Here is a 57,671-nt window from a genome sequence, read left to right as displayed (position 1 = left end):
ACAATGCCCGAAACTGCAGAGAGGTTGCCGGTCCCAGACGATAAAACTGGTAGTCGTTCACGCCCAGAAATTCTTCTGATTCGGGTGGCGTATTTTTGAGAGCCACCGGCATTTCATCCTGGCCGTAGAACTGACGTGACCAGAACAGGCCCTGGTTTTCCCAGCGAAACTGCGGAGTAAATCCCAGTGGAATTGTAAACAGATGCTGGTTGTTGGGCAGACTGATTTTCCACATCGTTTTTTCAACCCAGAGATTGTCAGCAAATTCGGCGGCGGCAACGGTCATTGGTTGAAACTGCGAATCGCGCTGATGTTTTGTGGAACCATAATCAATCGTCAGAATATACTGATTATTTTCCTTTTCTTTGGGGGAAGGCAGGATGAGTTGATACTCCTGAGTTTTGCCCTGTTGCAGACTTCCGGTCACACGCTGGTCGTTCCACCAGATGTCATCAATTTTAATGGCTGCCTCTTCCGGCATGCGGAAGGTTAACGTTCTCGGTGAAACGGGAAATTCATACTGGGCCCGTGCCTGGTAGGAACCTGTCAAATCCAGGCTGCACTGAATCCAGGCCTGGCTGATTGAATAGGCAAACAGAGAGCCGGATTGATTTTTATTCAGTTTGAGACTGATATCCGCCTTCGGATCAATGGCTCTCCAGAAGGCGTTATTATTCATCGCCAACTGCTGTTGCCAGGCTGCATCCAGGCTTTCAATTTCCAGATACTGGGCATCTTCGTCATCCTTCAGAGAAAGTTCAAACTGGCTTTCGGAAAACGGAACATCGTCTGAGCGAATCAGTGGTACGCGGAGTTCATCGGGAGAATTCTGTGGCAATAAATAGACAGCAGTAATTTTAACCGTCCCCAGTTTCTTGCTGCGTAAAGAGAGCCGGGCACTTTGCACGGGATCTGTCTCATCAGAAGTCCAGGTAGGTACCAATGGGTTCTGTTCATTATCCAGATAGAAATTGACTCGGTTTTTCAATGCCAGCGGAACTCTTAATCTGATCTCAGACAGCGGTTCATATTCAATCTGATACTGAATGTCCTGCTCCACCCGCATTTCCGCACTTTCGATTTCCAGCAGTGCTGAACTGGTAGCAGTAATCTCCTGATTATGAATCGAAACTACAGCCGAAAACTCGTTGGCTCCTGGTTGAATCTGGAATTCACTTTTGCGGAGGTTCATGACTTCGACTGGCAAAGTAAATTGTCCCCCCTGCGCGACCGGAGTGGTAAGCACCTGTGTTTTGGGGGAAGGAGTCAGATCCGTCACCACGTTGGTATCATTAACGAGGACCAGTGAAGTTGGAGAGAGGCTGGGCGCTTTGATTTCGGGCAAGCTGAAGTTAAACGGCTCCTGATCGGCAATGACGGGACGACGGGCCCGGAATGTGATTTCAAATTCCCCCTTGGAACGTTTCAGCAGGTTGATATGGATGCGTTCTGGATGAGACTGATCAATTACAATCGCTTCCGTTAACGATGGCTCCTGCATGAGTTCCAGTTCCCAGCCCTCCTTGATCCGATCAGGCCAGTTAAGGGCTACCTGATCCAGAGCCCCCTGGAAAACATTGATCTGCACGCGGGCTTCCAGTTCGGCCCGGTTGCCAAACATCTGGACCAGGTAAAATGGCCGGGCAGAAAAATAGGGTTTCACTCGTTCGATATTCAAAGGAAGTTGAAATGGCTGATTCAGAAAGCGATAAGAACTGTCCAGATCTTTCTGGTTTGCCTTAATCTGATAAACGGATCGATTCTGACCTTCCGTACGGAAAATGCGATAACCATCCAGAGTCTGGATATCAATCAATCCGGTCTGACGCTTGGCACGACTGACTTCAAACCCGTCAATCAGAAACTCCCCCTTCTCTTCAGGAAAATCTCGCTCCAGTGTCCACTGCAGTTCGATCGGGCCGACCGTCGGTTCGATTAACGAAACATCGACGGTATTATCCTTGAGCAATTGATGGCTCTTGTAGCCTTCACACTTTACATCCAGCAGCCGAAATGATTTGGGCAACTTGACCTGCACGGTCTGAAAGCTGCCTGTTAATGCCTTGATCGATTGTGAAGCATTGAGCAGCACCGAGTCGGATGTAAAATCTGTTGTCAGCAGTGTCTCTGCCTGCAGAACGGTTTCGACTTTCTTCTCATCAGGAATGGGTTGCCAGGAAAGATCGAGCTGATCTCCCAGGCCGAACATCTCTACCAGACTCTGATCGTCAGAGATTGCTTTTTTAGAAACAGCCACGCCGGTCGGCACTTCCAGGCTGACCTGGGGGAGTGGAATAATCAGCTTTAAATTACTGACTGCCGTCTGAGGCATTACAAGTTGCAGACGACGAGAGGGCAACTGCTGCTTGAGTGAGACGCTCACGGTCAGATTCAGTTCGTGGGTGCCTTTTCCCTGGAACCACCAGAGATAACCTTCTGTTCGATTAAAGCCACCAGGACTCGATTCCCCCTCCCCCTTATAACTGGTTTTGAGAAAGATCGATTCATTCAGTTTGATGGGAACCCGGATCCACTGTTTTTCTTCGTTGATCAACACCACGATTCGTATATCGAGAACAGCGCGATCGTCTTTGATTGTGCCATCGAGTGAAATGGATGAGACCGCGTACGCCGGTGAGCGTTCGACCTGGTTGTCCTGTTTCTGTTTAAGATATTCCAGAATCTGATTCAGGCTGAGATTCGGTAGTGGGAAATATTGACCATCATCGCCTTTAATATACACATCCTGCTTTGCAGCCCCCTGAGGCGCGCCACTGATTTTTTTGAAAGCGCGGTCGACCGGCTGGGGAACGACTGCAGTACCACTTCCCGGAGGTTGAACCGTCTTTTCGGGAACTGATGGTGAATTGTTCTTGAGCTCGCTGCCTGGCTGTTGAGTGTTTTTTTCAGGTTGAGTTGTCTGGGCGTAAACGGAGTCACACGTACCTCCCACGCAGAATACAAACAGCAAGACCAATCCCAGTGAGACTGAGATGAAACGTGCAAGATATGACATAATTGCAAATAGAACCCAGTATGAGGGGACAGATAACCTCTGATTGAGTTCGACCACAGGACTGATACCTGGCAATGTGATCGCAACTCAGAACTGTCAGTTGCCTGACAGACTTAAACATATCCTTATGTATACAACCCGAACCTGTCTGTGTTTTTTATCACTGCTTCTATCATACGTCGTATTTTGGGTACATTAAAGAAGGAATCTCAAAGCTGGCTAAAAAAGCGTCTCTGTTAATAATGACTGCAGGGCCACATGAATATTTGTCCCATTGGTTGCCAGAATACTGGGGATTTCAATGGTAAATTCCGCATTTTCGATCGAAGTCACAGCGCCTCCGGCTTCCCGGCAGATGAGAACACCAGCCGCCATATCCCAGGGTTTGAGATTACTGGACCAGTATCCTTCAATTCTCCCGGTTGCCACGTAGCATAAATTCAACGCCGCCGAGCCTGTACGCTGTAATGTCTGCGACTCGGGCAACACCCGCAAAAAACGGTCGATGGCAATATCTCGTCCCGTAACTCCGACCGGCAAACTGGCTACCAGCATCGCCTGATCCAGTGTGAGAATCCGGGAAGGCGCAATGGGAGTCCCGTTTAATGTAGCCCCGCGACCCTGAAATGCAGAGAACATTTCATCGCGATTCGGATCATAAACGACTCCCAGAACAAGCTCCCCCTGATGTTCAAGCCCAATGGACACACAATAATAGGGAAAACCGTGCACATAATTGGAAGTCCCATCGAGCGGATCAATGACCCAGCGATATTCGGAATCGCCGTCCTGCTTGTTTAAACCTTCTTCTCCCAGCATGTTATGTTCGGGATAACATTCACTGATATGATTTAAGATCGCTTTTTGAGATGCAAAATCAGCGTCAGTCACCAGATCGGCACGGCCTTTTTCGGAGACCCGAAATTCATCGACCCAGTCCAGCAGACATTTGGCCCCCCGCCGGGCAGCCGTTTCTGCAACATCCAGTAATTCTGTGGAATTCAATGTTCATCCTTCCTTGAAACACCTGCGAGTGCTCTGCGTGATGCATGAGCGTCTGTGTCAGTAATCTGTCTGATGCGCGAAACAGAAAACCAGAGAAAAGTCCCCGGCCTGGTCTGGTTTTGCGAATCAGAGCGATTCTCCAGTTAAGACTCATTTTAGGAATCATGGAAGAGCGCGCGAACCGTTAACCTCTTGAAATCAGAATTCTTTCGACTCTTAACTGAAATTTCAATTCCTCTGACCGACCTCTCGATTCCGTTGCAAACGGGCAATACTGACAAGAGGTTACAAAGTCAGCCCTGATTCATTTCTATAAGACTGTACCAGAACAGTGCGTTTGCGGCCGGGCGAGGTAGCCTGCTGCGTATGATTAAATTGACTGTATCAGTCTCAGGGAATCCCTGCGTTGTAACAGTTCTGACGGTTTTATTATTCACTGTTGCTTTAAGAAAACAGTGAAACCACAGCGGCAGCGTTTTTTTTCAGATTGAAAGTATCTCTGGGGAAACGTGAGGTATATTTTCAACACCTGCTGTCAGGTTCAGCATATATTTACCAGATAACGTACCTGCCTTAATCGGCAGAACTTCCATCACCAGATAGATTGATTGAAAAGAACAGCAATGGATTTTCAGCTCACACAAACATCTCTATATGTCATGGCGATCAGCGTCGGCATCTTCACAGTTATCGCTGCGATCACAGATTACAAAGCCAGAAAAATCTATAACGTATTGACGGTTCCCTTCTTTGTATTAGGCATCATTTACCAGCTGGTATTTAATGGCTGGGAAGGCCTGATGTATGGCGGACTGGGGTTCCTGGCAGGATTTGGCTCCTTCTTTCTGATCTGGATTGTCGGCAGTGGTGCCGCAGGTGATGTGAAAATGATGGGGGCATTATCGATCTGGCTGGGCTTCAAAGCGACCATTGCCGTCATGATCATCGGAACGCTGTTCGTACTGATCGGTTCCTTTGCGGTGCTCTTTTGGAGTGTTGTTACACGCGGAGCACGCAAGACCAAGGAAACTTACCTGGCAACAGGCAAAGCCTTGAAGAATAAAAAGAAATACAAACCGGAAACCATGAAACAGAAGCAAAAACGAGGTCTGATGCCGTTCGCGCTGCCTGTGGTACTGGCGACCTGGAGCGTGACCACCTGGATGGTCATCAAGTCGGTAGTCCTTTAAGTTGCAGTTTCCAGGAAATAGATCACAAGAATACTGTTGAAAGTAATTCAGCAATGCAAGTCAAACGGGTTCAACATAATTCGAAACAGCCAGAACGCAGCGGGTTCCTGAGTATGGAACTCGCGCTGGTGCTGCCGATTTTCGGTATCGTGCTGTTCGCGTTATTAGAATTCACACTTTTGTTTTATGCACGGGCAGATGTTGTTGAAGCCAGCCGCATCGGTGCCCGACTGGCAACATTGCCGGGCATCACTCAAGAAAATGTCGAACAGGAAGTATTGAAAATTCTGCCTCCCCAACTGGGGCAAGGTGCGGTCATCCAGACGGAAATGGGAGAACATCCCGGTGATGTCGTGATGGTGGCTGTCAGTATCCCGATGAATCTGGCCTCACCCAATCTGTTGTGGCCTGTGGGATATGACTTACAGGGACAAAATTTGTATTCAGAAACAAGGATGATCAAAGAGTGATTTGTTTGACGAATCTGCTCACACCTTGTTGATTTGGAAATAATCGTAAAGCCCTCCGACGATTCAACAGGAGGGAAAACTGGAAGCCGGGCATCCGCTCTGCTTCACCAAGTTACGGGAGACTGATCCGGTGAAAAGCCTGACCCCTGCAAAAGTAACACTGTTGATGTTTGGCGTCTTCGGCGTACTGATTGCAGCCTATATAGGAAAACGATTACTGGCCGGCAAAGAAGAAGCGCCGCCGGTTGCCACACGAAACATTCCCATGGCGATCAGTGAACTGGAACCAGGTACCCTGGTAACCGATGAGCATCTGGGGCTGGGTCCAATCGCTATCAAAAACCTGAAACCGGAAATGATGACATCGAACCGTGTTATCGTCGGTCGTATCGTCAAGGAACGAATTCCTGCCGCGACACCGATTTCCACCGGTCAGCTGTATCCGGCTGGAGAGACGCCGCCCATTCAGGTGGAACCAGGTATGCGGGCGATTTCCGTTTCTCTGGAATCGTCAGTGGATCTGGTCGATGGACTGATCAAACCAGGTGAGTATGTCGATGTCCACATGACACCGACCGGCATGAACAATGACAAGCGTTTAAATGGCGGAATGACTCTGACCCTGTTCAACGGTGTCCGCGTGATTGCCATCAATCGCAGCTACACTCAAAACAGTAGTTCGCGGCGTGGTACGAATGTCACGCTGGAACTGACTCCCGAACAGGCCAACATCATGATTCTGGCACGTGACCGTGGTGAAATCACCATGAGTTATACACCGGAAGGAAAAGGGGATGGCGGCGTTGCCGTCAGTAGTGCTGAAAAAGCAACCCTGTACGAAATCCTCGGATTGAAGACTCCGGAAAAGCCAAAAGAAGAAGAACCACCTAAGCCCTTTATTGTAGAAGGCTATTATGGTTCCAGCCGCAGTGTGAATAAATTTGATCGAGATGGTTTACGAATCGGCGACTATGACAGTTACCGCCGCGGTGGAAACGGTGGATTCAACTCGGGCGGATACCTGAACCCCCACTGGGGAAATGGTGGTGGATATAACAGCGACAGCGGTTCTATCAGTGCCCCTGCCGGACCATCCAATTCCAACTCTGACTCCAACGGACCGACGGCTCAACAAGCTCCAGCACCGGGACCTCCTCAAGGTGCTCCCAGTGGACAGCCTGGCCCTTACGCCCGCTCGTTTTCCTTTCCTCAAAACCAGACTGCAGGGCGTTAGGAATCATTGTTTTAAACATCAGCGTGTTCTCTCTGTTATTGATCACTGAAATTCATAATTATGAAACGTGTCCAGATAATTCAGTCCACAAACTCGCAAGCCGTTGCACGCCGGGGGGTAATCACCCCTCTGGCTGCGATTGTACTGCTGGTCGTGATGACGGGCATTGCGCTGATTGTGAATCGACTGTGGCTGGATGCGGCGTCGCTGGAAGTTACCACCTGCGTGGAGACAGCGGCACTGGCAGCGGGACATGAACTGGTTTCTGACGAACTCCTGAAAGAAAAACCGGACTTTGACCTGCTGATGGAACGGGCAGAGACGTCAGCCAACCAGGCTTTGAAACTGAACACCGTTGCCGGCCAGCGAATTGGAATCAATCTCACCAAAGGTGATAATTTACTCTTTGGGAAATTAGTTCCTGATGAAGAGACAGGATTGAGAAAGTTTCTGCAGACAGATCACGAACCGCAGAGCATTCAGATCAAAACTCACGGTTCCAGCCGCCTGGCCAATCCGGTAGCAGATTTCATGTCGGACCTGACCCGGACTCATCCAGGCAGAATCGGCGCACAAATTGAAGCAACCCTGGACAATCATATCCTGGGAGTTCGGCCCTTTGAAAATGTTCCTGTCCCCGCTTATCCCCTGGCCATTTTAAAGATCGATCCGACAGGCAAGCATACCGAAACCTGGGAACTTCAAATCAACCAGAAACGCGGTAAAGACGAGTATCGGTTCGACCCTGAAACAAAAACCGTCAGTCGTGGTTCGGATGGCATCCCGGAAATCATTCTAACCAGTAAACCGCGACGGGGTGAAATCACGGATGCAAACATGCAACTGCTGGATTTCGGTTCTGATTTGAAATCGGAACCGGTGGTTCGACAGATCAGATCAGGGCTCACCCGAAAAGATTTGAAACACTTTCACGGGGAACTGCTGTTTAACGGAACCCCGCTCCCCCTGCACTGCAGCCCTGACCTGGAAAATGCAGAACAGGATGCCTTCGAGGAAATGACCGGTCAGTGTCGCATCTGTTTTTTATATGACCAGGTAACCGCTTCCGGTCAGAAATACGACGGAACGGCAGACTGCACAAATCTGGTTGCAGGACGAATCATGGCGGTCCAGAGGGACGATAATCAGACAACAAAAATTATCCTGCAACCGGGGGTACTGACAACACGTACTGTGATTCTGACCCAGCCGGAATCAGATCCGTCTGCTGACCATTCAAAACCGAATCTGCAACAGACTGCAGACCCATTAAAACCAGTAACCAATAAATACATTTACAAGCTTTATCTGACCCGTTAAGGGTGGAGATTTCCATGGTATTACAAAGTGAAACAACCGTAGTCAGTCCGACTGCTGATGCCAAAAAAGCCTTCCAGAGGCTCAAGACCAAACTGCACCACCAGATGGTGGACGCCATCGATTTTTCCAAGGCGGGAGAACTGCCTGAAGAAGATCTGCGTATCAAGCTGCGTGGACTGGCAGAACATCTTTGTATGCAGCAGGATATCGCCCTCGATCAGACTAACCGGGATATCATGGTCCGGGAAATTCTTGATGAAATCTATGGGTTCGGTCCCCTGGAGCCATTAATGAACGATCCGGAAATCAGCGATGTGCTGGTCAACGGAGCCGACCGGGTATTCATCGAACGCAATGGTCTGCTGGAAGAAACCGATATCAGTTTTGCTGACGATGAACACTTATTGCAGCTCATCCATCGACTGGTCGGACGCGCCGGTCGTCGTATCGATGAAGTTTCGCCGATGGTCGACGCCAAGCTTCCGGATGGCTCCCGTCTGAACGCGGTGATTCCTCCCCTGGCATTGAAAGGCCCTACACTTTCCATTCGTCGTTTCCGCACCCAGGCTTTGTTATTTGACGACATGGTCAAAAAACGATCACTGGCGCCGGACATGGCTCGATTTCTTGAGATGGCCGTTCATGGTCGCCTGAATATTCTGATCAGTGGTGGTACCGGTGCCGGTAAAACGACTTTGTTGAATAACCTGAGTCGGTACATTTCTGCCAAAGAACGAATTGTGACCATTGAACAGACCGCGGAACTGCAACTCCAGCAGCCCGACGTCGTTTCACTGGAAGCACGTCCTTCCAACATCGAAGGCCAGGGAGAAATCAACCAGCGTGACCTGTTGAAAAACAGTCTGCGAATGCGTCCTGACCGGGTGATCGTCGGGGAATCGCGTGGTGGTGAGGTGCTGGAAATGCTGCAGGCGATGAATACGGGTCACGATGGTTCGATGAGTACTGTTCACGCCAACGACACCCGTGACGCGCTGGACCGTCTGGAACTGATGATTGCCTTGTCGGGTGCCGAACTGCCTAACTCGATTGCCCGGCGGTATATCGCCTCTGCGGTTCACCTGCTGGTACACATCAGCCGCCTCCCGAATGGTGAGCGTAAAGTAATGCGTATCTCGGAGCTGATCGGCTTTCAGAATGGCGAATATATGGTAGAAGACCTGTTTGTCTTTCGGATCACAAGTGTAGAGAAAAATGGTCAGGTCAATGGTGCCTTCTACGCCACCGGACATCATCCTGTAGCGATGAACTGGTTAACGCAGACCAACTTCGATGACTGCGAAGATCTGTTCCACGCCCGTGAACTGAAACTCTCTGATATTCCATCAGAACAACAGGATGGACAGGAGCAATAAAACATGGCCACTGACGCCGCTGTTAACACCAAAAATATGGAAAACTTTTCGGATATCCTCCGCGATCAGGATCGGTATGCTGTCAACGATTCCAAGCAGCTTGGAAACCGTTTGAATGGCGGTTTTGATGAGTTGATTATCCACTCCGGGCTTGATGCCAACCCGGGGGTGATCCTGTTTCTCTGCCTGATGACTGCAACCCTGGCTGGTGGCCTGATATTCATCCTGCAGGAAAACTTCCTTTCCACATCGATTGCCTTCATGGTAGGGGGTATGGCTCCGATCGGGTACCTGATATTCAGCAGGTCACGCCGTCAAAATAAGATCAATGACCAGTTGTCCGATATGATTGACGAGCTGGCACGTGCTGCTAAAACCGGACGCAGTCTGACACATTGTTTCATCAATGTTGCTGAGAAAACACCTGCTCCCCTGGGAGATGAACTCAAGGAAGCATCACGACGTTTACAGATGGGTGTTTCCATGAAGGCAGCTTTGGACGGTCTGTACGAGCGAACCGGAGTCGCCAGTTTGAACATTCTTTCGATGGCGTTGATTGTCCATCAGGAAACCGGGGGGGACCTGGTGAAAGTTCTGGAACGCCTGGCACGAACCATTCGCGACCGTGTACTGTTCCTGGGACGTCTGCGGACAGCGACGGCCGGTAGCCGTGCCACTGCGGTCCTGATGATTTTGCTGCCACCACTGATTTTAGGGTTCTTCATATTAAGAGATCCGACCTATCTGACGACTTTGATGGCTTCTTCCTGGGGGCGGGGCGCAACGTTTACCGCTATCGCCTTACAGGTAATTGGCTCTCTGTGGGTCTTGAGGGTATTAAAAACCAGTCAACGTAGCTGATAACAAAGATTTAATTGAAACCTGCCAGAAACTGGCGAGGGTAATCCCATGTTTACACCAACTATTACCATTTCCATCTTTTACAGTCTCTGTGGTCTGATCGTGTTATGGATGCTGTATCGCATCATCCGTAAGCGGAAACCACAGAAGACAGAGCCAAGCCACGAATCCCAGGAAGCAGAGGTTCAACCAGAGCGGACAACACTGGCTCCCTCTACCACATCTGCCAGTATCACGACAGCGACCTGGGAGCATCGCCAGCTGTTTTCTGCGATCAATACGAGTAAGCAGACTGCTTCTACACTGCCTCTCGTCGAAGCAGGCGATGTGCCATCCATGGGCGGCGATGATTACATCTTCGGTTCGGCAACACCTGCTCTGGCTGAAATGATGCCCGAATCAGAAGAGCGTCGTGCTAAGACGAAGAAAGAATTACAGGCGGCAGGATACTATCAACCTCACGCGTTACATAATTTCTCAGCCATTCGATTCATTTCGATTCTGGGAACGCTGCTGTTTTTCGGGGGTGTCTTACTGCTTGCTCCAGAACGATTTGAAATCCCGATTCTGGTAGCCATGCTGATCGTACCGATCCTGGTCTGGGCGGTTCCGTTCCTGATTGTAACCAGTAAAGCTTCCGACCGTAGAAGTGAAATTGAACAGGGTATTCCGGACATGCTGGACATGTTAAACATGTGTGTTTCTCAAGGGATGACGGTTCCACATGCCTTAAAAAAAATCATCTCTGAGCTGGCCAAGGTCTATCCAGCGCTGGCACACGAACTCAAAATCGTAATCGAACAATCCTCGATTGGAACGTTCTCACAGGCACTATCCAACTTCAGTAAACGTATCGATGTACCGGAAGTGCATTCCTTCGCCGCACTGCTGATTCAGACAGACCAGATGGGTACGAATGTGACATCGGCCTTACAGGAATACAGTGATAATATGCGGGAAAGCCTGTCACAACGTGCCGACGAAAAAGCCAACAAAGCGACATTCAAACTGTTGTTCCCCACGGTACTCTGCCTGATGCCGGCGATATATATCTTTCTGCTCGGCCCCGCGATTGTGGAACTTTCCGACTTCTTCCATTCCGGCGGTAGCGACAGCCTGAACAGTACCACCGATATGTTCCAGCAGGTTGGTGGACCCTAATCTCTGGCGGACAACCAGTTAATATAAAAACATCCTGACGGCAACTGCTGTCAGGATGTTTTATTTTGAAATCAGGTTTGCCTGGAATCAGACTTGAGGCAGTTCCCAGTCCTGTCGATATTCACGACCGAGAAGTGCGTTGGCCTGTTCGTTCCCGATAATTTGATTCAGGCGTGTATCGAATTGAATTTCCTGCCCCGCACGAAACGCGACATTTCCCAGATGGCAGAGCGCACTGGAGACATGACCGATCTCAATATCCGAAGTCGGCGTTTTACGGGTTTTGATACAGTCGATAAAGTTTCGGTGGTGTGAAGTCGCCTGGTCACTGGTCCCGGAAGTCGCGGCATCTTTCTGATCGTAAACTTTCCAGCCGCCACGATCGACGACCAGCGTTCCCTTATCCCCATAAAATGCGGCGGCCGCATTTCGGCCTTCCATACCATGGGTGCTCCAGAGACGATGTTCCCAGACAATAGTTTTGTCAGAGTAACTATACTGGACAACCTGGGTGTCCGGGGTTTCCTGGTCATCGTTGAAGAAATATTTTCCACCGGAAGCTGAGATCCGTTCTGGTAAATCGACACCCAGTCCCCAGCGGGCAATGTCCAGCATGTGAACACCCCAGTTCCCCATTTCACCGGTCCCATAATCCCAAAACCAGTGCCAGTTATAGTGAAAGCGATTCGGATTAAAAGGACGGCTGGCAGCGGGTCCCAGCCAGAGATCATAATTCACGCCAGCGGGGATCGGGGTGTTTTTCTTTTTGCCGATCGGTTTGCGTCGATGAATGATCCAAGCCTTGGCCAGTTTGACCTCACCCAACTTCCCACTCTGAACAAAATCAATGGCTGACTGAAAATGCGAACCACTGCGTTGATGAATACCGGATTGAACGACGCGCTGGTGTTTTCTGGCCGCTTCGATAATCTTCAGCCCCTCGTTGAGATTATGCGAAACCGGTTTTTCCACATAAACATCTTTTCCCGCCTGGCAGGCCATGATAGCCATCAAGGCGTGCCAGTGATCGGGAGTCGCGATGACGACTCCATCAATCTCCGGGTCATCCAGGACTCTGCGGAAATCGGTTACAAAGCCGGGAGCAACTCCCTGCCCTTTTTCAATCGATTTGATCGCCGCTGGTGCAACCGATTCATCTACATCGCAGATGGTCTTTACGCGTACATCGGGAAATTCGGCCATGCTGGAAGTCAGGAATTTCCCCTGCCCGCGTACGCCGATTCCCGCCAGTACAACCCGTTCGCCGGGCGAAGATTCAGCGCGTGCAAGATTACTCGCCAGTCCAACCACCCCGGCTGCCATCCCTGCTGCATTGCGCGCACTACGATCCAGAAACTGCCTGCGATTGACGTCCCGTTTCAAAAATTCTTCTACGTCCACTTAAAAACCTCTTGCGCTAACTCCCAATGATATGGGAACTTTTGAATTTGTTCCCAATCATGGATTTATTCTCATCGATCCTGTGTCTATTATAACAGATAAGAGTACTGAATATATCCTGACATTCTACATACATTACGCATTTCTGTCACATTTTATGAGTTCCTATCTTTCAAAGATGAGTACAGTCGACAGCCGTTTCCGGAAGATTTCCAGTCCCACTGAATCGGGAATGGATCTGAATCGATTTCAATAGACGCTATTTCAGTCGTATTAAGAACTTGCAGCATGCCGATCAAATTTCGATGTCAACATTGTGATCAACTGATGGGAATCTCGCGTTCCAAAGCAGGAGAGGTGGTCGATTGTCCGACCTGTGGTTTATCCGTACGCGTACCTGGGCTGGATGGTGAAGTGGCACCGATTCCGCAACCTCGACTCGATCTGAAAGATGCAGAACTGGCTAATGCCCTGGATGAACTGGCAGCCATTGGTGCGAATGTCACCCTCGATAAACAGAAAGTCTCCGAGCAGATTCACGAATCCCTGACTTCCTCAGCCCCATCACAAAACCCGGAACAGACTTCGATTCCTGAGGAAGCGTTCAAAGCGATTCCCGTTAAATCCCTGCAAGCCGCAGAACCCCCTCAGCAGTTGGAACCAGCTCACGTATCCTCTGCACCTGAGAGTCAAGCCCTGCCCGTCAGTCAGTTACAGGTTGATTCTTCGAATCAGAGTGAAGTCAACCATGCTGAGGAACTCTCGAATCTGGCAAGCCTCGCGCAGAAACGCGCTGCTGACGTACTGGCAGAAAACAAGAAGAACAAGCTGAAACGCTCCGCCCGGTTCGAATTACCGACCATGACCTGGGTGATTCTTCTGATCACCTTTGGGGCGTTGACCTTTTCAATCGGATTACTCGTCGGGCGGAATGTCCTGTGAACCTTTGGAGCGTGGAATCACTTCGACAGAGGATCACAGCAGTGCGTTCACATTCTCGGGAGGTCGCCCGAGTACAGCCTGCCTGCCTTTCACCACAATCGGGCGTTCGATCAATTTAGGATGCGCGATCATCAGTTCAATTGCTTCGTCTCGTGAGAGTTCCTTCTCAGCCAGTTTCAATTCCCGATAGATGTCTTCCCCTTTACGCATTAATTCGCGGGGTTCCATCTTCAGCTTCTTCAACAGGGAGTCCAGTTCCGTCGCGGTCGGCGGGGTTTTCAGATATTCGATAATCTGTGGTTCCTGCCCGGCTTCCTGAATCAGAGACAGTGTCTGTCGACTCTTCCCACAACGGGGATTATGGTAAATTGTGATCATGTTTTTTCTGCTTTAATTCCATAAGCTGACTGGTAAATTCTGCAACAACCTCAGGCGACTGGAGGTGCACATCGGCAACATCCCAACGGTCAACGGGCTTCCGATACAGCTCTTTTTTCTGCAGGTCATCGGAATAGTCCCCCCCATCAGACAACTGATTCACCTGCGATTCCAGATAATAATACTCGGATGTTCGCATTGCCAGCGTATCATCGTCGGCAGCAAAGATTTGTGGTTCTGGCAACTCCTGCTGATCTTCCAGCAGTAACAGCAGATCGGTCCCCTGATCAGACTGATGTTCAGATTTGACATTCCACCAGGAACGCAGCGCGACCGGCAGGTCAGCAGGCTGTGTCAGAAACTGTCGTCGGCTGCCTGCCTGTTCTGTATCAGATTGGAATATCATCAATGGAATGTGAGTTGATTCCTCTAACAGGCCTTCCATGTCAGACTGTCGCAGGGGCCCCAGCAGAGAATTCCCGCCGCGTGCAGCTGTCACAATCAGCAATAAGGAATGTGATTCTGCATATTCCAACAGTCGGTCCAGAAAGCGACCAAACCACTGATCCAGCATCGTGACATACCCCGCGTAAACCACTCGTGCCATCTGACGTTCCTGCTCATCCAGCCCTGACCATTCTTCTTGACTCGTAAACAGTTCTGCGACGGCGGAGACCAGTTCCTGCCAGTCCTCTGCTTCCAGATCTGTTTCTGTTTCTTCGCTTGTGAGATCATCAATTTCCTGAATTCGTTCTTCTGAATCTTCTTCAGATTCATCCTGGTCGAGCACTTCATCCAGATACAAGGTTGCAAAAAATTCGGGAGCCAGTGGAAAGGCGGGGACTCCTTCCGAGCGAATCCAGATCAGTTGATCACGCGAATCTGCCATCCACTCAGGCAATCGTGTAACTGCAGCCTGCATCAGTTTTGCGACCGGTGTCTCACTTTCACTGATCCGATAATCGTTAGTACCTGCGATCGTGTCGACCTGCTCAAAACAGGAAAAGTACGCTTCCTGTGCTCTTTGTGCCGCATTTCGGCCGGAGTCGGAATCCGCTTCCAGAAGCAGAGATGTATCAACCCCCTGGTTCTTGAGTTCCGTCACGAAACAGTGTGACTGCTGATTTGCCGTTTGAAAAGCATGGGGACGAGTCTGCCCGGTCCACCAGGGAAACGAGTTCTCAACTGAAGACAAGTCGTTCGCAAAATGCTGGTCAAATAATACGGACAGAGAAGCCAGACGGTCAAAGTTTGGCGTTTCGATCCATTGATGTCCGTAGCAGCCCAACATGCACGCGGGTAACTGTTCAAAACTGACAACAAACGCTTTTTTCATGTAATCACAGGTCTTTGTTATGATGAAAAAGAATCAACCCAGTCCCGGCATCGCAGGGCATACGCATGCGCGTCATCTGCTGTCACAATCCCCTCTGCCTGATGGACCGTCATAAATCCCTGGTACTTGACGGCTTTCAGACCAGCGAAGACTTCAGCAAAATCAATGCCCTGCCCGGAAGCATCCCAGTAAGGCAGTAATCGAAACGGCCGATCTCCCAGGCACCAGGTTTCCAGATGATCGGGACCATCATTTGTAACGACAAGATTCTGAATGTATGCGTTTTTGAGCCAGGGCAAAATCTCACGAATCACCTCTGTGCCGTAATTCTGCCCGCACATCAACAGGCTTGCTGGTTCATAGATCAATCCGAAATTGGGTCGGTCAATCTGCTTCAGTACTTCAATCGATTGATCCAGCTCTTCGAACAGGCAGGCGGGATGAAACTGGTGCACGAGCTGGATGCCCCGCTCCGCCGCCAGATCACAAGCCTGTTGAGCATAAGGAATATCGTCAGGATTTTTGAGGCAGACCCGTACCAGTTGACTGCCCAGCACTTCCGCCACCTGCAGTGATGGTTCGATATGGCGCAATGCCTGCGGAGCCTGATCGTTGTTTTGAGGAATATCCAGGTCAGCTGTCACCATCGAAACGACGAGCCCTGCCTGATCCACGATTCCTCGAATCTCTTCCAGTTCTGCTTGTGAACTGTGTACCCCGGCAACACTGGCCCGCATACAAAGCGCAGAATAGCCGGTAGCGGCTGCAATCTCGGCGACCTGGGGAAAGGGAATATTTAATTTTGTCTTACAGGCTGCTTCAGCGATCCGCACTGAAAGTGATAGTTTCATCGAGTTTCCTTCAATTGATTACTGACCTGACCTCGAGCGATCAACCTGAGCGCGACGCGACACTGCGGGAATGGGAAATTTACCGGCTGCCCAGGCTTCTGCTTTTTCACTTCCCGGATAAGCAGAATCCACCTCTACATGATAGGTGCGCCAGCGGCCTCCGGTTGCGCCACGCATGATCTTATTGGCATTCTGAGGCTTCAGTTTTATTTTTCGGCGAATCCCCACATCGGGGAGATACCATTCCGCATACGTTCCTGCATCGGTCAGCACCATGATATGAAATGTCATCGGGCGAAAAGGCGAGATATTCTGCAGCCAGCCTTCAATGCGAGGAGGCAGTGCTGGAGAATACGATACCGCCGTCATTTTCACAATGGCCATTTCCTGTTTGTGCTTTTCCAGATGCACGTATTTATCGTCCAGTGACGGCAATTTAATTTTCTCTTTGAGAATTGATTCTATCAATTGCACTTTAAATCTCAGCTGCAGTTCCTCCGGGCGGACTTTGAGAATTTCAACAAATTCTTTGTACTGATCTTTCGGAGATATTTCTGCAAACGGCTCTTTGGTAGATAGATTTTGCACATACTTGAGATATTCATTCGGATGTTCCGTCACCAGCATCCAATGCAGCCCCCAGGCATGCACATAAGCATCACCGGAAAGCACACTCCCCCCGAAAACCCCATCCAGGGCCACAACTTCCCCCCAGTTCAGCAACTTGGCAACTCCAGACATCAAAGCATAGTGCGTATTGATTCGATCCGGGCTGACATTGATCCGGTCTCCTTTGCCTTCAAAACCGGTGGCAATGCCTTCCATAAACCAGGTCGGAACCGGCGCAAATCGTTTGACAACTCCCCGATTGATCGTCTGCAGGTGAATGGCTTCGTGCAGAGGCGTCTCGAAGGAACTGCACTCACTCATCCTGAGGATCAAATTGTTCGACACGTGAGAATAATACGCCAGGATATTTTCGACGCCATCACCCAGGCCGGTAGTCTCTTTCGCGAACGATTCGAAATCGTTGTCCGATTCAAAGATCAGCATTGCCATCGGAAACTCATAGTCCGCCAGTTCGATTCCCATTTTCCGAGAGTAGGTTTCAAAAATGACATCCACATTCCGCATAAACCGTCCTGCTTTTTCCAGGAACGTTTTGACACGGAGTTCCGTACGGTCCGAACCATCCAGGGGCGCTGCCAGCACTACGCCAACCAGAAACGGACTCTCCAGATGGAAGCGGAATTTATCTTTGCCGAATTTCTTTGTGAGACCTTCGGACATCTGCTCGACCGTCAGTGGTTTTGGTGCCGCCCTGAGCTCGCGTTTTTTGATTTTCCCCTGGGGAACCAGCACGATTGAGCCGTCCGGTTTTAACAGACCATGCATCATTTCAGAGCGACGTTTCCCAGAACCATACAACGATGCTTCCAGAGTAACGGTTTTGCCTGACTCATCCACGTATGTAAAAATATCGGCCTGCAGGCTTGCGCTGCAGAACGGGAGAGTCATGGCTATTACAAACAGGCTGATCATCTGCCTGGCAACCAGTTGTTTCATAGGGCACCTGATACTTCCAAATATGATTTCGACTTAATTTCAGTTGACATTCACGGGAACAAGCTGGAGCGCATCGACAATGACGTGCCCTTTCGTCCCCTGATTGGTGACCCGCAGCACTTCCCTTTTCCCCTGCGCGAACGGAAACCGTCCCAGCAGATGGTATCTTCCCTGATTGGGTTGCTGTTTCTGATTGACCAGAATCTCTTTGGTGCCTGTAGAACTGGTCACAATATAGGGTGTATTAATAGAACGATTGGAACCGGGAGCGAAGTAGACGCGGACTTCGTACAGACCACTCTGCGGGATGTCTGCGGTAAAGGAAATCTCCCGCTCCCCTTTATTGGCATCTCCATCATGCTGATAGCCTTGCCCGACATAAGGAGCACTGGCAGAGCTGCTTTTCCAGCCCAGGCTACGTATTGCATCGCGATCATCGACGACGATACCTTTCAGAGAACTGGTACGGATGGGCGGTTCCCGGCGGGGTCCATCCCAGATAAGTACCTGTTTGTCGGCGAGTAATCGTTTTTTCAGTTGAGCATAATCGATATCCTGAACTGCCTGGCCGGCATCGATTGACTGGCAGGCTGCGGTCGCTGCAGACTGGCCCAAAACCATGAAGACCGGTTCCATACGAATTGAGCCGTAGGCAATATGAGAGGCTGCCATCGCAAGGGGTACGAGCAGATTCTTACATTCTTCCTTTCTGGGACGAATCGAACGATAGGAGATCGGATAAGGGTTAGGTACGCCGACCTGCACATCACCTTCGTTCAATGTCTTTCCATTGATGGCGTATCGCTGCTGATTGTGAGAATCCATTGTGTAAGCAGCCAGACCGACACTATCTTCTGCAACCAGTTCCGAAATACAGTTCTTTTCCGTCATTACATATTCCGAGACCAGGCGGCGTGCTTCGCGAATATACAATTGGAATGGCCAGCCGGCGGTATCCTGAAATTCATCTCTGGTCGGTTTCCAGGTCTGAAACTGTTTTCGAACTTCAGCAGGTACACGCGGATCATTGGCCAGCGTCCACATCAATCCCTGCTGGTAAGAGAGATGTTCCTGAATGATCTGTTCCCGTTTTTGATAGTCAGCGTCGGGATATTCATAGTTCATCCCGATATTATCTGTGGAGATGGCAAAGTTATTATTCGTATCCGTTTTACGGTTGGGCATCAGAACCGGATTCCAGGGCACCCGCAAATCGCCGGCCTCAAAATTTCTTAACAGTAGTTCATATCGCAACGGATCATAAGTTACGGGCTTCACCCATTCCCGCTGATTCTCGGGAACGTCTGTCGTACACATGCGAAAACAGTAGGCTTGCACGCGATGATCGCCGTCACCATCTTTGCCCCCCGGTCCTTCCTGTTGCACGCCAGGCAGCAGCCCACTACTTTTATCTCCGGGCACAACATACGGATCTACCGGCTTGATGAACTGATGGAAGACCGCGTTGCGGGTTTGAATTCCATTTAAGGTTTCACCGTAAGTCGCGTTCGATTCACGCCCCACATGATAGGAGACCCCGGCAACCGCCATCAGATCCCCTTCATAAGTCGCGTCAATAAAAACTTTACCGGAAATAACTAAACCGCTCTCCATTTTAATCGAAGCAATACGTGCTTCTTCTTTGTTTACCCCCTGCTTCAAATCCAGACGCTGCTGCTTCAGCACCGGAATCGCCTGTTCGTGGAGCATTTTTTCAAACGTTTCTTCTGCGACGTGTGGCTCGAAAGTCCACATTTCTTTTTCAGTCCCTTTACTGCGCCGGTTTTTATACTCGCCCTGTTTCTGATATTTCCAGGAGGAATCCAGACTGTAATAGTCGCCCAGTCGTCGATAAAACTCGCGGGCGATGCCCCCGATGGCTGCCTTATTCCCGATGTCTGTGGCCCCCAGTCCCCCCGAAGAAAGACCGCCCAGATGCGTTCCGGGTTCGATCAGCAGTACGCTTTTTCCCATTCGTTCTGCCTGAATCGCTGCTGCGATGCCTCCCGAAGTTCCGCCATATACAACAACGTCATAACTGGATTTGAGCTGAGCTGGTTTAATTTCCTGCGCGTCAGACAAATTCGAAATTCCCATCCAGGAAATCAGAATTAACAGAAAACGGAATAGATTCGTAGAAACGGAGAGCATTTCGAAGACCTTCTCATTCAGTCGGTAGGGGCGAATCATCATTAATACTTAGCGGACATGTTTACACAGGCCCGTTTCGTCCATCATAATCATTGCGGTGAAATATCTAAACCAGGTTGCTGCTAATCTGGATTTATCACGGACTTAAATTGTTAATTATGTGAACAATACCATTTAGGACGATTTCACCATATAATTGTAACCGTCCCTAAAACGAAACCATCCCTGTGCGTTGTTCCCGACCAACGCCAATCCCCAGCAGGCTGACATGAGCTTTGATTTCCTTAATCCGATGATGTTGCTCGGTTTACTGGGAATCTCATTGCCCGTGCTCGTGCATCTGCTCAGTCGTAAAAAATACGACGTGGTGCAATGGGGGGCGATGCAGTTTCTGGAACTCGGACGACGGACGCGACGTCGCATTCGCCTGGAAGGCTGGTTACTGCTGGCAATCCGGATGCTGCTGATTGCGTTGATCGCCCTCGCGTTGTCGCGTCCCTGGGTTTCCGGCGGATTTTTATCCAAATTTATTTCCACACAATCCAGAGACGTTGTCTTCGTGATCGATGGTTCGTACAGCATGGGCTGGGAAGGCGAAACGGAAACACCGCATGCCGCCGCCATCCAGTGGGTGCATCGTTTTTTAGAAGAACTGAATCCCGGTGATACCATCACCCTGATCGATGCCCGCGACCAGCCGCGACTGATTACCGAATCCCCCACTTCCCAGTTTGATATTGTCCGTGAGAAATTAAATCAGCTGCCACCCCCTGCCGGCTCTTCCAATCTGGCCAACTCCATATCCAAAGCCATTCAGACACTCAGTAAAACTTCCAACCTGGAACGGGAAGTCATCGTACTGACGGACGACCAGGCCTTCTGCTGGTCACCTGAAGATTCGATTCTGTGGGCCCAGATGAATGATCTGCTGCAGCAGTCTGCGGTACCCGTCAATCTGTGGGCCACCAATGTGGCAGGCGAGAAAAATGAAGGATTGCTCACCAATCGAAAAGTGGACCAGTTAGCCGTTTCGCGCGAAGTCTGCGTAAAAAATCTGCCGGTCCGAATTTCGACGACCGTTCGTTATGATGGTCCGGAAGAGAACCTGATCTGCCCGGTCTACTTTGAAGTCGACGGTCAACAACTGCCGGAAAAGACCCAGTCGATAAAAATTGAAAACCATGGCGAGACAACCGTCGAGTTTCAGCATCGCTTCGAAGATGAAGGGACACACATCGTCAGTATCGTGGTCGATCCCGACCAGTTACCTGGAGATGATCGATCCGATGCCGCCCTGCATGTCACCAGCGCCTTACCCGTGCTGCTGGTGGATGGCACTCCCAGCTTTGACTCGACCCGCAGTGAAGTCTTTTTCGCAAACCTCGCTTTAATGGCGCCAGCCAACCGGACACCCTGGATTCAGACGACGGTCATCGAAAAGACACAGCTCAACGCGGACATTCTGAAGAATCAGGCTGTTGTCATTCTGGCGAATGTGGACACACTCTCGGAAACACAGGCGGGAGATTTAATTGACTTTGTCAAGCATCAGGGGGGAGGCGTACTGATTGCCTTGGGTGATCAGATCAACGCAGACGATTATCAGCGACTGTTATTTCACGATCAAGCATTGATCCCTGTAGAGCTGAAGTCCCGGGAATCCAATCCAGGGGCTGAATTCGGAAACCTGACGCAGATTCGTTCCGACAGCCTGCAGAGCCCGTGGCTCAATCGCTTTCGTGGTGAATACGCAAATGGGCTGACTTCAGCACGGTTCAGCGACTGGTGGGATACATCAGCCATCACGCAATCCGATCTGCCTGAAGAAGAAAAGAAAGTTGAGGAAAGCGAGCAGAAAGCACCAGCGACACCGGTGGAGCTGGCAACCTTAACTAACAACTCTCCCTTCATGCTGATGATGAATCATGAGCGGGGACGCGTGCTTTTATTGACATCCTCACTCGATGCGGACTGGAACAATCTGCCGGCGAAACCCGATTATGTTCCCTTCCTGCATGAGGCAGTCTTCGAACTATCTTCGGGTCGCGTATTTCGAAACCTGCAGACGGACGAACCAATTGTGGTTCCGGTTCCTGCAAAAACCACGGTGGAACAGATTACATTTCTCGATCCGAACGGGAAACCGGCAACAGGCACAATCAAGGCAGATCCCGCAGCGAATGCAGCGACGTTTCAATCTCAGAACACATCGCTGCCCGGTATCTACAACCTGTCTCCCAAACCAGGTGTGCAGACCGATCTCAAAGAGGATCGTTTTGTGGTGAACTTCGACCGCAGTGAATCCGACCTGACTCCACTGAATGAAGCACAACAGAAAACGCTGACAGAGGAATCACATCTGACTTTTTTCAAGACCCTCGACGAATTAAAGCAGGCTATGTTTTCCGATGTCTCAGAAACCGAATTCTGGCGGATCCTGTTACTCATCTTCCTGCTGCTGATGGTAGGCGAAATGTTCCTGACCAGAAGACTGGTTCAGGGAGGTCATTCCACCCTTCCCGAGCAGAGCCAAACATGATGCGCATCATCATATACAGAGATAACGAATTGATATGATCGAACGGCACTTTCAGTTTAATGGCTTCGAATGGAGCGGATGGACGATTTTCAGCGTCTGTGCCGTCGTGGCGGCGCTCGTCTCCATCGTGATGCTGTTCCGTTACGAACGTCGCCTGGTTTCCTCTTCCATCGGTAACATTTTAATTACACTGCGCATTGCCGCTCTGATTCTGATCCTGCTCACCTTTCTGGAACCGGTCCTGACCTGGTCTTTTAATGTCAACAAAACCGGGCGATTGATCGTCGCCGTGGATGTATCTGACAGCATGAATACACAGGATCGTCACGCCAGTGAGCTGGAAAAACTGAGGCTGGCTCGCGCATTGAAAATGATCGGCAATGAACAGGTCGACAGTCGTCTCGATCGCTGGGAAGCCGCCTATGCAGCCGACCAGGAACCGCCGTGGGTAGATGTAGAAGAAACGGCGAACCCGGAAAAACGGGCAGAGCTGGCTGCCAGTCGCAAAGCCAACCTGGAGGCGATCTTTGCCGATATTGATCAACTGACGCGCAAAGAAATTGCACAAAAGCTGCTGTTGAATCCCGCGAATCCGATACTGGATAAACTTCAGGAACGGGGACAGGTCGATGTCGTCCTGTTTGCCGGCGATGCCGTTACCACCGAAAAGACGATATTAGAGAAATCTCTGAGCGAAGTTCCGGACCAGGTGCACATGGAGCTTTCCAATCTGTCACAGGCACTGAAAAATACAGGCAGCAACGATGAAACGGGAGAGGCACCGATCGCGGGTTATATCCTCCTGACCGACGGACGGGATAACAGCAAATTAAACCCCGTAACGATGGCGAAACAGCTGGGGCAGATGAAAGTCCCCATTTATCCTGTGGTGGTCGGAACGGATCATCAGCCCAAAGATATTTCAATTGCTGACCTGGATTATCCGCAGACCGCCTTCAAGGATGACCGACCGCTGTTAAAAGCCCGCATCGGAACCAATGGGTACGACGGACAGGAAATCAGTGTGATCCTGAAACAGGGTGAACAGGAACTGGCGGTCAAACGTTTTACTTCCAGTGGTGTCAGTAAGCTTCTGGAATTTGAACTGGATTCCGGAAAACTGGGGCGGCAGGAATTCACCCTGGAAACCGAAGTCCTGCCGGGAGAAACACGTGACGACAACAACAACAAAAACTTTGCCATCAACATTGTCGATGATAAATCGCATGTGCTGTTAGTCGAAGAGACAGCGCGCTGGGAATACCGGTTCCTGCATCATGCACTGGAGCGGGATAAACGCATTGCGCTGGAACAGGTTTTATTCGAGCAGCCCTATATGGGCCTGTTGCCTCAACCGTTTTTCCCCAATCAGCTCAAAATTAATGTACCGGTGGCAAACCCGAATGATGAGCCCGGCACGAAAGCCCATCCGTTCGCCGAACAGGATCTGATTATCATCGGAGACGTTTCCCCGGCACATCTGGAAGAAGAAAACTGGAAGCATATCCAGACCTTTGTCGGCGATCAGGGTGGTACGCTCGTTCTGCTGGCGGGAAAAAAATACATGCCACTCGAACATCGTTCCCCCACGCTGAACGAGTTGCTGCCATTAAAAACCCCCAAGGCGATTGACTGGAACCAGGCGAATTTCAAAGTCCCCCCTGACGAACGGGGGATGCGACTGCGTCTGACGCCGGAAGGTGAAGCCGAACCACTGCTGCAGTTCGACGCCAATGCGGAAATCAACCGTGACATCTGGCAGGATCTGCCAGGGCATCTCTGGTTTCTGCAGGGTGAACTGAAACCGGGAGCGAACGTGCTGGCTTATGGAGTTTCGCCGTTCAATGCCCCCCCCAATGAAAAGACGGACGGAGTCATCATCCATCGACAGTACGGTTCCGGACAGGTCATCTGGATTGGTATCGACAGCACCTGGCGCTGGCGATTTCGTGTGGGTGATCGCTACCATCACCGTTTCTGGGGGCAACTGGCCCGCTGGGCAGCCAAGAATAAAGCATCCGCAGGAAATGAATTCGTTAAATTCAGTTTGAGTAAAACGGATATCGATGCGGGTGAGATCACCACTGCCAGCGCCCGCTGGACACAGGAGTACCGCGAACAGTTTCCGGATGTCAAATCAACCGTCTCCATTATAAAAGCATCAGAACCAGACAAAGTGGTTGCTTCGCTGGAACTGCTTAATCAAAAAAATCAGCCTCTGCTGCAGGAAGCGAATCTGCCTGCCCTGCCCGAGGGGGAATACCAGTTGAAACTGCAGACGACACCACCCATCGCAGGCGCAAAGGAAATCACGACCCCGCTGTTCGTTCATAGTGTCAAAACAATTGAACTGGGCAATCTGACTTCGAATCCTCAACTATTAACCGAAATGGCAGAATCAAGCGGAGGAAAACTGCTGACGCCGCAGACGATCAACGAGCTTATGGAATTGCTGCCTTCTCTCAAGCAGGAAACCACAAAACAGGACGAAATTTCGGTCTGGGACCACTGGTTTTTCCTGATTCTGATCATGGGTATCCTGACGGTAGAATGGGCTATCCGTAAATTAAACGGATTACCTTGAATCAGCTTGCCGGCTTTTTGGCTCCGAAACCGTTTTTTCATCCCTATTTCACCTTAGATCTTGTTACAATGCTTGAGGGCAGGTTCTGCACTGTAGAGGGTTCTTTACCCGGATACCTGACAAGCCAGAGTCGACTCGTGTGCTCGCTGAAACAGATTTCCTAATTACTTCCTGCTGAGATAAACTATGGATGGGCAGTTAGATCAATTTGTGAACGAATTGAAACGGCAATTGAACCAGCTTGATCGCCGGATTCGCTCTCTGGCGCTGTTGCGCGGTCTGGGACTGGTGATATTGGTACTGATCTGCCTGATTACGCTACAGATCAGTATCGACTTTCTGTTTTCACTCGATTCCACAGCCCGTATTATCATGAGTTCCCTTTCACTGGCTGTAGTGACGGGTTGCCTCTGGTTTGGAATCCTGCGTCGTGTCATTCGAAAACGCACGCCTGTCGAACTGGCTGCGATTGTGGAAGAGTCACAGTCCTCACTGAATGAGCGACTGACCTCAGTACTGGAACTGGCTTCCGCGCAGAATGAAACCAGTTCCGTGATGATGCGGGAACGACTCGCGCGCGAAACGATCGCCTCCCTGACGAATTTTAATATTACCGATTCCGTTCCCTCCGATCGCGCCATGCGATTCATCATGAGTGCCGGCATCGCAATTCTGATTTTTATCACCCCCCTGCTGTTCTGGCCCGATGCGTACAGATTGCTGCTCTCCCGCAGCGTGATTCCCTGGGGCAACTTTGCGACGGTTAGCTCACTCTATTTCGAAGTTCAGCCCGGCGATGAAACCGTCGCCCGGGGAACCGATTTGAAAATCGTGGCGGAACCGCACTGGCATACCAAAGAACCGGGACAGATTAACGACGTCTGGATTGAATGGAAAGACAGCGCCGGCAAAGCGAACTCGCGGCGCATGGATCTGGACCAGGAATCCGGTTTTTATCAGACTCAGTTTCCGCGTCTGCTCAGCGGATTCCAGTACACAATCTCATCCGACCGCAGTCGTTCGAAACAATATACCATTCATATTGCAGAACCTCCTTCGATCACTGAAACACTGCTGACAGTCAATTCCCCCGGCTATACTCAGAAACCAGCAGAGCAACTGACGGTCATCCCCAGTGAGTTCCGCGTGATTGAGCAGAGCCTGCTGGAATTCAAATTGAAATTTGACCGCCCCGTCACCGCAGTCACGCTTGAGTCTCAGCGTTACACATCGGGAACAGAAGAGCGGCACCCCGTAGAACAGAAAGCGTTTTCCATCAGCGAAGATCAGTTGTCTGCAGAACTCTCGCTTCCGGTTCACAAAAACAGCTTTCTGTATCACCTCAAACTGGAAAGCCTGGAAGGGAAACTGACGACTCAGTCCTCAGAGCATCTGGTCAAGGTCATACCAGACCGGGCTCCGGAAATTGAACTTTCCCTCTACAACCAGCCCGAGTTCATTAAACCCACGGATGGATTAACAGTGCCTGTGAAAGTGATGGACGATTTTTCAGTCGCTGAACTGGAAATTCATGTTCAGAAACTGGATGAGAAAGCGACTGTGATTCAGGTGCCCGCCTCACAACTGGGAACACGCTCAGTGAATTACGAGTTTAAAATCGATCTGGAAGGGTTACGCGCGCAGCAGTCGGATATCTTTACTTATCGTGTCCGGGCAGCCGACAATCGGGAAATTCCGGAACCGAATGTCGTCTGGACTACCCCCCGAGTCTTTGGCATTGATAAGAATGCGGATCAGCAGTTACCAGCGGGTGTTGTCGCACGTCAGGAAAAACTGCGGGGTGAGCTGCAGAAAATCCAACAGGAATACAAAGAACACAAAAATCAGGTCGACCAGAAAATTGCAGAGTTGAATCAGGTCAAAGAAAAAGAAGCCTTAAAAGCAGCCGATCAGGAACAGCTGCAGGAGCTGAGTAACCAGGAGCGCAAGCTGGCTCAAAAACTGGAAAACCTTGCCAACGAATTTCTGCAGCTCCCCCTGTATCAGAAGCTGGCGCAGCAGACACAGGAAGTGGCGCGCACCGATTTCGTCAAAAACCACGACACCCTCAAATCAACAGCGGATGCCGAAAATGTCAAACAGGCCCGAAACGATCTGAAGCCGGTTCCCAAGGCCATGAAAGGCACCGAGCAGAAACTGGATCAACTGGCCCGGCAGTACGATAAACTTATCGAACTGGAAAATGATCTTTTGAATCTGAATCGGCTGGCAGAAGATACAAATCATCTGGCGGATGATCTGCTGGCCTTCAATGACAAGCTGGAATCAACGAAACCGCAACCAGAGCAGCAGGCTCCCCGGCCACAGGAAAATCCGGACGGCAAACAGCCGGCGACTGAAAAACCCGAAATGGAGCGTAAGAAAGAGGAAGCCCATCAGCAGCGTTCCCCCGAAATGGAGAAGGAACTGGCCGATCTGCAGGCAGAACTGAAACATCGTCAGAGCCGCCTGGCAAAAGATCTGGATCAGTTGCTGGAACGTCGCCCTGAACTGGTTGATGCTGCCCGTAACTATCAGATGAAACAACTGGATTCACTGGTCAGACAGACTTCTCAACTGGTAGAGCCACAAACTCAACTGGCCGAAGCCATCCAGGAACAGGCTCCGGTCGCCGCAGGCAGACCTGCAGCTCCCCAGACAGCAGAACCGCCGGCAGAAGCGGATCAACCCGCGACCGCGCCGGGAGAGAATCAAGCTGCAGACAACAATACTCCACCGGCAGCAACCCCCGCCGGACAAGCGTCCCCTGCTGCTGCAGAGTCTTCGCGGAATGCCGCAACCACAGTAGCCGACGGCAAACCAGCGACGGCAGCACAAGCAGCTGAAAGCAAGATGAGCAACGAGCCTGCACGGGCCAGGGCGGAGCCTGCGAAAGAGGAATCCGTACGCGATCTCCAGCGACAGCAGCAGATGCTGGCAGAAGCAGCAACAAACTTTGTATTGGAAACGGCACAACAATTCGGTCCTGATTCTGAGCCGACCCGCAGAGCCACTCAACTCGCTGAAGAATCCATCAAAGCACAACAGGCAGCCGACGCTGGCCGTCTGCATGAAGCCAGCCAGGCAGCCAATCGAGCTTCAAAAAAGGCGGATGAAATCATGCAGGCCCATCAAGAGCAGAATAAAGAAAATACCGAACGGGATGCCTTTCTGGAGCAGGCCGAGCGTATGGCAAACCTGCAACAGTCTCAGGCGGAAAAAATGGAACAGGCTTCCACTTCCGAATCGAAGCGACAGGAAGCCCTGCAGAATACACAACAGGCGCTCGCCCGACAGACCCAGGCATTATCCAAGGAACTGTCTGAGACTTCGCGTAAACTGGAAACCGAGCCGATTGGCTTGAAAAAAGAGAGCCAGCAGGCGGACCGGACTCGTAAGAAAACCGAAACCGCCGGCCAGGCGATGGAGAAAGCAGTCGAAGGTCTGCAGGATGAGAATCTGGCGCAGGCAGCAGAACAGGCGCAACAGGCAGCCCAGGCACTGCAGGAAGCGGCCCGACAGGCGCAGCAGGCCAGCAAGCAGAAAGCAAAGGAGTCCCCCGTTCCGGAAAAAGTAGGAAACCAGGTAACGGACGCTGCCCAACAGCTGCGCGAAGCACAGAAGCAGCTGGAACAGAGTCCGGAATTCAAAAATCAGTCCGACCAGACGATGGCACAACAACAGCAGTCCCCACCCGGCGATGCGAAAGAAAACTCGCAGCAGTCCAGTCCTGCTGATCAAAAAGAGAAAGCGACCGAATCAGGGGATGCCAAAGCACAGGCCAACTCGGAAGCCGGCGACAAATCACAATCTCAGGAAAAGATGGCAGAAAACGCGAACAGTCAACAGGGAGATTCCGAGCAACAGGGCAAACCGTCGAAATCACGGGAAGCAGCCGAGTCGCTCAAGCGGGCCGCGGAATCCTTGTCTCAGGCGGCAACAGAACTGAAATCCAAAGCGCAGCAGGGTTCCGATCCCGGCAAAGGTCAACAGTCACAGACCGCTTCCAAAAATATGGCGCAAGGCAAAGGGCAAGGCGAAAGTGAAGGCGGCGGTGCACAAACGAACGTGGACTTTTCCGAGTTGAAAATCAAACTGCAGGCCATGTCAGATCGGAACTGGGGTGAACTTCCCGGCCAGTTGGACACCGAGATCCTGCAAGGCTCACGCACACGTACTGACCCGGAATATGCCCGGCTGATCAAACATTATTTTGAAGCGATTTCCAAGTCAAAACCTGAGAGTAACTGAATTCATTTCTCAGACAGATCCCCTGGATTAATTTATGATTCGCTGGTTCCCGACCTCGTTACTTCTGTTTTCTCTGTTGCTGCCTGCCAACTTGAGCCACGCCCAGGAACTGGACGCTCAGAAGAAACAGCTGGATGCCAGTATACAGCGGGCGATTCAGTTTTTGGCAAACTCACAGCAACCCTCTGGTGCCTGGTCTTTTAATTCCTACGGCGAATCGACGGCTGCGACTTCCCTGTCGATCATGGCATTCATGGCCGCTGGTTACGTTCCCGAAGAAGGCCCGTATGGTGACCAGATCAACAAAGGGATCGACTGGGTCCTGGCTCATCAGGCTGACAATGGTCTGGTCGTTCACCATAAGAGTCACGGGCCAATGTACAGTCACGGTATCAGCACACTGATGCTCGCCGAAGTCGCCGGGATGCTCAAAGGTGAGCGTGAGAAAAAATGCAGAGAGGTGCTGGAACGCGCGGTGAAACTGATCGTGTCTGCCCAGAACGTCAATAAAGACAAACGGAACGCGGGAGGCTGGCGCTATACACAAACCAGTACTGACAGTGATCTGAGCGTGACCGGCTGGCAGTTGCTGGCTTTACGTGCCGCCAAGAATATTGGCTGTGATATTTCCAAAGACCACATCGACAAAGCGGTCGCTTATGTCCGCAACTGTCGCGGTCGCAATAACGTGGGTTTTGCCTACCAGCCAGGTGGTGCCCCCAGTGCGACGCGTACGGGAACCGGAATTTTAGCACTGGAAATCTGTGGTCAACATCATACCCGGGATGCACTGGAAGCCAGCGACTACCTGCTTCAGAAACCATTGCATCCGGATGAATTTTATTACTTTTACGGAGCGTATTACTGCAGCGTCGGTATGTTTCAGATGGGAGGGCAGTACTGGCAGAAAACACGGGACGCGATTGTCCCGCAACTGCTGGAAACCCAGAAACACGATGGCAGCTGGCTCGCCACCAAGGGGAGCGAAAAACAGGCAGGAAAAGTCTATGCGACTTCCCTGGCAGTGCTCGCGCTGGCGGTAGAATACCAGTATCTGCCTATCTACCAGCGGTAAGTTCCGGGGACTTGAATTAAGCAGAAATTCCGTTTTACAGATGTTTCTGAAGACATTCGCAGAAAAACTGATGAACCCGGGTATTCCTGATCAGTGCGACTATTGGATATCTCCCTGTTAATAAAGGGGTTACTCCATTCCGATAATCAAAGGCTTCCACGAATTGACCTTGGTGAACCCACTGGTTATCTTTAAAATTCGCTTCTGATTTTGCCTGCTTACCTCGACCTTAGCCCCTCTGGATACCTGACTGTGCGGATTGCTTACTTAGATTGTTCAACTGGAATTAGCGGTGACATGACCCTGGCGGCGCTCGTGGACGCCGGTGTGGACCCCGATCAGATTTGTGCCGGCATCGACTCACTGGGTCTGCCTGGAGTGAAACTTACTTTCTCTTCAACGATGAAGGGAGGATTCCATGCGACTTCGGTCAAAATTGAACATCCCAAGCAGCATGCACATCGTCATTTAAGTGACATCATCCAGATTCTCAAACAGTCCGATCGTCTGACAGCCCGGCAGTATGAACTGTCGCTGGCGCTGTTTTCAGCGATTGCTGCTGCGGAAGCCAAAGTCCATGGCTCCACCATCGACAAAGTTCACTTCCATGAAGTGGGTGCCATCGATTCCATCGTAGACATTGTCGGCGTTGCCATCGGCTTTGATCTGCTGGGAGTGGAACAGATCATTTCCAGTCCGGTTCCCACCGGTTATGGTCAGATTAAAATTGATCATGGAATCTGTACGGTACCTGCACCGGGGACAGCGGAAATTCTGAAGGGGATTCCCCTGGCTGACATTCCGATTCAGGCAGAACTGACGACTCCTACGGGGGCCGCCATCATCGCTACGCTGGTCGATCGATTTTCAATGCTGCCTGCGATGACGATTGAAGAAATCGGTTACGGGGCCGGCACGAAAAACTTTCCTGAACGGGCGAATCTGCTGCGAATTTTTGTAGGCGAACTGGTGAGTTCCAGTAACACCGATTATGTAACACTGCTGGAAACCAACCTGGATGATATCACTGCGGAAGTTATTGGATACACCAGACAGAAACTGATGGAAGCCGGCGCCCTGGATGTTTACACAGCGTCGATTCAGATGAAAAAAGATCGCCCGGCTGTGTTGCTGAGCGTGATTTGTAAACCTGCTGACGCCGAACGTCTGGAAGCGATCCTGTTTCAGGAAACGGAAACCCTGGGAATCAGACGGCATATTCTGCAGCGCAGCATTCGTGCCCGACAGCCACACACCGTCAAAACCACCTGGGGAGACGTCGCCGGCAAACTGTCACTGACTCCGAGCCATCAATCCGTCTTCACGCCGGAATATGAAGCCTGTGCTCAACTGGCGGCTGAAAAACAGGTTTCATTGAGAACCATTTACCGGGCTGCGGAAGCCGCCTATCTGTTTGACGGGACAAATGCGGGCCCTGCTTTACCCGCAGCAAATGTTCCCCACGACCACGACCACGACCACGACCACGACCACGACCACGACCACGATCACGATCACGATCACGATCACGATCACGATCACGGGTAGGCGCACGCGAGACGATCAGGATGATCCAGCGCGCGTAGCAGGAAAAAGAGAACCGCAGTTCAATATTGTCTGGTAGTAAAGGATGACTGGCCAATCATGTTTCAATTGAGCGATCCCAATATGATACTGACGGGGGTGTTACTCTTAACGGTAGCCTGGATGCTGCGAAAAAACTTTCGCTATCAGCATCAGGTAAGAAATCGAAGCCCACTGGACGAAGCACAGCAGGAACTTTCCAGCCGGGAACAGAGCCAGTTCAATCGACTCAATCAGCTGGAAATCAAGCTGTATGAGTATGGCAGAGAAGTGGAATCGCGGAGTGATGACCGCCTGCGCGTACTCGATGAACTGTTGCGGGAAGCCGATCAGGAAATCAACCGGCTACGTCAGCAACTGGCGCTCACACAACAGAAACAGAATGATTCGACCCAGAAAGCTGGTCCCGATATTCTTGTCTATGAAAAATCGCAGCCTCTGTCTGCTACTGCAGAAAAGCGACTGATGATGGTTTATCTCAGCCAGGCCGGTTTTTCGGCTCAGGAAATCAGCAACTGTTTTCAGTGCCCCCGCGAGGAAGTCGAACGGGTTCTGGCAGAAGACTGTCCCCCGGGTTCAGAGATTGCCTGAGCTTAAGGCGTATCACCATTGCGGCTCAGCCGCTGATTAACTCGCCAATCGGAACAGCATCGACGAGTCTGATTTCATCCTGTTCTGATCGTGCCAGACAACTGCCGGGATTTAATCCCAGATGATGGTAAACAGTCGCTGTCAGTTCCGAGGCATGCACCGGACGTTCCACAGGCGCGCTCGCCCGGGCATCGCTGGCGCCAATCACCTGGCCACCGGGAGTTCCGCCACCGGCGACGAGTGCAGACCAGACATGCGGCCAATGATCGCGACCACCGTGTGCATTCACCTGGGGTGTGCGACCAAATTCGCCCGTAGCCATGACTAGCGTATCATCGAGTAAACCCCGAGTGGAAAGATCGTCGAGCAATGTAGAGAGTGCTTTATCAAAAGCGGGCCCCAGTGAATCCCGATATTCGTAAACTTTTCCGGATGTCCCTGCCCCGGTGCCGTGACAGTCCCAGGTTAACTGCTGATGCAGATCATCAAACAGATTGACGACCACACACCGCGTTCCCCGTTCTACCAGTTGACGAGCCTGCAGCAACAGCTGACCAAAGCGATGCTTGCCGTACTGCTGTTGAATCGCCTTGGATTCTCCTGTAATTTCGATTTCAAATTCCGCCGAAGTGGATTCACCGACGGCAGTCGCCGGTTCAAATTCTTCGCCCAGAAATGTTGCCTGCTGGCCGCGATAGGTATTCACCCCCAGCGAAGTGACCTGTCGTGGTAATACAACAAACGGAGGTGCATCTCCCCGAGGTCCCCACTGGCGCGCGATGACAGAACCAAAACAGGGATAATTCAAAGCCCCCCGTGAAAGTCGACCGGTCATGAGCAACTGGTGGCCGGTTTCGTGAATCGGCGCGGCATCATGGTAAAGGGAACGGACGAGAGAAAACTGACCGGTTCGCTGTGCGAGCTGGGGAAATGCTTCGCTCAGAAAGACACCGGGAACCGTGGTTGAAATCGCTTTGAGTGGTCCCCTGATTTCCGAGGGTGCTTCCGGCTTGGGATCGAAGGTTTCCAGCTGGCTGGCGCCGCCGGTCATCATAATGAAAATACAGTTTTTATGAGAACGATCCCGCTGAGTGGCAGCCATCGCGGCGCGTTCCGCCATTGACAGCCCGACGAAGCTCAAACTTCCAACACGCAGGAAATCACGTCGTGAAACTTCCGATTGATTTTGCCTGGAACTCATAGCGTATATTACTCACTTCATTTCAGTGTGATTCGAGTTAATCGGGGATCACCATATTATAACAGTCTTCCACTATAGTCGAAGAATTCCTCTCTGGAATTCAACCTGTTTCTGGAACTTCCGTTACAAAACGCAAAGTTCATCAGTCTCCGTTGATCTGAATCTGAGCCCCTTCGTTCAGAGGGCGGACTGTCCTCAACTCGCAATATTTACCGTAACCACATTCAGTGACTAGACTTGTTATCATTGCTGCATCCTGGCAAATGATGGACAAAGTCGGTCCCCACGAAGTTTGTGCGATTCCCCGAACTCCCCGGGTGATCAGCTTCTGTTCCAGTTCAACCATCTGAGGATCGGCAAAGATTCCTCCCTGAGCGGGTCTGAAAAATTCACCGACCACGTGACCAAATTCGGTCAGTCCTGTTGTTAATTCTTCGAAATCATGGCTTTGAACAGCGGGTGCCAGTTGCATCAATGCGAGGCGGCAGAGTTTTTCCGTGGTGGCTGTGGGCATCGGTCCCAGCTGCTGAATGGCATCAGCTTCAATGTAACCCGAGATTCCTGCACGATTTGTCGGAGTCACCAGAAGGATGTGCCAGTCTTCAGGGAAATCAGCCCGAACCACCAGTGGACTGATCTCAGCAGCAGTCTGCTTGCCCCCTTCAACCAGGAATCCACCAGTAGTGAATCCATGAATGCCTAAAGCGGAGCGGGCACCGCGCTGAACCCGCTGTGCCAGTTCCACCGACGTCAGTGAAGTTTCCTCTGACAATGAGGCAAGTGCCTGTGCGACTGCCAGACTCAATTGGGTCCCGGAACCGAACCCACAGTGCTGCGCGATTTCAGAATGCAGCTTCAGATCATAAAACCGATCCCGGTACAGCTCGGGACATGTGTTACGGATCGCAGCAAGCGCCTCTCTGATTTTTGTAATACTGCCGGGGCTGCCCTGCATGCTGTCTGAGTTGCCAGCTGATTCTGTGACAGCCAGTTTCAGTTGTGGCTCCTGGATCATGAGGCCTATGCCGCCAAACTCGCGTCCTACTTGAGGAGCGAGGGAGAGTAACCCCCAATGCAGACGACTTCCCGTCGTGATATTCACTTCACGCGACATGACAGTTTCAGTTTCAGACTGAGTAGGTTTGGTTAAAAAAAGTGGTTTTATGACTCTGTTTCAGCATACGCTTTTGAAATGAATTCTTCCAGTAAACGGAACGCAGTCTCTTCATCCGGTCCTGCGGTTTTTCTGACTATTTCTGCCAGTGTCTGATATTGCGCCAGCAGATCCCCCTGCTCAATCAAGTGGGTGCGGGTGGCGAGAATGGCCGCTTCCAGAACTGCGTGTTTGGCGCGGTTCAGGCCGAAATAGTCGCGAATGCGACCGCGATGGATCACCTTTGCCTGCATGACCGTGCGGGCCTCTGATTCATCAATGGACTCAATCTGAAATTCATACCAGCGACAGGCGGATGCCAGCACGCGACCGGATATTTTCTCTGCGGGAAAGGTTTCTGGAATTTCCTGCAGCGTTCCAATTGCCGATTTTGCGAGCAGCAATACATCGTCGACCACGTGAAAGACACCACTGCGGGTCTCTTTCAGATTGCTGAATGTGCGCGAAGTCTGAAAGGGACGCAGTATGAACCGTGTCATACCCTGATCGACCTGTGGTCCCATGGGAGCAATGTTTAATTCTCCCGATTCATTTTGACTGGTGACCATTCCTTCCAGAATCATGCCTGCTGCTTCCTGAAGAATTTCAAATTCCTGACAATAAGCCTGTATCATAGACGCGCGTCAGAAACATTGAAACCAGTGTCGCCTCTGAAAGTGGAATCCGGCTGCAGATCAACTCAACAGCGGGGACTTCAAGCTGTTAGCGGGTGAAGCCGACGTAGAAACTGAAGACCTGGGTTTCGTCGAACGTTTCTTTCGCCAGTGGCACAGAGAAGTCGAGTGCAACAGGAACAGGCCCCATCGCAGGAACTGTCAAACGCAGACCGGCACCCACTGCGACACGGAACTGGTCCAGAGAGACACTCTCTTCGACGGTACCGAAGTCACTGAAGAAGACCATCTGGACCATTTCATCAGCCGTAATGGGGACCATGTATTGAGCACTACCCAGGAAGCTCCAGCGACCACCGATGGCGACTCCATTTTCGCGTGGTGTCACACCACGGAATTCGAAGCCACGGAAGGTCTGGAAACCACCGGCATAATATCGTTCGAAGACCGGCGTATCAGTATCCGTCCAGCCCAGAGAGGCACTCAACGACAGGATATGCCGTCCACCACCATCGGGCCGTTTGTACAAGGTAAAGTACTGACTGGCGTTTGTTTCCAGGCGGCTATAATCGTAATCACCGACAGCCTGCTCAGCAGCGAATTCCAGGATATGTCCTTCGGCAGGCAGAAATGCCGCATCGCGTGTATCATGTGTGGCTGACAGTCGGAATGTATTCAGCAGGTTATTGCCAACTGATTGCTGAACGATGGCAGGCGTGGGAACACGTGGATTTCTGAGGTCGACATTTTCCAGACGGAACTGGCCGTTGACTGACCATTCCTGAGTCAACTGACGGCCCAGGCTGAGCCGGGTCCCGACGCGTTCTTCATCCCAGTCTGTATAGAATCGGGTGAAGTAAAATCCACTGACGCCCAGGCTGAAGTTTGTATCCAGAAAATAGGGATCGGTCCAGTTCACCAGATATCGGCTGACCTGATCACCGGGAACCGCTTCTGCACGGAACCGCTGTCCGCCACCGCGCCAGGCGGTACCATCCAGGATGTCTTCCATACTGCGGGGCGGTCTGAGAATATCAAAGTTTTCTTCCTGCAGTACGATCGAACCCACGACCCCTGCGTCACTGTTCACACCAACGCCGAACATCAGACGACCGGTACGACTTTCGGAAGCGTACACATCCAGGTCGACCCAGCCCGGTTGCTGCTGAGGGAACTCGGTTCCCATGGGATCTCCCAAGGGGCTGTTTCCGAACAACGGATTCAATGGTTCTGGTATGCCGTTGTCATAATTCTGACCACGAAACACTTCCTGAGTTCGCCGCTGTTCATGGATGATGCCATCATCATAGATGACCCCCTGATCGAATTTCTGATCGAGTTCGAAATTCTGACCACGCACGACATCGTCCCGACGGATTTCTGCCAGTTCACGCTGGGGATCAACGCGAGTGACGTTGATTCTGGGTCCATTTTGTGGCCCGGTCTGGAATACTTTATTCCCTTCAATTCGCCGTTTACTTTTGGCGATCAATCGCTGATTTGCCAGATCGCCGGGTGCGACCATCAGGGGATTGGTCAGCACGGAACTTTTTGTCCGAGGATTGTCACCAGAAATATGTGGTGTAATTTTGCGGATGCGGTAGGGTTTGTCTTCGTTGATCTGGTAAACGAGGTCGACTTCACCCGGTGCTTCCAGAAAACGGGGCACAGGATTGACTTTGGCAAACAGATGTCCGAGCTCGCCATATTTAACCGTCAGTTTATCGACGTCGGTTGAAAGTGTGCGGCTGTTAAAGAATTCACCGGAAGCCAGTTTGATGTTATCCCGAATTTCATCTTCTGAAAAGATGCGGTTCCCCTCAATCAGGATGTCCCGGATCTTGTAGCGTTTTCCTTCGTTGACGGTATATTCAATCTGTACATGAGAACGATCTTTATTAAAGCCGATCTTCTCGTCGATTTTCACATCGAAGAAACCCAGGCTGTTGTAATACTGTTTAAGAGCTACCAGATCGTCTTCGACTGTGGATGGATCAAATTTACCACCGAAGACACTTAAGCCCAGTGGTGCTTTTTTAGTGAGGAGTTTGGTTTTCAAGACTCCATCACTGACGAATTTATTACCGCTGAACTTGATTCCCGTGACGATGACTTTCGGACCTTCATTGATCTCAAAGATCACCTGGCGGTCATCGGCGTTGCCCCCTTTCAGCAGTTTGATTTCGGCAAAGCGGTAACCACGTTCGACATACAGCTGCTTGATACGCTGCACGGATTCCTGGTTGGCAGAGACATCGAAAGGAGAACCGACTTTTAAACCGGTAGTCGCTTCGAGTCGCTTGGTTTTCACTTTTTTATTCCCACGAAATTCGACCTTCTCCACGATCGGTCGCTCTTTGACTTTATAAACCAGTACCAGTCCCTGATCTGTGTTTCGATAGACAGGTTGAACACTGGAGAACCAGCGGGTAGCAAACAGCAGACGAACATCTTCCAGAACCTGATCGCGGGTAGCAGGACGACCGCGTTGAATTTTTGTTTTCTGTAAAATTGCCAGGGCGGGAATCGAATGATTTCCTTCTACCTGGATATCGAAAATCGGATCGTTCAACGAGATCGACTTTTTCGCTGGTTCCTGAGCGCAGGCTGAGTCGATCAGCGGAATCATTCCGTTGAAGCAGTCTCCGAACAATGTAAGCTGTACCAGGATCAGGCAAAAAGCCAATCGAAATGCGTTTCCGCATCTGGTGTCAGACAAGACACCTCTTATCATGTCGAATCCAATTGTAATATTTACGAGAAAAGATATGAGGTTCACTCAATTGTGACAGGATGGAATTCACGTTGTTTCAGGCCCTGTAATCTCAGAGAGGATTTGAGAATAGGGAGTGTAAGACAGGAAAGTTGCCCTCAGGTTAATTGTGGGTTGCGTAGAAATAACGAAAAAGTAAAACAGCCGCAAGATGAGTTTTTCATTGACATTCAGATTTACTGAGATCGTTTGAAAAAATCACTCTGCAGAAGATTGCAGCTTGTAAGTCTTACAAAAACAGGCCGTTTTGCAGCTGTTTTAAGTAATAATTACGCGCACGGCGCAGCAGCAGACCGAGGCGATTGAAGCGGGATTATTCAGCAGTCGACTGCAGGTGGCAAGCCACACAAGACAGGACTACATTATTGACCGACGATTTTTCCATCCGGGCAGAATGCCTGGCGATCTCTTCCCGCTGGGCAATCCAGAGGCAGGATTGCTGTCCCTGAGACACACTGGCCGCGCCGGGTACTGATTTTTCGGGTACATCCAGAGAGATCCCCCAGCCCATGAGAACTCCCGCCATCAGAATCAGGGCGGCGTTCACCAGACGTTTATGATTTGACTTAAGGGGTGCAGGGCTGCCTGCCTTGCGGTTTACATCCGTTTCTGCGCTCAGGCGTGTGGCTGCCTGCTCTGCCATCCGTACGGTTTCGGCAGAAAGAAATGGTTTACCGGCAGCAGGAAAGGCGGGTAGTGCATGATGGTCCGCTGTCTGTTGCATCTCGGAATAGTGGTCGCTTAACTCATCCGTCTCTGAAGACTCGTCCAGAATCTGGTAAAACGAGCTGAGCGCAGGTGCCAGTGTTTCCTGCATCTGCCGACAACGTGGACACAACTGCAGATGCCATTGCAGTTCTTCGCACTGATGGTCCGTAGGATGGGTGATCAGTTCAAACGCTTCGTCACAATTCATGAGACATCTCCTTCCGAAGTCGTATCTTCAGAAAAACGATGAGCCAGTTGAAGCAACCCGTTTTTCACACGTATTTTTGCTGCTGATAAACTGCAGTCCATAGTTAACGCGATTTCCGTAAATTTCATACCGCCGAAAAAACGCAACCGCAGCGAATCCGCCTGAACTTCAGGCAGTTCTGCAAGATAGATTGTCAGTAGTTCAAACTGTTCTGTTTTCAATACTGCGTGCAGAGGAGTCTCTGAGGAGCTGGGTTCCGGGATCACCGTCTCTTCCGAGGTACTGAAAGAAGAACGAACCACTTCCCGCGGTTGACGTATCTGATGTTTATACTGTCGCCGACATAAATTCAAAAATATCGTCCAGAGCCATGTCGAAAATGCAAAAGACGGGTTGTAGGATTCCCGGGCCGCAAAAGCCGCCAGGAAGGCTTCCTGCACCAGGTCTTCGGCAGCGACCTGTCGACCATACTTGCTCCAGGCAAATCTCAAGAGTCGTTCCCGGTAGCGTAGTACCAGTTCGTCGAACAGGAGATAATCGCCTGCACAAACGCGTTTCATGAGATCGGCATCATTCAGATTTTGATTCATCTGGATTCACGGCCATCGGGAATGATTATCTGGAGAAACACCAGTTTCTGCCAGGAGGGAGTTTGTTCCGGAAATTTAATTCTAGCTGTACCCGATAAGTAAATGCAACCTGAACCTGAAGTTCCGAGGCATTTTGCCATCTGGAATCAGTCCTGCAAATCGACCCCAATCTGATAGATTTCTTCTGTATCCAGCAGCAGGTCATTATTTTCAAACAGCTTCTGGATGGCGGCTTTATGGATTTTCATTTTCGTTCCGCCGACGCCAATCGCTCCGTAACTGAGAATTCCGTCCCGGTCGGTTGCCTTATCCATCACATCTACTTCTTCAATTCCGGCTGGAGGAACCGCATTGAGGTCGATGACCACCTTAAGCTGTTTCATCGGTTTCCAGCAGGCAGCGGGCAGCAGTTTAACTCCCGCTGCGCCGGCGGAAATGATGAGATTTGTATCCTTATTGGCCGTCTCGATCTGTTTATGATCTTTGAGCCCCAGCGGCGTCAGTTGTGCCCCTTCGACAATGCGGGCAATTGCATCGCAGGCCGCCTGTGCCCGGTCAATCGAGCGAGAAGCGAGAATCACTTTCGCGCCCCGTTTTGCCAGCAATTGCGCGGCCCGTTGCCCCACAGGGCCGGTGCCACCCAGTACGAGGGCGGTTGTCGCGGAGAAATCGAGATGTTTTCCCGCTGCCAGAACGGCGGCTGCCGCCGTTGTGTTGGAGCCGTTCGAGTCCATCATGACGGAAACCCGCATGGGACCGAAGAACGTGTCCTGTATTTTCTGAAACAGAGTTTCACCGGAATGGACTTCGCTGCCTCCGACAAAGATCGCAGTATTGTTTAACTCTTTGGGACCGCGCGTGAACATGGCACCATGCACCAGGGACTCCACATTCACGGGAGTCACATCGCTGTAGCTCATTAACTCATCGACGCCGGCATCAATGGCAACCACACGATCAAACGAACTGGCGTGCGTATCGGTATCAAGTTGAATCAGTATTTTTTTCATGAGAGATCTCGACAATCATCAAATCTGAAAACAGCCCAACAAAATACCCCTGCTCCAGAAGAACAGGGGTATGTATTCGATTCCGCCATCCTTACTGCCTGGATCAGCCAGCGTAGAAGGGGTGAGTTGCTTCACTCTTCTTGGCGATCATTTCATCCACAGAAGGCTCATTCTTCATTGCACGGGCAATGGCTTCTTTGGTTGCTTCATAGTTGTAATCGAAGATTTTCTTATCATCGTCGGCTTCCCAGTGGATAAAGACACCACAGACAATGACGAGATCTTCGCATTGATCTTTCGGGATCACGCCGGCTTCAACACTGTCAGCGACGGCTTTCGCGACGGCGTATTGCGCGGGGCCAAACATCTGCACCGCCTGTTTTGCACCTTTGATGGTGACCTTGGTTACCATCACGGTTGCTGGCTTAACTGCGAGGTTGGGTGATAAGACAGCCAGCAGGTTACTATGACCCATTTTCTGGCTGGACAGAGCGTTTGCAAAAGCTGCACCGACAGGACCGGTTTTGTCACCAATCAACAAATCGATATGAGCAACTTCATTACCTTCACCCACAAGTGACTCACCGACAAACATTGACATTCTTCGTTCTCCATTTCTTATCAGGTTCACATAGTTATGCTGTTAGCACAATTAAAAACGGATCACGAATACCGCAGTCCTGAAGGGACGGCGAAACAAACTCTCTCAAGCCTGGTTCACCTTGGATCATTCGTAGCCTCTAACAAGTAATAACAATTTAAGAAGCGGAATGCCAGTAAACCGCTGGTAATCACTCTAAATCCTCATAAAATTGTCATGTCCGTCCCCCTGAACTCTTTGAGATGCATAGAAAAAAACTGTGAATTTTCCTGGATCCTCTTCTTTACTGATCGTCGGCGCCAGTACGCGGGCTGCCGCCTGTTCTGCAGTACGAGCAGGCTTCCAGCCAGTCTGTGCGGATCAGTTTGCAGACCGCGACCTCCGCGCCGTGTCTGAGGTCGTCATCAAAATCGATGAGCATTGTCACTGGCTGGAAGAGATTCTGAAACGGGAACCACAAAACTGGATCTACACCGGTGCCCTGGAAAACCGGCCGGAAGTGATCAACGCAATCAATCAACGTCACACATTGCTGGGAAACGCAGAAGAATCGTTAAAAAAAGTCCGTGATCCGTTTTTTCTGCAGGATCTGCTCGTCGATCAACCAATTGCCATCTCCCCCTGCCTGCCCGTCGATACACAAACTCCTCCCCGGGAACTCTGGCTGCGCAAACCCCGCCTGAGTGCTGCCGGTCAGGGAATCAGTTTTGCGGATTCACACACGACAGATCCAACCGATTCTACACAATATTATCTGCAGCAGTTTCAGCCTGGTATTCCCTTGTCTGCCCTGTACCTTGCCTGCGATGATTGTTGCGTGCTGATTGGCACTGCGGTTCAATTTATTGGAAACAGGGCACTTCATGCTACCGGTTTTCAGTTTTGTGGTGGAATGACATTGCCATCTATGCCCCCTGAATGGCGTCACGCTCTGGGAAAACTGGGGCACAATATCGCGCGCGGATGCCATCTGAGAGGCCTGTTTGGTTGCGATCTGATCTGGAATCCGGACGGGCAGCCGGGTTTATGGCTGACCGAAGTCAATCCCCGATACACTGCATTGACTGAACTGTTTGAGCTGCAGTATTGCCTGCCTCTGCTGCGGTGGCATTTTGCCGCCTGTCGTTCCTGCGACGCATCATCGGCTGTGGCAGGAACCTTGGCCGATGAACTGATTCAGCTGCTCAAAACCAAGGAAAAACGGACATTATCAACTGTTTCCAAAGGAATTTTGTACGCGCCGACGGACCTGACAACCCCTGATCTCCCTTGGGAATCCTCTCCGAGACAGGTAGCCTGGCAGATTCCCACGATCGCAGACGTTCCTGATCGGGGAACCAGAATTCCGGCTGGTACGCCGGTGTGCACGCTGTATGGGACTGGTGACGACCAGGGGGAATGCCTGCTTTCACTGGCAGATCAAATTCTCCGCTGCCAGGGGCAGATTCAGCCAGAGCTGCCCCGGGATCTGAGCAGGAATGAGGTCCGTAACATGCTCTGGCCCCGAAAGGAATCGGAAAAACTGAATTTTTCGGGTTTTTTCTCAAGCAGGAATGTATCAGGTTCGTTTCTTGAAGATTGAACTGAATGGTTATAAAATCCAGTTTAGAACTGGTGTTCTACAGGACGACATATAATTCACAGATGAACGTTTCGTCTGGTCTTACACGTAACATGAAGGAATAATTTTAGACCGATGCCCAAGTCAACAGATATCAAAATCGTTGAGGCAAAATTTTCAACTGAAGAAGTCCCCTTCCGGACCCCGCTCAAATTTGGTGGTCGGGTGATGGACAGCAGCGTTCTGTTGAATGTGGAAGTCATCGTTGAAACACGCAATGGAAAACAGGGTATCGGGATCGGCAGCATGCCGGCGGGTAATATCTGGGCCTGGCCATCCGCGGTCGTCAGTCCGGAAGACTCGCTGAAAGCAATGATCGAATTTCTGAAAGAAGCGGTCGAGATTGCCAATATCTGCCCGGAAGTCGCGCATCCGATCGATCTGATGTATCACATCTCGGCTGAATACCATTTCATGGCAAAGAAACTTTCCAAGCGACTCGGTCTGGCTGAGGAAATTCCGGAACTGGCGCAGCTGGTCGCTTCCAGTCCGCTGGACGCAGCAATTCACGACGGCTTCGGTCGTGCGAATCATATCAACAGTTACAATGGTCTTTCTGCCGAATACATGAGCCATGATCTGACCGAGTATCTGGATGATCAATTTAAAGGGGAATACCTGGATCAGTATACCCTGCGTGATCCCAAACCGACGCTGCCGCTGTACCACCTGGTCGGTGCATTAGACCCGATCACGGAAGCGGACATTTCAGAACGCGTTGACGACGGCCTGCCGGAAACACTGGGCGAGTGGATCAAAGCCGACGGTCTGACACACCTGAAAATCAAACTGTCCGGTGACAACATGGACTGGGATATCAGTCGTGTGATCGCTGTTGAAAATGAAGCGGTCAAAGCACAGGGGGAACGCGGACAGGATAAGTGGGTCTACTCTCTCGATTTCAATGAGAAGTGCGAGAACGTGGATTATGTTCTGGACTTTCTTAATAAAATCCGTGAACAGACACCGGCTGCTTTCGATCGCGTGCAATACATCGAACAGCCCACCAACCGCGATCTGAAAGCCAATCCCGAAAACAAAATGCACGAAGCAGCCAAAATTAAACCTGTGGTGATTGATGAATCGCTGGTGGATTATGAATCGCTGCTGCTGAGTCGTGAGCTGGGTTATTCGGGTGTGGCTTTGAAAGCCTGCAAAGGACAGACGGAATCGCTGTTCCTGGGGGCCGCTGCTCAGAAGTTTGACATGTTCCTCTGCGTGCAGGACCTGACCTGCTGCGGTTATTCGTTCCTGCATTCTGCCAGCCTGGCTGCCCGCATCCCCTCGATTGCTGCGATTGAAGGCAATGGTCGTCAGTATTGCCCCGGTCCGAACAAGAAGTGGAAACGCTCTTACCCGGGCATGTTCAACATCACCGATGGTACAGTGAAGACATCTGAACTGAACGGTGACGGACTGGGCTTCTGAGTCAGTTTGCAGCAGTCACTTCTCACAAGATCCTTACCAGATATTGTTGCGTGACTGGTACGCCTGGTAGTTAAAGAACGCGAACAGTGCGAACATGATGCCTGCATAGCGCTGCTGGTGCGTAAAGAAATAAACGGCCAGACCGCCGGCAACGACCATGGAGATCTGAATCGCCAGTACATCGCCGCGTGAGCGTTTGACGGTTTTGCAGATATCTTCGCAGATATGACCGCCATCCAGTGGCAACACCGGTGCGAGGTTAATCAGCCCCCAGATCAGATTAATAAACAGCAGATCATGAAAGGCGATACCAATATAAAAGCGGGCCTGTTCACTGAAGCCATCCCACATTCCATAGCGAACGGAGAAATATCTGAAGAAAAAGATTGCGCCATACAGCCCGAATCCAGCCATCGGCCCTGCAGCAGAAATGATGATGGAGCGCTGTGTTGTCAGCCCGGAATAGGGCTGATAGATGGCCAGTCCCCCAAAGTGATAGAGCACGATTTCGGGAGGCCAGCCAAAATATTTGGCCATGACAGCATGTCCCAGTTCATGGACCAGAATTGAAATAAAAACGCAGGCGATCCAGATGAGCGTGATTTTGGGATCATTTGGATACCAGCCCATGAACGCTGCCATCACCCAGAACAGAGGATGGACGCGGATCGGGATTCCAAATAATGAAAAACGCAAATCGAATTCGGTGGGAGAGACATTTCCCAGCATCTGCTCAACTTTCTGTATGTATATCTATCTATTTCCGGCGCATCGCATATTCGTTCCGCCAGGACCGCGCCAGCTTATCTGATTTGGCATGAGAATGCACTCCCGTGAGCCTCTGAATTGGTCGCACTGTAGCCGGGTCTGGAAATCGAAGCAATTGCAGTTCCGAATGTCGGATTCAGCGCCAAGTTCTGTTCGATTGATCGCATCGGCTTACTAAACTTTTATCCTGAGAGAAAATGGATGCAATGGTCAGATTCGCAAGACTTAACATTGACGCATCTCACGAAAAGGCTACGATTTGCAGACATAATGGGCAGTGGGTCGCACAAGTTCTGACTCTGACTGAATCTTGACGGATCGCTCAGAGTTCTGCGGGGATACCCCGTGGGAGAAGGATTGACCATGCATCGACACTTGAAGTGTCGCTACGATAGACGCTTATCGTAGCAACACTTCGTCACAGGATCGGTTGTGCGGCCCGCTGGTCATTTTTTTAGGCATTGCTGATGCCTTCTATTGAAACGGAATGACTGCAGGTTTTTTCAATGGGTTTATTTGATTTCTTACGACGGATCTTCTTCGGTTCTCCCCCGAGCCAGACTGTCTCGCCAGTAGAGTCCGCTCCCGTCCCGGAAGAGACCAGCAGCCGGCAGCCTCGACGCAAAACCACACTGGAACCATTGCGCTACAGCAGCAGTCATTCGAGCCGGGTCGAGAATATCGAAGAAGTGGCAGCGCCCCCTTATGAGCTGGCACGCTATGGAGCGCGGACCGGTCATTATTATGATATGACCAGAGACGGCGATACTGAAAAACTGGCGCGATACGAACTGCCCCTGTTCTCGACGCCTGTCGAACTCGCTGAGTGGCTGAATATTCCTCTGGGTAAGCTGGCCTGGCTGACGCATCGTTTCACACAATTTGATCGCCCGGATGATGCACAGGACTCACATTATATTTATCACTGGAAGCCGAAACGATCCGGATTTCGCCTGATCGAATCACCGCGCCCGTTTCTAAAAATGGCACAGCAGCAGATCCTGCATGAGATCTTAAACCAGATCCCCGTACACACCGCTGCGCATGGATTTGTACGAGGCCGCTCTTCAGTGACGAATGCAACTCCTCATACGGGCAAACGTGTGGTTGTGAAATTTGACCTGGAGAATTTTTATACCAGTGTCAAATTTTCCCGCGTCGTTGCCATCTTTCGCAACCTGGGTTACTGTCGTGAAGCATCTCTGTATCTGGCGCGGTTGACGACTTCCGTGATTCCCATGAGCCTGCCTTTTCCGGATGGCAGCCTGCGACCGCTGGTTCCTTACCTGTCGCGTCATCTGCCTCAAGGCGCTTCTACATCCCCTGCCCTGGCGAACCTGTCGGCCTATTCGCTGGACGTACGACTTTCCGGTCTGGCACGCGCCTTCGATGCCGACTACACACGCTATGCCGACGATCTGACCTTTTCCGGATCGGAACAGTTTCTGCGATCATTACAGGTATTTCTTCCGCTGGTCAATCAGATTATCCGGTCAGAACGATTCCAGGTGAATCACATGAAACGCCGCATACTGCGAGAGAATCAACAGCAGAAAGTCACAGGCGTCGTCGTGAACGAGCACCCGAATGTGCCACGCAAAGAATTTGATCTGCTGAAAGCCATTCTCACAAACTGCATTCGCCAGGGTCCGGGAACTCAGAACCGCGAGAATCATCCAGATTTTGCCAGTCACCTGCGCGGCCGTGTGGCTTATGTCCAGCAACTCAATCCGAAGCGGGGACAACGTTTACTGCATCTCTATGAACAGATACGCTGGTAAACCTCCCGTAGAAGATTTGCCTTGTCTCCTTAAAGCGTTTTAAGGCATAATAGGTTAACAGCTTACGCTAAAGACCCGGATTTTCCGCGGTCTTTTTTAATCCCTGACAGCAGCATCTGCGTTGAGTCTGTCAGGGAGTAAAACTCGTGCTAATACCCTTCGATCAGATAGGAATTATTGTGGGTGGATTGATTCGCATCCTGTTGAAACCTTTAATGCGATTTTTTATCGGGCTGATTGCGATTCCGATCTTCCACCTGATGCTGAACAAGGTCATCCGAGTTCAGGAGATTGATGACGAGCTTGAAAAAGACCTGGAACAGTGGTTTCGTGGCTCCCTGTTGCTGCTGGCTGCCACCGCGAATATGGAGTCGGCACTATTTGCAGGCTGGGTACCGCTGAGCCTGCAGGGAACCGAGCTTTCGATCCTGACAGGACTGCGTATTCTCCTGGCGATTGGTGTAATTGAAGCCATGCCTGACCAGGAACTGTTTTCTATTATTCACCCAGGCCCTCCCTCATTAAAGTTGTCCCGGGAGTATGGAATCTGGCGAGAGTTAAAAGAAAAATGGCGGCTGATTTTGAAAGGAATTGTCTGTCAGCATATCAACCGATCTTCGCCGGTATTTGCGATTCTGTCTGCAACGACGGAAGGAACCGTGGGCTGGGTCTGTTATGGAATCGCGATTACCCAATATCTGATTATCGGTCTCGTGACGTCGCGCGATCGCGCCCTGGATGTGCTGAGTGAATTTGATCGCCAGGTCACATTACGACGTCGTGAGTTGATCGAAGAATTTGATCTGGACCAGGAGGAAGTTGATGAAGCAGATCGAAAACGATGCGAAGAAATCGAGCAGGAGGAGACTGAGTCGGAAAAAAAACAGGCCGACACCTCGAAGGCGTCGGCCTGAATTGGTGAGCGATCAAGTTAATCTTCAGATTCTTCTTTTTTAGCTGTCTTCTTCTTTGTTGTTTTTTTCGCCGCTTTCTTTTTGGTAGTCTTCTTTTTTGCAGCTGCTTTTTTCGTTGTCTTTTTCGCGGCTGTTTTTTTGGTGGTCTTTTTAGCCGCAGATTTCTTCTTGGCTGTTGCTTTCTTTTTAGCTGCCTTCTTTACGCCTTTTTTCTCCGCTTTCGCTTCCAGCCATTCCATGGCCTGATCCAAGGTCACGTTGTCTACTTCGTATCCCTTGGGTATCGTCGCGTTAATTTTGCCATGCTTCACGTACGGCCCGTAGCGACCATCGAAAATGCCGATCGGCTCTTCGTCTTCCGGATGTTTCCCGAGATCCCGAATCGGTGTCGGGGCACTGCGTTTACGCGCCTGTTTGAGCAGTTCCACTGCGCGAGGCAGATCAATGGTCAGGATGTCGTCTTCCTTACCCAGCGATTTATAGACTTTGTCATGCAGCACGTATGGACCAAATCGACCGATGCCTGCGTTGACCTTTTTACCGGTCTCCGGATGTTCGCCCAGTGCACGAGGCAGGCTCAGATATTTTAAAGCGGTTTCAAAATCGATCGTATCGGGATCAACGTTTTTAGGAATACTGACACGTTTGGGCTTCGGACCATCTTCGACCACATCACCCAGTTGCAGGTAAGGACCAAAGGGGCCATGCAGTTTATAAATGGGAGTGTTTTCCTCGGGATGCATGCCGAGAGATTTGGGGCCTTCCGCTTTCAGGCGGATTAATTTTTCTGCCAGTTCGTTCGTCAGGTCAGCCGGCGCAATATTGTCGGGAATCGATGCCGAAACCGGTTCTTCTTCTGCCTCGTTGGAAACGTAAGGTCCATAGCGACCAACGCGCACTGCCGAGGTGATCCCTTCCAGGTCCAGCGTACAGATTTCCCGCGCATCGATGGTCTCTTCCTTGGCTTTGACCTGTTCGTCGAGCCCTGCTTCCCCGCGATAAAACTGGTTCAGATAAGGTAAACGGTCCCCTTCGCCGACAGCGATGTCATCGAGTTCCTGCTCCATGGCAGCAGTGAACTGCAGATCGACCAGGTTCGGGAAAAATTTCTCCAGAAGACGTGTCACTGCCAGGGCTGTGAAAGTAGGTACCAGCTGACTGCCCGTCTTTTTGACATAGCCGCGATCCTGGATGGTGCCGATGATCGAAGCATACGTACTCGGACGGCCGACCCCTTCACTTTCCAGCTTGCGGACGATGGTCGCTTCCGTGTAGCGCGCCGGTGGTTTGGTTTCATGCTTGAGCGGTTCCACTTCGCTGGCTTCCAGCGCCTGATTTTCTTCCAGCGGAGGCAGCATTGATTCGCTGTCATCCAATGCTGCTTCGGGATCATCAGAGCCTTCTACATACGCACGGAAGAAACCGGGAAATTCAACATGACGACCGGTGGCCCGGAATTCCGCATTGTCGGCTGTGATCGTGACAGTCTGGAAACGCAGACGGGCTTCTTCCATCTGGGTGGCCATGGTCCGCTTCCAGATCATGGCATACAGTTTGGCCTGTTGTCCTTTGAGGCCAAGCTCTTCCACGGTTTTCATCGATTTTCCGGCGGGTCGGATCGCTTCGTGTGCTTCCTGTGCCCCTTTGGACTTGGTATCGAAGCGGCGGATTTCGGGGCTGAGATAATCTTTACCGTACATGTCTTCAATCCGTTTGCGCGAAGCAGAAACCGCTTCGTTGGAGAGATTGACACTATCGGTACGCATATAGGTAATGTGACCGTCTTCATACAGACGCTGGGCCACCTGCATGGTTTCCCGGGCCGACATATTCAGCTTGCGGTTACCTTCCTGCTGCAGGGTACTGGTTGTAAAAGGAGCAGGCGGCTTGCGGGACTGCATTCGCTGTTCAACAGACGTCACGGTCCAGTCAGATTTCTTGACGCGTTCCAGCAGATCATCGGCCTGCTGTTCATTGAGCAGCAGTACATCGGCGCCTTCTTTGAGTTTACCCGTCGATTCGTCGAAATCTTTACCACTGGCGACTTTTTTACCGTCGACCGTCATCAGCATCGATTCGAATTCGGCGCCCTCACCTGTTTTGAGCTGGGCTTTCAAATCCCAGTAAGTACCGCTTTTGAAGGCAAGTCGTTCCAGTTCGCGCTGAACCAGAATCCGCACCGCGACCGACTGAACGCGGCCGGCAGACAGACCGCGGGCAATCTTCTTCCATAACAGCGGGCTCAATGTAAAACCGTACAGTCGATCGAGTACACGCCTGGTTTCCTGAGCCGAGACCAGGTTCAGATCGAGTTCGCGAGGGTTGGCGATCGCTTCCTGAATGGCTTCCTCGGTAATTTCCGAGAAAACCATGCGTTTGACGGGGACTTTTGGTTTAAGCAGCTCGGCCAGATGCCAGCCGATACTTTCACCTTCGCGGTCTTCGTCGGTCGCGAGAATGAGCTCTTCAGCATCTTTCAGGGCATCTTTCAGTTCTTTGACCGTCTTTTTCTTCTCTTTGGGGACCAGATAATAAGGTTCGAATTCGGATTCGACATTGACCCCCAGGGTCGCCCATTTATGTTTTTTCTTGAATTCGGAAGGAACATCGGAGGCTTTCGTAGGCAGATCGCGTACGTGGCCCATGCTGGCCAGGACTTTATAGTCGCTGCCTAAATAGCTGCCGATTTTCTTGGCTTTTGCTGGTGATTCCACGATCACCAGTGCCTTCAGCTTCTTTTTTGCCACCAGACCTGCCCTTCCTGAGAAACCGACGTCGACCTTGCCTCCAGAGTCAAGCTGGCTACAATACGCGGCTCAATCATTCCTGTTTATTCTATATTGGATCTGCTGAATCCGAATCAGTTTGTAAACTTCAATCGGCAATCTCTAACCGCCTTAAAACTCTCTGTCAAGCCTGTAATTATTTTTTTCATACGTCAGGCAGCCCCCAAACCGGGTACTTTTGAGCGTAAGAACAGACAGGAAACAGCAGGATTCTTTCAGAGAAGACTTTCACGAATGGCCGGAATAAATTACAACACATGAAATAAACGGAAAACTCTTTTCCAATTGGAAGATACGAAAACCAGCGATTACTTCAATCGGATCTCGTTGACACCGGAAGTTCACTACAGGAAATCGAATTCATTCGACTTGCAGACTGAAGAAGGAAACAGAATGGCCTCGCCACTGGAATTGTTTCGTAAAAAACAAAAAGTATTAATGGTTCCGCTCACCATTCTGGCGTTGTTCGCCTTTATTGTCATGGACCAGCTGACACCGGCGCAGTTTCCCCCGATTGCGGGAATGCTGTTCTTCGGGTTCGTGTTCTGGCACCTGGGTCGCGACCGCGGTAAAGGGACTCAGTTTGCAGTTGTAGGGATCATCATCGGCTTCTTCGTGGGTTATCTCTATATCCCCAAAGTCGGTGCTGAAACAGTGGTCACGAGCACCGCCGGTGATATTGACATGCGTCAGTATCAGGAGATGGTCCAGAATCGCCAGATTGCGAATCAGTTTATCATGCGATCTTACATGGCCTCACTGACGGAAGAAGAGCAGCAGCGTCCTCAACCTCCCCGCGGAGCCATGTTCGGTTTCGGGCGGGAGATGGAAGATGACATTATTCTCGAATACCTGTTCCGAAAAGAAGCGGAAAAGATGAACCTGATCGTCTCTGATGATGCGGTTTCCAACTACATCTCCCGCTACACGAACAATAAACTCAGCCGCAAGGCCTTTCAGGAAACCTGTCAGCAACTCGGAAAGACCGAAGGTCAGATTTATGACATCTTCCGCGATCAGTTGCAGGCACGTCTGGCGTTCCAGATGCTGCGTCCTGAAGTTTCTCTGACTCCCGATCAATACTGGAACTTCTATAAAAAGTTCAATGTCCGGGAAGAACTGGAACTGGTTGCGCTACCGGTCAAAGACTTTGAAGGTGAAGTTCCCGCGCCGAGTGATGCGGAGAAAAAGGCATTCTTTGAAACCTATAAAACAGTCTTCCCGGGCGAAAAAGGCCCAGGTTCACCGGGATTACGCCAGCCTCAAAAGGTACAGGTGGAATACCTGATGGCGGATTACGTGGATACCGAAAAACAGGTTCCCCCGATAACAGACAAAGAGATCGCGGCATTCTACGAAGACAATAAAGAACGTCTCTACAAAAACAATCCCATCCCGGATCTTCCTGCAGGTTCAACCGTACCGACGGCTCCCGAACTGCCTGCTCCCTCTGGCCCGAAAACCGAAAAGCCAACGGAAGCAGCGAAACCGGGCGCTGGTGAAAAGCCGGCAGAGAAACCGGCAAAGAAACCGGCTGCGACGCCTGCAAAGACAGAAACACCAGCCAAACCGGAGACACCTGCCAAACCCAAGGCTGACACCAAACCAGAACCGGAATCAAAACCCGAACCAAAAACAGAAAAGAAAGAAGAGTCGAGTGCGCTGGCTGCAGAGTCAATCACATTCGTTTCTCTGTTAGATGAAAAACCAGCCGACACTCCCGTTGTCGCTCCTAAACCAGGCGCGGAAACTGCGGGAGCAAAACCTGAAGCTACAACAACGGCTCCCCCTCCACTGGAGCCATACCGTCCTTTGAATGATGATTTGAAAAGCGAAATCCGCGATCAGCTGTTGCGTGAACGCACACTGGATTTAATGAAAGATAAAATTTCAGAGGCTGTGTTGTTCATGAATGAACTCAGCGACAAAATCACCAATCCCGAAGAAGGCGCCACAGTGCCGACTCCGGAAGAGGCTACCAAGACATTGAAAGAGTACGCTGCCAAACATCAGCTGATTTACAATATCACTCCCATGATGTCTGCCCAGGAGATGTCGGAATCAGAGAAATACCCGCTGGGCACTGCGAAAGAGCCCACGATTAATCAGTTTGCAGCACAACCACGGACTGCCATCGAACAGCTGTTTGAAACTCCCGTCAATCTGACCTATATCCCTTACGAAGCAGAAGACTCGTTCTCCAGCGGATTACTCTGCTACTGGAAGATCAAGCATGTTGATGCCACCATTCCTGAATTCGATGATCCGGAAATTGATCAGCAGATCACCGAACAGTTAAAGCTGGAAAAAGCCCGTCCCCTGGCTCAGAAGCGGGGAGAAGAACTGAAAAAACTGATCAGCGGCGATAAAGAGATGGCGGCTGCGATCGAAGGTCAGACCATCACCGGCAAAAAGGAAGGGACCGAGCTGTCCACGACCACAACCGAATCGTTCAGCTGGATGCGAACCTCAACGGCCAATGCCAGTAATCCGTTTTCCATGCCCCGCCCTGAACTGTCAAGTATTTCAGCCGTTGAAGGTGCCGGCAATGAATTCATGGAACAGGTGTTCGACAACCTCGACGAAGGAGAAGTCGGCGTGGTGATGAATGCCGACAAATCGATCTGTTATGTCGTCAAAGTCATCAATCGTATCCCGTCCACACCAGGCGGTTTGACGGCCATGTACCAGGAATTTCTGAAGGAAGATATGTTCTTCTTCTTTTCTCCGTATCTGCCTATGGCCCAGATGGAACAGCAGCAGACCAACTTCGAATGGAGCCAGGAGCTGGAAGCAAAGTACCAGGTCGAAAAATTCTTCGAGCAGGTCGAAGGCCCTGAAGTTGTTGCCCAGTAGTCAAAACTGAGTATTGAAAAATTGAAATCGGTTGTACCAGACCCGGGTACAACCGATTTTTTTTGTCATCTGCCTGAGGTAATTTGATTTTGACTGATCTGGAGCGAGTCACATTTCACCATAGCGCCTCTCAATCTATGCTACTCAGTCCAAAAGGCTCTGGAGACGCTACAGCAAAACTGGACACAGTCTAGAAAAAAATTCAGAAACCAGGTTCAAAAAAGCTGGACATCAGGAAATTCAGAGATTATTTCTATAGAGACAATGCGGATGTTTTCAGCCAGAATGGTCGGCCCCCCGGCGTCGGGCTGAATTGCGATAAGATCCGCGTAACTCAAAACGTACTCTCCCCTTAGTTGTGTTTTTAACAGTTTCCAGTTAAAAATGAACAAGTCATCCAACTGCCGACTGTCTTCTCTCGTAAAAAGATTTGAGCGAGGCCGCCGGCAGACCATGAACTTACAGTCTTTCTGTTGAATCAACCCACGAGATAATCATCGGGAGTATTATTGTAATGTCGGAACAGGTTCAGCAATCTCCTGCAGAGCAGTCTGAAACTTCGTCCCGGGAGAACATGATTGAAGCCATCGGATTGAGTAAATTCTATGGCCAGTTCGCCGCGACAAAAGATGTGACATTTTCCGTTCCCCGCGGCCAGGTCGCTGCGTTCCTGGGCCCTAACGGCGCGGGAAAATCCACCACGATGAAACTGCTGACCGGGTTTCTCTCCCCCAGTGAAGGTCAGGCACGTGTGGGTGGATATGATGTGAGCACCCATCGAATTGAAGCCAGCCAGAAACTCGGATACCTGCCTGAAAACGGCCCTCTGTATGAGGAGATGACTCCCCAGGGTTTTCTGACCTATGCCGGAAGCGTGCGAGGCATGTCGACCGCCGAGCTCAGAAATCGCCTGGAATTTGTCATGGAGAAGTGTGACCTGAGCAGTGTGTGGAATAAACCAATCCGAAAACTCTCTCGTGGTTTTCGACAACGCGTGGGCATGGCACAGGCTTTACTGCACGATCCGGATATTCTGATTCTGGACGAACCAACCAGTGGACTGGACCCGAACCAGAACCAGTCTGTGCGAGACCTGATTCGAGACCTGGGCAAAACCAAGACCATTCTGCTGTCGACACATATTCTGCAGGAAGTCAAAGCGGTCTGCAGCCGGGTGATCCTGATCAACCAGGGTTCGATTGTGTTTGACGGTTCTGTAGACGAACTGGGGAACAGCCAGGACGACATGGAAACCAACTTCCACAAGCTGACACACGCGTAATTTTTCTTTTATCGACCAGTTTATAGTTTCAGATAAAGCTGACGTAAGGACCCTTCTGTTATGTTGCGGAACAACGTTGTATTGGCCGTATTCAAGCGAAACGTACAGAGTTACTTTTCCGGAGTGCTGGGTTATCTGTTTATCGTCGTGTTCGTTGTAGCCGGCGCATTTGCAGCATTTAACCAGCAGTTTTTCGCGAACAACCAGGCAAACCTCGATCAACTGAGCCTGTGGTACCCGCTGCTGCTGCTGTTCATTATCCCTGCGATTACCATGGGCGCCTGGGCCGATGAGAAAAAAATGGGCACAGACGAACTGCTGTTTACCCTGCCCGCTTCCGACCTGGAAATTCTGCTGGGAAAATTCTTTGCTGTACTTGCCGTCTACACAATCGCACTGCTGTTTTCCGTGACACATGTTTTTGTGCTCTGGAAGATAGGCAATCCCGACATGGGGCTGATGTTTACCACTTACTTTGGTTACTGGCTGGCTGGCGCATCACTGCTGGCAGCAGGCATGTTTGCCTCGGCTCTGACCAGCAGCACCACGGTTGCGTTTGTGCTGGGAACAGTCATCTGTGCTATTCCCATATTCATCGGCCAGATCGCGCCCTCCAGTGAACTGATCCAGAGCCTGAGCCTGGTCGAACAGTTCCAGGATTTCAGCACGGGGGTTATTCCCCTCGGTGCCGTTCTGTACTTTATCTCGCTGGCGGTAATGATGCTGTATCTGAACCGGATTCTGATTACGCGGCGGCACTGGAGTGCCCAGCAGCAGAATTCGATGGGTCTGCAGTACCTGATCCGCACCGTTTCACTGGCAGTGATTCTGATCAGCGCGAATGTCATTGTCTCTTACGGCAGCAGCCGCATCGATATGACGGGCGAAAAAGTTTTCAGCGTTTCACAGACAACCCGAGACCTGCTTTCCAAGATTGACGAAAAAAATCCGATCACCATCGAAGCCTTCATCAGCCCGGAAGTCTCGCGCGAATACGTCCCGATCCGCAAACGACTGATTGGTCTGCTGCGGGAATACAATCAGTTGGGCGGGAAACGGCTCCAGGTGCGGTTCGTCGATGTCGAGCCTTTCAGTAAAGCAGAAGAAGAAGCCCGCCTGCTGAATATTACACCTCAACAGGTCCAGACCGAACGCGGCGGCCGTGCGTTTGTCGATACCATTTTCATGGGGGCCGTTGTCAAAAGTGGTACCGATGAAGTGGTGATCCCCTTCTTCAATGTGGGCACCCCGATTGAATATGAGCTGACGCGTTCCATTCGAACCGTTTCGAAAGACGAGCGTCTGACCGTCGGAATTCTCAACACCGATGCCAGTATCTTTGGCGGTCTGAATATGGGTATGGGTGGCAATCAGCCTCCGTGGCTGATCGTCAGTGAGCTCAAGAAACAATATAAAGTTGAGCAGGTCTCACCCGATTCCCCGATCAGCGATACCGCCTACGATGTTTTAATTGCTGTACTGCCATCCTCGCTGACAGAACCACAGTTAAACAACCTCGTGGAATACGTTGAAAAAGGGAAGCCGACGCTGATCTGTGACGACCCGCTACCCGTGTATGGCGGGGGACGCGGCATCCAGAATGCACCACGCATGCCCAAACCCAGTCCAGGGGGAGGCATGTTCGGGATGCAGCAACCACCGTCGACCCCTAAAGCTGATGATGGTCGTTTAACTCCCCTGTTGAATCTGTTACAGATCCGCTGGGACAACGGTCAGGTTGTATTTGATTATTTCAACCCGCATCCAGAGTTCGCCGAAGTCGTACGACCCGAACTGATTTTCATCAGCCCGAAGAGCGGCACCGCTGGTGCTTTCAGTCAGGACAGCAATATTACCAGTGGCCTGCAGGAAATTCTGACATTCTTTCCGGGTAGTATTCGACCACTCAGCAACATGACATTGAATTTCGAACCCCTGCTCAAAACCGGCCCGAATTCGGGGTTGCTGGAATGGGGACAAATCACAAGCCCCTTCTTCAACTCGGTCCGCATTACGCAAGAACCACCACGTGTGATTGACAAATACGGACACGTGCTTGCCGCACATATTACCTCCACAGACAAGTCCCCTGTGAAAGATATCAATGTCATCTTTGTCGCTGATGCGGACCTGATTTCGGATGAACTGTTCAATATCCGGGAACGTCAGGCCTTCGGATTGAAAATTGATAACGTGACGTTTTTATTGAACTGTGTCGACCAGCTGGCCGGCGATGATTCCTATATCAAACTGCGTAAACGCCGCTCCAAACTTCGCACACTGACTCTGGTCGAACGCGAAACATCCGTGTTTGTGAAAGAACGGAATGCGGAACGGGAAAAAGCGACAGAAAATGCGGAAGAAAAGCTGAAAGAAGCCCGCGATCGCCTGAAAGCGGAGCGTGATAAAATCATCAAAGACACCACCATCGACGGGAATACCAAACAGCAGATGCTGCGAATGGCCGAAGAAAA

39 protein-coding genes (2 of these 39 only partly in view) are annotated in these 57,671 nt (G+C 50.9%); 21 read left to right on the top strand and 18 right to left on the bottom strand.

The annotated features are described in order from the left end of the window. On the bottom strand, positions 1-3,016 hold the 5' portion of the coding sequence (locus GmarT_RS05425; protein ID WP_002645912.1) for a hypothetical protein. It extends 404 nt beyond the left edge of the window; only the first 3,016 of its 3,420 coding nucleotides appear in the window; its start codon is at positions 3,014-3,016; the stop codon falls past the left edge of the window. 219 nt (positions 3,017-3,235) lie between these two features. Further along, positions 3,236-4,021 (bottom strand): inositol monophosphatase family protein, encoded by a 786-nt coding sequence (locus tag GmarT_RS05420; RefSeq protein WP_002645913.1) that lies wholly within the window; start codon positions 4,019-4,021, stop codon positions 3,236-3,238. Positions 4,022-4,644: 623 nt separating this feature from the next. On the opposite strand from GmarT_RS05420, the gene GmarT_RS05415 reads away from it, so the two are divergent. The 7 genes from GmarT_RS05415 (at position 4,645) to GmarT_RS05385 (ending at position 11,633) form a co-directional block, all read left to right on the top strand. After that, positions 4,645-5,211 carry an A24 family peptidase gene (locus tag GmarT_RS05415; protein ID WP_002645914.1) on the top strand — a complete coding sequence of 189 codons (567 nt, stop codon included), beginning with the start codon at positions 4,645-4,647 and terminating at the stop codon, positions 5,209-5,211. A 53-nt stretch (positions 5,212-5,264) separates the two neighbouring features. Next, a complete protein-coding gene (locus GmarT_RS05410) occupies positions 5,265-5,681 on the top strand; it encodes a TadE/TadG family type IV pilus assembly protein (protein WP_002645915.1) in 417 nt (138 codons plus the stop codon). Between the two features lie 130 nt (positions 5,682-5,811). After that, entirely contained in the window at positions 5,812-6,915 is a 1,104-nt protein-coding gene (cpaB, locus tag GmarT_RS05405) for a Flp pilus assembly protein CpaB (protein WP_002645916.1), read from the top strand. 60 nt (positions 6,916-6,975) lie between these two features. Further along, positions 6,976-8,235, top strand: a complete 1,260-nt coding sequence (locus GmarT_RS05400) for a hypothetical protein (protein ID WP_002645917.1) — start codon at positions 6,976-6,978, stop codon at positions 8,233-8,235. A 14-nt stretch (positions 8,236-8,249) separates the two neighbouring features. Next, complete coding sequence (locus GmarT_RS05395) at positions 8,250-9,611, top strand: TadA family conjugal transfer-associated ATPase (protein ID WP_002645918.1); 1,362 nt, start codon at positions 8,250-8,252, stop codon at positions 9,609-9,611. Positions 9,612-9,614: 3 nt separating this feature from the next. Beyond that, on the top strand, positions 9,615-10,472 hold the full coding sequence (locus GmarT_RS05390; RefSeq protein ID WP_002645919.1) for a type II secretion system F family protein: 858 nt from the start codon (positions 9,615-9,617) through the stop codon (positions 10,470-10,472). A 48-nt stretch (positions 10,473-10,520) separates the two neighbouring features. Then, complete coding sequence (locus GmarT_RS05385; protein ID WP_002645920.1) at positions 10,521-11,633, top strand: type II secretion system F family protein; 1,113 nt, start codon at positions 10,521-10,523, stop codon at positions 11,631-11,633. Positions 11,634-11,720: 87 nt separating this feature from the next. On the opposite strand, the gene GmarT_RS05380 is transcribed toward GmarT_RS05385, so the two are convergent. Further along, entirely contained in the window at positions 11,721-13,034 is a 1,314-nt protein-coding gene (locus tag GmarT_RS05380; RefSeq protein WP_002645921.1) for a Gfo/Idh/MocA family oxidoreductase, read from the bottom strand. Between the two features lie 288 nt (positions 13,035-13,322). Between GmarT_RS05380 and GmarT_RS05375 the strand changes: the two genes are divergently transcribed. Beyond that, complete coding sequence (locus tag GmarT_RS05375) at positions 13,323-13,976, top strand: zinc ribbon domain-containing protein (protein WP_002645923.1); 654 nt, start codon at positions 13,323-13,325, stop codon at positions 13,974-13,976. A gap of 33 nt (positions 13,977-14,009) precedes the next feature. Here GmarT_RS05375 and arsC read toward each other — a convergent pair whose 3' ends face one another. Genes arsC through GmarT_RS05350 form a run of 5 tightly spaced genes read right to left on the bottom strand, consistent with a single transcriptional unit; the run spans position 14,010 to position 20,300 of the window. Next, complete coding sequence (gene arsC / locus GmarT_RS05370) at positions 14,010-14,354, bottom strand: arsenate reductase (glutaredoxin) (RefSeq protein WP_002645924.1); 345 nt, start codon at positions 14,352-14,354, stop codon at positions 14,010-14,012. Next, positions 14,335-15,690 (bottom strand): sulfatase-like hydrolase/transferase, encoded by a 1,356-nt coding sequence (locus tag GmarT_RS05365; RefSeq protein WP_002645925.1) that lies wholly within the window; start codon positions 15,688-15,690, stop codon positions 14,335-14,337. The genes arsC and GmarT_RS05365 overlap by 20 nt, the downstream gene beginning before the upstream one ends. 17 nt (positions 15,691-15,707) lie before the next feature. Beyond that, positions 15,708-16,541: a sugar phosphate isomerase/epimerase family protein gene (locus GmarT_RS05360; RefSeq protein ID WP_002645926.1), complete on the bottom strand. Its 834-nt coding sequence runs from the start codon at positions 16,539-16,541 to the stop codon at positions 15,708-15,710. 18 nt (positions 16,542-16,559) lie between these two features. Next, the gene (locus GmarT_RS05355) at positions 16,560-18,107 is read right to left on the bottom strand and encodes a DUF1570 domain-containing protein (protein WP_002645927.1); all 1,548 of its coding nucleotides are present in this window, start codon (positions 18,105-18,107) and stop codon (positions 16,560-16,562) included. Between the two features lie 39 nt (positions 18,108-18,146). Next, positions 18,147-20,300 carry an FAD-dependent oxidoreductase gene (locus tag GmarT_RS05350; protein WP_002645928.1) on the bottom strand — a complete coding sequence of 718 codons (2,154 nt, stop codon included), beginning with the start codon at positions 20,298-20,300 and terminating at the stop codon, positions 18,147-18,149. 226 nt (positions 20,301-20,526) lie between these two features. Here GmarT_RS05350 and GmarT_RS05345 point away from each other — a divergent pair, with 226 nt between their 5' ends. The 6 genes from GmarT_RS05345 to GmarT_RS05320 all read left to right on the top strand — a co-directional run bounded on the left by GmarT_RS05345 (position 20,527) and on the right by GmarT_RS05320 (position 32,882). Continuing rightward, positions 20,527-22,797 (top strand): BatA domain-containing protein, encoded by a 2,271-nt coding sequence (locus tag GmarT_RS05345; RefSeq protein ID WP_002645929.1) that lies wholly within the window; start codon positions 20,527-20,529, stop codon positions 22,795-22,797. Positions 22,798-22,831: 34 nt separating this feature from the next. Further along, on the top strand, positions 22,832-25,381 hold the full coding sequence (locus GmarT_RS05340) for a vWA domain-containing protein (protein WP_002645930.1): 2,550 nt from the start codon (positions 22,832-22,834) through the stop codon (positions 25,379-25,381). 186 nt (positions 25,382-25,567) lie between these two features. Further along, positions 25,568-29,632: a DUF4175 family protein gene (locus GmarT_RS05335; RefSeq protein WP_002645931.1), complete on the top strand. Its 4,065-nt coding sequence runs from the start codon at positions 25,568-25,570 to the stop codon at positions 29,630-29,632. A gap of 34 nt (positions 29,633-29,666) precedes the next feature. Then, positions 29,667-30,707: a prenyltransferase/squalene oxidase repeat-containing protein gene (locus GmarT_RS05330; protein ID WP_002645932.1), complete on the top strand. Its 1,041-nt coding sequence runs from the start codon at positions 29,667-29,669 to the stop codon at positions 30,705-30,707. Positions 30,708-30,959: 252 nt separating this feature from the next. Continuing rightward, the gene (larC, locus tag GmarT_RS05325) at positions 30,960-32,255 is read left to right on the top strand and encodes a nickel pincer cofactor biosynthesis protein LarC (protein WP_044237430.1); all 1,296 of its coding nucleotides are present in this window, start codon (positions 30,960-30,962) and stop codon (positions 32,253-32,255) included. Positions 32,256-32,351: 96 nt separating this feature from the next. After that, positions 32,352-32,882 (top strand): hypothetical protein, encoded by a 531-nt coding sequence (locus tag GmarT_RS05320; RefSeq protein ID WP_002645935.1) that lies wholly within the window; start codon positions 32,352-32,354, stop codon positions 32,880-32,882. 25 nt (positions 32,883-32,907) lie between these two features. Here GmarT_RS05320 and GmarT_RS05315 read toward each other — a convergent pair whose 3' ends face one another. The 8 genes from GmarT_RS05315 to fae form a co-directional block, all read right to left on the bottom strand. Further along, on the bottom strand, positions 32,908-34,083 hold the full coding sequence (locus GmarT_RS05315; protein WP_002645936.1) for a DUF1501 domain-containing protein: 1,176 nt from the start codon (positions 34,081-34,083) through the stop codon (positions 32,908-32,910). Between the two features lie 142 nt (positions 34,084-34,225). Further along, positions 34,226-35,197, bottom strand: coding sequence for a beta-ribofuranosylaminobenzene 5'-phosphate synthase family protein (locus GmarT_RS05310; protein ID WP_002645937.1), 972 nt, complete (start codon positions 35,195-35,197; stop codon positions 34,226-34,228). 47 nt (positions 35,198-35,244) lie between these two features. After that, entirely contained in the window at positions 35,245-35,871 is a 627-nt protein-coding gene (locus GmarT_RS05305) for a DUF447 domain-containing protein (protein ID WP_002645938.1), read from the bottom strand. Positions 35,872-35,959: 88 nt separating this feature from the next. Then, positions 35,960-38,590, bottom strand: coding sequence for a BamA/OMP85 family outer membrane protein (locus GmarT_RS05300; RefSeq protein WP_187782343.1), 2,631 nt, complete (start codon positions 38,588-38,590; stop codon positions 35,960-35,962). Positions 38,591-38,957: 367 nt separating this feature from the next. Then, on the bottom strand, positions 38,958-39,560 hold the full coding sequence (locus tag GmarT_RS05295; RefSeq protein WP_002645940.1) for a hypothetical protein: 603 nt from the start codon (positions 39,558-39,560) through the stop codon (positions 38,958-38,960). Beyond that, positions 39,557-40,150: an RNA polymerase sigma factor gene (locus tag GmarT_RS05290; protein WP_002645941.1), complete on the bottom strand. Its 594-nt coding sequence runs from the start codon at positions 40,148-40,150 to the stop codon at positions 39,557-39,559. The genes GmarT_RS05295 and GmarT_RS05290 overlap by 4 nt, the downstream gene beginning before the upstream one ends. A gap of 146 nt (positions 40,151-40,296) precedes the next feature. Next, entirely contained in the window at positions 40,297-41,160 is an 864-nt protein-coding gene (locus GmarT_RS05285) for an NADP-dependent methylenetetrahydromethanopterin/methylenetetrahydrofolate dehydrogenase (protein ID WP_002645943.1), read from the bottom strand. A 103-nt stretch (positions 41,161-41,263) separates the two neighbouring features. Beyond that, entirely contained in the window at positions 41,264-41,761 is a 498-nt protein-coding gene (gene fae / locus GmarT_RS05280) for a formaldehyde-activating enzyme (RefSeq protein ID WP_044237432.1), read from the bottom strand. Between the two features lie 259 nt (positions 41,762-42,020). Between fae and GmarT_RS05275 the strand changes: the two genes are divergently transcribed. Both GmarT_RS05275 and GmarT_RS05270 read left to right on the top strand, forming a co-directional pair. Next, positions 42,021-43,343, top strand: coding sequence for an ATP-grasp domain-containing protein (locus GmarT_RS05275; protein ID WP_002645945.1), 1,323 nt, complete (start codon positions 42,021-42,023; stop codon positions 43,341-43,343). Positions 43,344-43,457: 114 nt separating this feature from the next. After that, positions 43,458-44,810 (top strand): enolase C-terminal domain-like protein, encoded by a 1,353-nt coding sequence (locus GmarT_RS05270; RefSeq protein WP_002645946.1) that lies wholly within the window; start codon positions 43,458-43,460, stop codon positions 44,808-44,810. 33 nt (positions 44,811-44,843) lie between these two features. Here GmarT_RS05270 and GmarT_RS05265 read toward each other — a convergent pair whose 3' ends face one another. Next, positions 44,844-45,539 carry a site-2 protease family protein gene (locus GmarT_RS05265; RefSeq protein ID WP_002645947.1) on the bottom strand — a complete coding sequence of 232 codons (696 nt, stop codon included), beginning with the start codon at positions 45,537-45,539 and terminating at the stop codon, positions 44,844-44,846. A 545-nt stretch (positions 45,540-46,084) separates the two neighbouring features. Here GmarT_RS05265 and GmarT_RS05260 point away from each other — a divergent pair. Then, complete coding sequence (locus GmarT_RS05260) at positions 46,085-47,359, top strand: reverse transcriptase family protein (protein WP_002645948.1); 1,275 nt, start codon at positions 46,085-46,087, stop codon at positions 47,357-47,359. Between the two features lie 146 nt (positions 47,360-47,505). Continuing rightward, positions 47,506-48,273 carry a DNA topoisomerase I gene (locus GmarT_RS05255; protein WP_149302467.1) on the top strand — a complete coding sequence of 256 codons (768 nt, stop codon included), beginning with the start codon at positions 47,506-47,508 and terminating at the stop codon, positions 48,271-48,273. 17 nt (positions 48,274-48,290) lie between these two features. Here GmarT_RS05255 and topA read toward each other — a convergent pair whose 3' ends face one another. Next, on the bottom strand, positions 48,291-51,020 hold the full coding sequence (gene topA, locus GmarT_RS05250; RefSeq protein WP_002645950.1) for a type I DNA topoisomerase: 2,730 nt from the start codon (positions 51,018-51,020) through the stop codon (positions 48,291-48,293). A 432-nt stretch (positions 51,021-51,452) separates the two neighbouring features. Here topA and GmarT_RS05245 point away from each other — a divergent pair, with 432 nt between their 5' ends. The 3 genes from GmarT_RS05245 to GmarT_RS05235 form a co-directional block, all read left to right on the top strand. Beyond that, the gene (locus tag GmarT_RS05245) at positions 51,453-53,915 is read left to right on the top strand and encodes a SurA N-terminal domain-containing protein (RefSeq protein ID WP_149302466.1); all 2,463 of its coding nucleotides are present in this window, start codon (positions 51,453-51,455) and stop codon (positions 53,913-53,915) included. A 514-nt stretch (positions 53,916-54,429) separates the two neighbouring features. Continuing rightward, positions 54,430-55,197 carry an ABC transporter ATP-binding protein gene (locus tag GmarT_RS05240; RefSeq protein ID WP_002645953.1) on the top strand — a complete coding sequence of 256 codons (768 nt, stop codon included), beginning with the start codon at positions 54,430-54,432 and terminating at the stop codon, positions 55,195-55,197. A 60-nt stretch (positions 55,198-55,257) separates the two neighbouring features. After that, positions 55,258-57,671, top strand: partial view of a Gldg family protein gene (locus GmarT_RS05235; protein ID WP_002645954.1) — the 5' portion only. It continues 235 nt past the right edge of the window; 2,414 of the gene's 2,649 nt are visible here — the first part of the coding sequence; its start codon is at positions 55,258-55,260; the stop codon falls past the right edge of the window.

This window comes from Gimesia maris (assembly GCF_008298035.1).
Lineage (GTDB): Bacteria > Planctomycetota > Planctomycetia > Planctomycetales > Planctomycetaceae > Gimesia > Gimesia maris.
Note: the sequence above shows the minus strand (reverse complement) of the source record. Positions and strands in the feature narration are given on the sequence as shown.

Bases quoted from the DNA above. Each gene is read 5' to 3' on its own strand.
- GmarT_RS05415 (WP_002645914.1), top strand. From the start codon at position 4,645: ATGGATTTTCAGCTCACACAAACATCTCTATATGTCATGGCGATCAGC.
- GmarT_RS05410 (WP_002645915.1), top strand. From the start codon at position 5,265: ATGCAAGTCAAACGGGTTCAACATAATTCGAAACAGCCAGAACGCAGC.
- GmarT_RS05400 (WP_002645917.1), top strand. From the start codon at position 6,976: ATGAAACGTGTCCAGATAATTCAGTCCACAAACTCGCAAGCCGTTGCA.
- GmarT_RS05395 (WP_002645918.1), top strand. From the start codon at position 8,250: ATGGTATTACAAAGTGAAACAACCGTAGTCAGTCCGACTGCTGATGCC.
- GmarT_RS05390 (WP_002645919.1), top strand. From the start codon at position 9,615: ATGGCCACTGACGCCGCTGTTAACACCAAAAATATGGAAAACTTTTCG.
- GmarT_RS05385 (WP_002645920.1), top strand. From the start codon at position 10,521: ATGTTTACACCAACTATTACCATTTCCATCTTTTACAGTCTCTGTGGT.
- GmarT_RS05375 (WP_002645923.1), top strand. From the start codon at position 13,323: ATGCCGATCAAATTTCGATGTCAACATTGTGATCAACTGATGGGAATC.
- arsC (WP_002645924.1), bottom strand. From the start codon at position 14,354: ATGATCACAATTTACCATAATCCCCGTTGTGGGAAGAGTCGACAGACA.
- GmarT_RS05365 (WP_002645925.1), bottom strand. From the start codon at position 15,690: ATGAAAAAAGCGTTTGTTGTCAGTTTTGAACAGTTACCCGCGTGCATG.
- GmarT_RS05360 (WP_002645926.1), bottom strand. From the start codon at position 16,541: ATGAAACTATCACTTTCAGTGCGGATCGCTGAAGCAGCCTGTAAGACA.
- GmarT_RS05355 (WP_002645927.1), bottom strand. From the start codon at position 18,107: ATGAAACAACTGGTTGCCAGGCAGATGATCAGCCTGTTTGTAATAGCC.
- GmarT_RS05350 (WP_002645928.1), bottom strand. From the start codon at position 20,300: ATGATGATTCGCCCCTACCGACTGAATGAGAAGGTCTTCGAAATGCTC.
- GmarT_RS05345 (WP_002645929.1), top strand. From the start codon at position 20,527: ATGAGCTTTGATTTCCTTAATCCGATGATGTTGCTCGGTTTACTGGGA.
- GmarT_RS05340 (WP_002645930.1), top strand. From the start codon at position 22,832: ATGATCGAACGGCACTTTCAGTTTAATGGCTTCGAATGGAGCGGATGG.
- GmarT_RS05335 (WP_002645931.1), top strand. From the start codon at position 25,568: ATGGATGGGCAGTTAGATCAATTTGTGAACGAATTGAAACGGCAATTG.
- GmarT_RS05330 (WP_002645932.1), top strand. From the start codon at position 29,667: ATGATTCGCTGGTTCCCGACCTCGTTACTTCTGTTTTCTCTGTTGCTG.
- GmarT_RS05320 (WP_002645935.1), top strand. From the start codon at position 32,352: ATGTTTCAATTGAGCGATCCCAATATGATACTGACGGGGGTGTTACTC.
- GmarT_RS05315 (WP_002645936.1), bottom strand. From the start codon at position 34,083: ATGAGTTCCAGGCAAAATCAATCGGAAGTTTCACGACGTGATTTCCTG.
- GmarT_RS05310 (WP_002645937.1), bottom strand. From the start codon at position 35,197: ATGTCGCGTGAAGTGAATATCACGACGGGAAGTCGTCTGCATTGGGGG.
- GmarT_RS05305 (WP_002645938.1), bottom strand. From the start codon at position 35,871: ATGATACAGGCTTATTGTCAGGAATTTGAAATTCTTCAGGAAGCAGCA.
- GmarT_RS05295 (WP_002645940.1), bottom strand. From the start codon at position 39,560: ATGAATTGTGACGAAGCGTTTGAACTGATCACCCATCCTACGGACCAT.
- GmarT_RS05290 (WP_002645941.1), bottom strand. From the start codon at position 40,150: ATGAATCAAAATCTGAATGATGCCGATCTCATGAAACGCGTTTGTGCA.
- GmarT_RS05285 (WP_002645943.1), bottom strand. From the start codon at position 41,160: ATGAAAAAAATACTGATTCAACTTGATACCGATACGCACGCCAGTTCG.
- fae (WP_044237432.1), bottom strand. From the start codon at position 41,761: ATGTCAATGTTTGTCGGTGAGTCACTTGTGGGTGAAGGTAATGAAGTT.
- GmarT_RS05270 (WP_002645946.1), top strand. From the start codon at position 43,458: ATGCCCAAGTCAACAGATATCAAAATCGTTGAGGCAAAATTTTCAACT.
- GmarT_RS05265 (WP_002645947.1), bottom strand. From the start codon at position 45,539: ATGCTGGGAAATGTCTCTCCCACCGAATTCGATTTGCGTTTTTCATTA.
- GmarT_RS05260 (WP_002645948.1), top strand. From the start codon at position 46,085: ATGGGTTTATTTGATTTCTTACGACGGATCTTCTTCGGTTCTCCCCCG.
- GmarT_RS05245 (WP_149302466.1), top strand. From the start codon at position 51,453: ATGGCCTCGCCACTGGAATTGTTTCGTAAAAAACAAAAAGTATTAATG.
- GmarT_RS05240 (WP_002645953.1), top strand. From the start codon at position 54,430: ATGTCGGAACAGGTTCAGCAATCTCCTGCAGAGCAGTCTGAAACTTCG.